The organism is Nonomuraea sp. JJY05, assembly GCF_043496855.1.
Lineage (GTDB): Bacteria > Actinomycetota > Actinomycetes > Streptosporangiales > Streptosporangiaceae > Nonomuraea.
Genome location: NZ_JBIEIS010000013.1, coordinates 1 through 56,802 on the forward strand (window position 1 = coordinate 1; position 56,802 = coordinate 56,802).

Below are 56,802 nucleotides of genomic sequence, written 5' to 3' on the forward strand. Positions count from 1 at the left end.
GGGGGCGCGGGCGCTCCCGGCGGTCAGGCGCCCTGGGGCCCGGGTCCAGCCGGACCGGGGCAGGGTCCCGGTGCGCAGGCGCCCAGGGGTCCTGTGGGCGCGCCAGGCGGTCCGGTGCCCGGTGGCCCGGGCCGGGGGCCCGCGTCGGGGCCGCACGGGCCGGTGACGAGCCCGGGCACGCCCACCGTGCCCCGCAACGCCGCACCTCAGCGCCAGCCGCAATCCGGCCCCCAAGGCTCGCCTGACCCGGGGTTCGACCCCGAGCGGACGGTCAGCGTCCAGCGTCCCAAGGGCCCGTTCCCGCCGGCTCCGGAGCAGGGCAGGCCGCCGCAGGGGCCCGGCGACGAGGGCGCGGTCGTCACCACGCGCATCCAGCTCCCGCCCGCGCCCGGCCAGCAGGTCTATCCGCCCACCACACCGCCCGCGGGCCGGCAGCCCGCCCCTCAGCAGCCGAGCCCCCAACAGCAGCAGCAGCCGGCGCCCCCGCCGGCGGGCCAGCAGGTCCCGCAGCAAGGCAAGGGCCTTGGGACCGACCTGTTCGCCATCGCCGGGCAGCCGGAGCAGCCCTCGGGCAACCGCAACGGCATGCTGGTGCTCATGGCGGTGGCCGCCGCGGCCGCCGTGGTGATCGCCGTACTCATCGTCGCGCTCTTCTCCAGCTGACCCGCGCCGCGGCCGTAAGGCGGTCGTGGGTCAGACTGGAAGTCATGAGCGAGTTCAGAATCGAGCATGACTCGATGGGCGAGGTACGCGTGCCCTCAGGCGCCAGGTGGCGCGCGCAGACCCAGCGGGCAGTGGAGAACTTCCCGGTTTCGGGACGCCCTCTCGAGCCGTCCCACATAGCCGCGCTCGGCCTGATCAAGGCGGTGGCCGCCGAGGTGAACGGCGAGCTGGGCGTGATCGACAAGGACCTGGCCGAGGCCATCGCCCAGGCGGCGGCCGACGTCGCCGAGAACGAGCACGACGCCCACTTCCCCATCGACGTCTTCCAGACCGGCTCCGGCACCTCGTCCAACATGAACGCCAACGAGGTGATCGCGACGCTGGCCGAGGAGCGCCTCGGCCGGCCCGTGCACCCGAACGACCACGTGAACGCCTCCCAGTCGTCCAACGACGTCTTCCCCACCTCGATCCACGTGGCGGCGGCGACGGAGGTGACGTTCCACCTGCTGCCCTCGCTCAGGCATCTGGCGGCGGTGCTGCGGGAGAAGGCGATCGAGTTCGACGGGGTGGTGAAGTCGGGCCGCACCCACCTGATGGACGCGACCCCGGTGACGCTCGGCCAGGAGTTCGGCGGGTACGCCACCCAGGCCGAGAACGGCGCCCTGCGCGTGGCAGCGGCCCTTGAGCGCGTGCTGGAGCTGCCCCTGGGCGGCACGGCCGTGGGCACCGGCATCAACACCCCGCCGGGCTTCGCGCAGGCGGCCATCGCCAAGCTGGTCGAGGCCACCGGCATCCCGTTCGTCGAGGCCAGTGATCACTTCGAGGCCCAGGGCGCGCAGGACTCGATCGTCGAGCTGTCGGGCCAGCTCAAGGTGGTGGCCGTCTCGCTCACCAAGATCGCCAACGACCTCCGCTGGATGGGCTCCGGCCCGCGCGCCGGGCTGGCCGAGATCAACCTGCCCGACCTGCAGCCCGGCTCCTCCATCATGCCCGGCAAGGTCAACCCGGTGATCCCCGAGGCCACGACCATGGTCGCGGCCCAGGTCATCGGCAACGACGCGGCGATCACGTTCGCCGGCGCGTCCGGCAACTTCGAGCTGAACGTGCAGCTGCCGATCATCGCGCGCAACATCCTGGAGTCGATCAGGCTGCTGGCGAACGTGTCGCGGCTGCTCGCCGACCGCTGCGTCGCCGGCATCACGGCGAACGTCGAGCGCCTGCGCGAGTACGCCGAGTCGTCCCCGTCGATCGTCACCCCGCTGAACAGGTACGTCGGCTACGAGGAGGCCGCGAAGATCGCCAAGCAGGCCCTGGCCGAGCGCAAGACCATCCGCGAGGTCGTCATCGAGCGCGGCCACGTGGCCGACGGCACCCTGACCGAGGACCAGCTCGACGCCGCGCTCGACGTGCTCTCGATGACCCGGCCTCAGTGACCCGCTGACGCCTGGGCCTGCGTGGCGTGCGCCCACAGGGTGAGCAGGGACAGCGCGGCGCCGGAGTCGACCGCCTCCGCGGCCCGCTTGTAGGCCATGCCCAGGGCGGGCGTGAGGTCGGGTGCGGGCGGCGTGCCCTCGGCGGCCACCACGGCGGCGGCCGCGTTGAGCAGGACGACGTCCCGCACCGGGCCCCGCTCGCCCGCGAGCACCGCCCGCGCCACGGCCGCGTTGTGCCGGGCGTCGCCGCCGCGCAGGTCGTCCTGGCGCGAGCGCGGGATCGACAGCTCGGCCGGGTCGAAGGCGGTGGGCGTGACCGTGCCCCGGCGGACGACCCAGATCGTGGAGGGGCCCGTGGTGGTGAGCTCGTCGAGCCCGTCGTCGCCCCTGAAGACCAGCGAGGAGCAGCCGCGCTGGGCCAGCACGCCCGCGAGGACCGGCGCCATCCCCTGATGGAAGACGCCGACCGCCTGGGCGGACGGCAGGGCCGGGTTGGTGAGCGGGCCCAGGAAGTTGAAGACCGTGGGCACGCCCAGCTCGCGGCGTGGCCCGGCGGTGCGTCTCAGCCCGGAGTTGAACGCGGGCGCGAAGCAGAACGTGATGCCGACCTCGTCCGCGATCCTCACCACCGCGGCCGGCGGCAGGTCGATGACCACGCCCAGCTCTTCCAGCACGTCCGCCGCGCCCGCCAGCGAGGAGGCGGCCCGCCCGCCGTGCTTGACGACCTTGACGCCCGCGGCGGCGGCGACGATGGCGGCCATGGTGGAGATGTTCACGGTGTGGGCGCGGTCTCCGCCGGTGCCGACGAGGTCCACGGGGTCGCCGGAGACCCTGATCGCGGCGGATTTCAGGAGCATGCCGTCGGCCAGCCCGGACACCTCGGCCACGCTCTCGCCCTTGGCCCGGAGCGCGATCGCGAACGCGGCGATCTGGGCGTCCGTGGCCGTCTCGCCGATGATCTGCTCCATGGCCCATTTGGCCTGGAGCGAGGTGAGCGACCTGCCGTCGAGCAGCGTGCTGAGCAGTGCTGGCCAGGTGGTGTTCATGGTGAGCGCCCCTTTCGTCAGTGCTCGACGGGGGCGCGTACGACATGCGAGCGGCCGCCTCGTCGAGGCGGCCGGTGCGTATGCGCTGGGAGGTCCGCCTAGGAGGCGGGCCACCACTGGGACGAATACGCGGTCATGCGTTTCAAGATAGCAGATGCCGTGATCCACATAAGGCGGCACGGATCTATGTCGCCGGGACCCATGCGGCAGGGCGAGGCGACCACCTAGGGTTCGGGTATGGCGAAGGAGCTGACGGGGCGGACCGCGCTTGTGACGGGGGCGGGGGGCGGCATCGGGGCGGCCTGCGCCCGGCGCCTGGCCGCCGAAGGGGCGAAAGTACTGGTCGTCGACCTGCGGGCCGAGCCCGCCGACAAGGTCGCCGCCGAGATCGGCGGGGTGGCGGTGGTGGCCGATCTGAGCGATCCGGGGTTCGTCGCGGCGCTGCCTGACGAGCCGGTCGACATCGTGGTGAACAACGCCGGGTTCCAGCACGTCTCGCCGATCGAGGACTTCCCGCCCGAGGTGTTCTCGTCGATGCTGCGGGTGATGGTCGAGGCGCCGTTCCTGATCGCGCGGAAGGTGCTGCCCGGCATGTACGCCAGGGGGTGGGGCCGGTTCGTGAACATCTCGTCCGTGCACGGGCTGCGGGCCTCGCCGTTCAAGTCGGCGTACACCACGGCCAAGCACGGGCTGGAGGGCTTCTCCAAGGTCGTCGCCCTCGAAGGGGCGCCGCACGGGGTCACCTCCACCTGCGTCTGCCCCGCCTACGTACGGACGGGGCTGGTGGAGGCGCAGATCGCCGACCAGGCTAAAGTGCACGGCATCGAGCCGGACGAGGTCGTCGGGAACATCATGCTGCAGCCTGCCGCGATCAAGCGGCTGATCGAGCCCGAGGAGGTGGCCGAGCTGGTCGCCTACCTCTGCGGCCCCGCCGGGTCGTTCATCACCGGCGTCTCCCTCCCGATGGACGGCGGCTGGACGGCGCATTAGTGCGAGGGGGCGCCGTCGCCCGGACTGAGGAGCGCAGGGAGCGTGGCGACCGGAGCGACGAGGGAAGGCGACGGGTCCCGGCGACCGAGCCGCCGAGCGAAGCGAGGCAATAAGAGTGGTCAGACAGTTCCTGGAGCTGCTCGCGCGGGAGGCCTCGGCGGTCGAGTTCGAGAGGCCGATCATCGAGGCCAGGGCGCGGGGCGCGGACCCGGCCACGATCGAGGAGCTGGAGCAGGCCAAGGTCGAGGCGCTCAGGGTGCGCGACCTCCTCAAGCGGCGCGCCAGGCGCGAGGCCGAGCTGTCGGCCCTCTACGACACGGCCGGCGACCTGGCCGCGCTGCGCGACCTCGACGCCGTGCTGGAGGCCATCGTGCACCGGGCCAGGCAGCTGCTGGCCACCGACGTCGCGTACATGACGCTGCACGATCCCGAACAGGGCGACACGTACATGCGGGTCACCGACGGGTCGATCTCGGCCAAGTTCAGGGCGTTGCGGCTGGCCATGGGGGCGGGGCTGGGCGGGCTGGTCGCGCAGACGGCCACCCCGTACTCGACGGCCGACTACTTCGCCGATGCCAGGTTCCGGCACAAGCACCACATCGACGAGGCCGTCAAGGAGGAGGGCCTCGTCGCGATCCTGGGCGTGCCGCTGCGGCTGGGGCAGCGGGTGATCGGCGTGCTGATGGCGGCCAACCGCAGCGCGCGGCCGTTCCACCAGGAGGAGGTGTCGCTGCTGGCCAGCCTGGCCGCGCACGCCGCCGTCGCGATCGACAACGCCAGGCTGCTGCAGGAGACCAGGAACGCGCTGGAGGAGCTCTCCCAGGCCCACCGAACCGCCAGGGCGCACGGGGAGGCCGTGGAGCGGGCCGCGCTGGCCCACGACAGGATGACCTCGCTGGTGCTGCGCGGCGGCGGGATCGAGGACGTGGCGGCCGTGGTGACCGACGTGCTCGGCGGCTCGCTGGCCGTGCTCGACGATCTGGGGAGGCCGCTCACGGGAGACGTGGGTGAGCTCGACTCCGGGGTGTTCGAGTCGGCGCAGGCGTCCAGGGCGCTGGGGCGTACCGTGCGGAGGGGCGACCTGCTGATCGCGTCGGTGGACGTCGGCGGGGAGCCGCTGTGCACGTTGATCCTGCGCAGCGACGACGCCGACGAGCGCATCCTGGAGCGGGCGGCGCTGGTGTGCGCGCTGCTGCTGCTGTTCCGCAGGAGTGTGGCGGAGGCCGAGGGCCGGGTCAGGGGCGAGCTGCTCGACGACCTGATCTCCCGGCCCGGCTCCCCCGGTCTGGCCGACCGGGCCCGGCGGCTGGGCGTCGATCTCTCGGCGCCGCACGTCGTGGTCGTGGTGCGGCACGAGGGGCAGCGGGAGCGGGCCGCGTTCTGGGCCTCGTCGCAGGCCACGCTGCGGCACGGGCTCGCGGCCGGGCGGGCGGGCGAGGTGGTGCTGCTGCTGCCGGGGGAGAACGCGGGCGGCATCGCGCAGCGCGTCGCCGCCGAGCTGAGCGCGTCGCTGCAGGTGCCCGCCACGGCGGGCGCGTCGAAGATCCGTCTCCCGGATGCGACGGCCCGGCCGCCGGGCGGCGACGCGCTCGGTGCGGGCGACGTGGCGGCGGCGTACCAGGAGGCGCGCAGGTGCGCCGAGGCGCTGATCGCGCTCGGACGCGCGGGTGACGGCGCGAGCGCGGCCGAGCTGGGGTTCGTCGGGCTGCTCGTGGGCGACGGCCGTGACGTGCGCGGATTCGTCGGACGGGTGCTCGGCGCCGTGATCGACTACGACGCCCGCAGGGGCACCGCGCTGGCCGACACGCTGGCCGCCTACTTCGGCTCGGGCGGCTCTCCCTCTCGTACGGCCGAGGCCATGCACATCCACGTCAACACCGTCACGCAGCGGCTCGACCGGATCGGCAAGCTGCTCGGCGACGGCTGGCTGGAGCCGGAACGCGCGCTCGAGATCCAGCTCGCGCTCCGCCTGCACCGGCTCGGCCACACATCCACCCCATAGACTGTGGGCCCCGGCCCCATATAAGTGACGCCGGTCACTCCTTACCGTGACCGGCATGGCCACTTCCATCAAGAAGATCGTCGCCGCGAGCCTGATCGGCACCACCATCGAGTGGTACGACTTCTTCCTGTACGGCTCGGCAGCCGCACTCGTGTTCAACAAGCTCTTCTTCCCCGAGTCCGACCCGCTCACCGGCACGCTGCTGGCGTTCCTCACCTACGCCGTCGGATTCGTCGCCCGTCCGCTCGGCGGCCTGGTCTTCGGCCACTTCGGCGACCGGATCGGCCGCAAGACGCTGCTGGTCGTCAGCCTGCTGACGATGGGCGCGGCCACGTTCCTGATCGGCTGCCTGCCGACGTACGAGACCCTGGGCCCGTCCGCGGCGCTGCTGCTGACCGCGCTGCGGCTCGTGCAGGGCTTCGCGCTCGGCGGCGAGTGGGGCGGCGCGGTGCTGATCGTCTCCGAGCACGGCGACACGGCCCGCCGCGGCTTCTGGGCCTCCTGGCCGCAGGCCGGAGCCCCGGGCGGCAACCTGCTGGCCACCGGCGTGCTGGCGGCCCTGGCCGCCTGGCAGTCGGACGAGGCGTTCCTGGCGTGGGGCTGGCGGGTGCCGTTCCTGCTGTCGGGCGTGCTGGTGCTGATCGGCCTCTGGATCCGCCTGACGATCACGGAGTCGCCGGTGTTCCAGGAGGCCCCGCCGGAGAAGGCGGCGCCCATCGTGGGCGTGCTGCGCCACCACTGGAAGGACGTGCTCACCGCGATCGGCGCGCGCCTCGCGGAGAACATCTCCTTCTACCTGCTCACCGTCTTCGTCATCACGTACGCCAAGTCAGTCAAGATCGACAACTCCACCGTGCTGAACGCGGTGCTGATCGCCTCGGCCATCCACTTCGTCACGATCCCGATGTGGGGCGCGCTGTCGGACCGGATCGGCCGCCGCCCGATCTACCTGGCGGGCGCCGCCGGCATCGGGGTGTGGATCTTCGCGTTCTTCCCGCTCATCGACACCGGCAACTTCCTGGTGATCACCCTCGCCATCACCGTCGGCCTGCTCTTCCACGGCATGATGTACGGCCCGCAGGCGGCCTTCTTCTCCGAGCTCTTCGGCACGAGGATGCGCTACACCGGCGTCTCCATCGGCGCCCAGCTGTCGGCGATCGTGGCCGGCGCGCTGGCCCCGATCATCGCGGTCGCGCTGCTGAAGAGCTACTCGAGCAGCCTGCCCATCTCGGCCTACCTTGGTCTGGCGGCGCTGCTCACCCTGGGCGCCGTCTACGCCGCACGCGAGACGCAGGGCAGCGACCTGGCTGAGAGGATCCACGCGCGATGAAGGTCACCACGTCCAGACTCACCCAGAACGTCCTGACCGTCGAGGGCAGGGACACCGGCGAGCCGGTGCTGTTCGTGCACGGAAACGTCTCCTCGGCCGCCTTCTGGCGCGACAGCATGGCGGCGCTGCCCGCCGGCTACCGCCCGCTCGCGGTCGACCTGCGCGGGTTCGGCGAGAGCGACCCCGCGCCCGTGGACGCCACGAGGGGCCTGCGCGACTGGTCCGACGACCTGATCGAGCTGGTCGAGGCGCTGGACCTGGACGGCGTGCACCTGGTCGGCTGGAGCCTGGGCGGCGGCATCGTGCTGCAGGTCCTGCGCGACCGGCCGGCCGCCGTCAGGAGCGTCACCCTGGTCAACCCGATCTCCCCGTACGGCTTCGGCGGCACGCAGGGCCCGGACGGCCGCCTCACGCACCCCGATGGCACGGGGGCGGGCGCCGGCGCCGCCAACCCCGACTTCGTGGCCCGGCTCAAGGCGGGCGACATGTCGGACGAGTCCCCCACGTCGCCGCGCAGCGTCTTCCGCTCCTCGTACGTCAAGCACCCCGGGATCCCCGACGAGGACTTCTACGTACGCTCGATGCTCACCACCCGCGTGGGCGAGGCCAACTACCCGGGCGACGCCGTCACCTCCGCGCAGTGGCCCGGCGTGGCCCCCGGCAAGCACGGCATCCTCAACGCCATCGCCCCCACCCACTTCCGTCTGGACGACCTCCACGAGATCGGCCCGAAGCCGCCCGTCCTGTGGATCAGGGGCGCCGACGACGTGATCGTCTCCGACACGTCGTTCTTCGACCTGGCCCACCTGGGCGCGCTCGGCGTCGTGCCCGGCTCGCCCGGCACCCCGGCCCAGCCCATGGTGGCCCAGACCAGGGCCATGCTGGAGCGCTACGGCCCCTACCGCGAGGCCGTCATCGACGACTGCGGCCACAGCCCGCACCTGGAGCACCCTGAGGAGTTCCGGCGCCTGCTGACCGCTCACCTCGGGGGGTCGTGATGTTCGTCGCGCTCACCTTGGTGGCGAGCCTGCTCACCCCGGCGCCGCAGCTCACGGTGCCGGGCGCGGAGCAGGCCGTGGTGGCCACGCTGGACGACCTGACCACGGCGGGCACGGCCAAGACCGGCCACACCGACCCGGCCGACTGGGCCGGGCTGCACTCGGCCGCCACGGTCAACCCGACGGGCGTGCCCGGCATCCAGATCGACGGCTACTTCCCCGACACCTCCACCACCAACGCCACGCACGGCTGGAACCACGACTCCCAGTTCGTGATCAGGCTCCCCGAGCACTGGAACGGCGGCCTGGTCGTCAGCGGCACCCCCGGCAACCGGGAGCAGTACGCCAATGACTACACGATCTCCGACTGGGTGCTCGCCAAGGGATACGCGTTCGCCGCCACCGACAAGGGCAACGTCGGCGTGAACTTCCACGAGGACGGCCGGAACCCCGGAGACGCCATCGCCGAGTGGAACCACCGGGTCACCCAGCTCACGGTGGCCGCCAAGGCCGTCGTGAAGCAGCGGTACGGCAGCAAGCCCCACCGCACGTTCGTGGCGGGCATCTCCAACGGCGGCTACCTGGTGAGATGGCAGCTGGAGAACCGCGGCCGGCTCTACGACGGCGGCGTCGACTGGGAGGGCACGCTCTGGCGGGTCAAGGGTGACAACCTGCTGAACTTCCTGCCGCCCGCGCTGAAGGCGTACCCGGACGAGGCGGGGGTGCGGGCGGCCGGGTTCGCGGCGGGCTCGGAGTTCCTGTGGCCCTTCCACCGGCAGTACTACTGGGAGCTCACCCAGCAGCTCTACCAGAAGGAGCTGGACCCGTCCTACCAGGGCGCGGCGGCGGACTACGACTACGACCGGCGCAAGCCGTACGCGGCCGTGGCGAAGATCGCGCTGACCGGCCGGATCACCAAGCCGCTGATCACGATCCACGGGACGCTCGACACGCTGCTGCCGATCTCCCGCGACTCCGACGTCTACGCGAAGATGGTCGGCCCGCACCGGCCGTTCCGCTACTACCGCGTCGAGGGCGGCAACCACCTGGACAGCCTGGTGGACCTTTACCCTGACCGCCTGAAGCCCATGCTGCCGGTCTTCAGGAGCGCCTTCGAGGAGCTGGAGGGCTGGGTCAGTCCTTGAGGTAGCGGTGCCTGCCCGCGCGCGCCAGGCGCACCATGTGACGCGCGCCGGGCAGCCGCCTGCCGATCCGGTGCAGGACGGTGTCCCTGCCCATGGGTGAGCGCCGGCCCGGGTTGACCGCGGCGGCGGGCCGTACCTGGATCTTGCCCCTGCGCATCTCCAGCGCGAACCTGAGCCCGATCTCCTCCTCCGACGTCCGCAGCGACGTCAGCCAGGCGCCGGGGCCGAGCTGGTCGGGTGGCGCCATCATCCGCTTGACCGGCACCTTGGCCACCAGCTGCCCCGCGAGCCGGCCCGGCACCCCGGCCTCGACCAGGGCGGGCGCGCACACCTCACGGCCGCGCCGCCCGGTGCTGCGCAGCACCAGCTCCAGCGGCGGCCCGCCGCTCGGCGGCACGTACGGCACCGGCAGCACGACGTACACGTGCCCGTCGAGCCGCTTGACCTCCGCCCCGCGCGACACCAAGGCGATCGACTCGGAGAACGAGCGCGGCTCGACGGCCAGGCCCAGCTCGCCGTGGTCGGTCCAGCACGGCACCACCAGGCGCGTCCTGGGGCGCTGGGCCAGCACGCCCAGGCAGTTGAGCGGGCCCACCGAGCTGCCGACCCGGCTCCTGGCCTGGTTGGCGCCGCCGAACATGCGTACGTGCACCTCCCACTGGCCCGGCTTGAGCGGCTCGCCGACGGCGGCGGCGGTCACGTCCAGCTTGGCCTCGCCCCTGATCTGCACCCTGATCCGGCGGCGGCCGTCCTGGATGCGCTCCACGTGCTGAGTCAGGGGCAGGAAGTGGATCACTCCCGTGTCGGTGTGGCGCACGTACAGCTCAACGCGGGCCCGCTCGACCGCCTCGGTGACGTCGGTGACGCTCTCGTCCAGGGCCTTGGTCTCCAGCGAGCGCGGCGGGATCCAGTGCAGGCGCTCGCCGTCCTCCCGGTACCTGTCCGGCGTGCCGTCGCCCGCCAGGACCTCCACGGTCAGCGCGAGCACCAGCACGTGGGCGTCCCAGCGCATCTCGGTCAGGTCGGCGCGGAGCCCGGCGCGCTTGGAGGAGTTCGACAGGAGCACGATCTGGTCCAGGCGGCCCATGCGCACGTACGCGGCCACCACGCGCAGCTGGACGGGCAGGTAGCGGTCGAGCCGCTCCGGGAAGCGCGCCTCGACCAGTTCCTGCACCACCCGGAAGTGCAGGCCCCGATCCACCGACGAGTCGGCGAACCTGGCGGTCAGCAGCGGGCGCAGGACGGCGTAGCGGAACCAGTGGGCGTACATGCGGTCGCGCTGGCGGCCCTCGCCCACGCAGGTCTCGATGTCGGCGAGCAGCCCGGTGAGCTCCTTCACCATCGCCCGCGGCTCCTCCTCGGCCCCCGGCCGGTCGCCGAGGTGGCAGCAGACGTGCTCGGCCAGCACGGCGATGACCTTGGCGTACAGGTAGGCCCGCATCACGAACGCCTGCTCGGCCATCCTGCCGCCGGGCACGCTGAAGCCCAGCTCGTGCTCCTCCAGGAAGGCGCGGCGGTAGAGCTGCTGCGGCACGAGCAGGTGGAGCAGGCGGTCGCGCAGGATGTCGGCGCGGGCCGTGCCGCGCTCGAAGGCGGCCATCGGCGGCCCGAAGTCGCGGATCAGGCGGCCGACCAGCACGTCGGCGTCGGTCTCCACGGCGCGCTCGTGCATGCGGGCGACCGCGTCCTTCTCCAGACGGTCGCCCTGGTCGAGGAAGTAGACATAGTCGCCGGCGGCGGCCGCGAGGCCCACGTTGCGGCCGCGCATGGGCGTCCCGGTGTGCGGCAGGTGCAGCACGCTCACGTTGTCACGGGTCGTGGCGATGGTGTCGAGGCGCTCGCCGATCCCGTCGGTGGAGCCGTCGTCCACGAAGATCACTTCGTACTCGTCCGGGGGCATCGTCTGCTCCAGGGCGGAGCGGATGCACGCGTCGGCGGTGGCCCCCGGGTTGTGGACGCTGACGATCACACTGACCTTGACACCCATGCGGCCAGAGTGGGCCCGCATGCACGTTCGGGCGCGGCGGCTTGCCGATTAGAGAGGGAAAGTTGACCCTCTAATACCAACCCACCGACTGTGAGTGTCCCCAGGCGCCGCAGGGCGTGCCGTAGCGGCCCTTGATGTAGCCGAGGCCCCACTTGATCTGGGTCGCGGCGTTGGTCTGCCAGTCGCTGCCCGCGCTGGCCATCTTGCTGCCGGGCAGGGACTGCGGGATGCCGTACGCGCCGGAGTAGCGGTTCATCGCCCGCTCGTTCCAGCCGCTCTCCTTCTGCCAGAGCCGCTCCAGGCAGCCCCACTGGTCGTCGCCCCAGCCCATGGAGGCGAGCATGGCCTTGGCGGTGGCCTTGTTGCTGCCCGGTGAGGGGTCGCTGCCCGGCGGGAAGTTCGCGGCGGGGAACCCGTCACCGCCCGGCGCCTTCTTCGGCACCACCCAGTCGATGTCGGGGTTCTTGCCCGCGGAGACCCGGCCGTCCTTGAGCTTGTCCGCCTTGTATGCCTGCTCGGCGGCGTTCTTGCGCGCGTCGTTCTCGGGATCGGGCGTGTAGAAGCTGCCGCTGGCGATGGCGCCCAACTGCTCGGCCGTGAAGGGCGTGACGGCCGGCCTCTTGGCGTTCTCGATGGCGCGGTAGGCGACGAAACCGCCTCCGCCGACCACGACCACCAGCGAGACGGTGGTGATGACCACCGCTTTCGCGCTCACGCGCTTCTTGGGCCGGCGCGCCGGGGGGAGGTCTTCCTTCGGCGGGCGCTCACTCAACTGCGGACCGGGGCTCACGAACCATGAGCTTGCCCTGTAGTGGGGGGTGGTTCGCAACCGAAACGCGGGAATCGCTTGGGACCCCGTTGGCTAACTTGCTGGTAAGCGTGGCGTTTCCGAAATAGTGTGATATTGCTCACACAAAGGACGGCTGCCCCTCAGAGGCCCGCAAACCGAAGGGGGCCCGCTTCCAGGGTGCCGCGGCTACTTCGGTGTCCCTTCTGTGACACGTCACAGTTTGATGACTTACTTCGGGCATTCGGGACATGGAATAATAATTTGTGCGTGGCTGGCATCCTCCTGGTTGAAGACGACCCCTCGGTCCGCATGGCTCTTGAGCTGGCGCTGACCCGGCAGGGGCATTCCGTCACCTCGTACGCGACGGGCGAGGAGGCACTCGACCACATCAGGGCCCGCCGCCCGGAGATCGCGATCCTCGACGTGATGCTCCCCGGGATCGACGGGATCGAGGTCTGCCGCCGCGTACGCAAGCTCGACCAGCTCCCCGTCATCCTGCTCACGGCCCGCGGCGACGACCTGGACGTGGTGGTCGGGCTGGAGGCCGGCGCGGACGACTACGTGGTCAAGCCGGTCGAGCCCCGGGTCCTGGACGCGCGCATCCGCGCCATACTGCGCAGGGCCGAGTCCGCCGCCTCCGACCGCATCACCTTCGGCGACCTGGTGATCGACCGGGGCGCGCTCAAGGTCATGCTGGCCAACAAGGAGATCCACCTGACGCCGACCGAGCTGCGGCTGCTGCTGGAGCTGGTACGGCACCCGGGCCAGGTGCTCAACCGCCGCTACCTGCTGCGCGAGGTATGGGATCACACGCACATCGCCGACTCGCGGCTGGTGGACGCCTGCGTGCAGCGGATCCGGGCGAAGATCGAGCCGAAGCCGGCCGAGCCCGTGTTCATCCACACGGTGCGCGGATTCGGCTACCGCTTCAGCCCTCCGTGATCCCCCTGCCCACGGGGCTGCGCGCCCGCCTCGTCATCACGTTCACGCTCGTCGCCGTCACCGCCTCGCTGCTGGTCGCCACCATCGGCTTCGAGCTGGCCAAGACGGCGCTCGTGACCCGGGAAGAGAACACCTCGCTCGATCTCGTGATCAGAGAGCTGGGCAGCATCACGTTCCCCATCGGCAAGCTCGCGGCCGGCGAGGCCGCGCCGACCATCAAGGAGCTGGACCGCGTCGCCGCCGGGCTGAGCGGGCCGGGCCGCAGCGTGATCGTCGAGTACGGCACCATGGTCGCCACCGAGGGCCCCATGACCATGAGCGACGTGCCCAACGAGCTCTACGGCCGGGCCAAGCAGAGCGTGGTCGTCCAGCGCAAGATCATCCGCAACCAGCTCTGGCTCATCGTCGGCGCCGAGGTCTACCGGGACATCGACGGCACGCCCCAGGCCACCGGGCTGCGCGCGTTCGTGTTCTTCCCGATGCAGGGCGACGAGAACCAGCTCAACACGCTCAGGGCCACGCTCACCCAGGCCGGCGCCGCCATCGTGCTGATCGCCCTGGTCGTGGCCCTGCTGTCGGCCAGGCAGGTGCTGCTGCCGGTCAGGCGGCTGAGCGCGGCCGCGCAGGCTCTCGGCCAGGGCCGGCTGGACACGCGCCTGCCCGTCCACGGGCAGGATGAGCTGGCCGAGCTGACCGCCAGGTTCAACGACGCGGCCGCGGCGCTGGAGCTGAGCGTGGCCGAGCTGCGCTCGCTGGAGGCCATGTCGCGCAGGTTCGTGGCGGACGTCTCGCACGAGCTGCGCACGCCCCTGACCGCCATGACCGCCGTGGCCGACATGCTCTCCGAGGAGGCGGGCCGGCTGCCGGAGGCGCCGGCTGAGGCAGTCCGGCTGGTCCTCAGGGAGATCGAGCGCCTGCGCGAGCTGGTCGAGCACCTCATCGAGATCAGCCGCTTCGACGCGGGCACGGCCACGCTCAACGTCGAGCCGGTGAACGTGGCCGACGCCATCGCGGACTGCCTGGAGGTACGCGGCTGGACCGACCAGGTCGAGGTGAAGGCGTCCCAGGGCTTGACGGTGAACCTCGACCCGAGGAGGTTCGACGTCATCGTGGCCAACCTGGTCGGCAACGCGCTCAAGCACGGGCAGCGCCCCGTCATGGTGAGCGCCAGAGCCACGGAGAACGGCCTGGAGGTGAAGGTGCGCGACCACGGCAAGGGCATACCGCGCGAGGCGCTGCCGCACGTCTTCGACCGCTTCTTCAAGGCCGGCGCGGGCCGGGCCCGCAGTCAGGGCAGCGGCCTCGGCCTCGCCATCGCCAGGGCGAACGTCCACCTCCACGGCGGCACGATCTCCGTACGCCCACAGAATCCCGGCACGCTCTTCACGGTCTGGCTCCCATGACCGCTCCTGTGTTCATGGCCTCCCCTCCGCGGAGACGCGCTCGGTCGCCTCGATGCCGCCGCCTTCCCCCGCTCTGGTCGCTTCGCTCCCGCCACTCCTCCAGGCGACGGCACTCCCTCGCGGTGTTCATGGCCTCACTCCGTGAGGCGCGCTCGGTCGCCTCACGCCGCCGCCTTCCCCCGCTCTGGTCGCTTCGCTCCCGCCACTCCTCCAGGCGACGGCACTCCCTCGCGGTGTTCATGGCCCTCCTGCTCGCCCTGACGGCCTGCGGTATCTCGCCGACGGACGTTCAGGATCGGGGCAACGCGCCCACCATCAAGATCCCGCCACCATCCAAGACGATCTTCCTGATCAGGAACGGCAAGCTCGCCCTGGAGGCGGCCGACGTCGAGAACGACACCGTCGCCAGCCTGCTCGGCGCGCTCTTCGCGGCCTCCTCGCAACCTCTGGACGGCGGCCGGGACACCGCGCTGCGAGGGTTCACGTACCTGGGGATCAAGGACTCGCTGAACCCCGTGCAGCGCGACGAGGTCCAGCTGCCACGCACCTCGACGCTGACCGTCTACATCAGGGGCGAGGGCACGCTCACCAGGCTCGGCATGGCGCAGATCGTCTGCACTGCCCAGCAGGACGCGGCGTACGAGATGGTGAAGATCGTCCGGGAGAACGTGAACCGCCCCTCCAAGTCGGAGGGGCAGCACACCTGCGGCGAGCTCAAGTGATCACATCGTGATGTCCTCGAGCATCTCCGTCACCAGCGCCGCGATCGGAGAGCGCTCCGACCTGGTCAGCGTGACGTGCGCGAAGAGCGGGTGGCCCTTCAGCTTCTCCACCACCGCGACCACGCCGTCGTGCCGGCCAACGCGGAGGTTGTCGCGCTGGGCCACGTCGTGGGTGAGCACGACGCGCGAGTTGGCGCCGATCCGGCTCAGCACGGTCAGCAGCACCCCGCGCTCCAGCGACTGGGCCTCGTCCACGATCACGAACGCGTCGTGCAGCGACCGGCCCCGGATGTGCGTCAGCGGGAGCACCTCCAGCATGCCCCTGTCGAGCACCTCCTCGATCACCTCGGGTGAGGTGATGGCGCCGAGCGTGTCGTAGACCGCCTGCGCCCACGGGCCCATCTTCTCGCCCTCGGTGCCCGGCAGGTAGCCGAGCTCCTGGCCGCCCACGGCGTACAGGGGGCGGAAGACGACCACCTTGCGGTGCTGGCGGCGCTCCAGGACCGCCTCCAGGCCCGCGCAGAGCGCGAGCGCCGACTTGCCGGTGCCGGCCCGGCCGCCCAGCGAGACGATGCCGATCTCCGGGTCCATCAGCAGGTCGAGCGCGATGCGCTGCTCGGCGGAGCGGCCGTGCAGGCCGAACACCTCGCGGTCGCCGCGTACGAGCTTCACCGACTTGTCCGGCTGCACCCTGCCGAGCGCCGAGCCCTTGGCCGACAGCAGCCGCAGGCCGGTGTGCGCCGGCAGGTCCCTGGCCTCCTCGAGGTCGGCGCTGCCCTGGTCGAAGAGCACCTCGACGTCCTCCGCGGTCACCTGGACCTCGGCCATCCCCGTCCAGCCCGACTCGTGTACGAGCTCGGCGCGGTATTCCTCGGCCGCCAGGCCGATCGAGGCCGCCTTGACCCGCAACGGCAGATCCTTGGACACCAGGACCACGTCGCAGCCCTCGGCGGCCAGCGAGCGGGCCACGGTCAGGATGCGGGTGTCGTTGTCGCCAAGGCGGAACCCGACGGGCAGGATCGACGGATCGCTGTGATTGAGCTCAACCCTGATCGTGCCGTCCCCTGTGGGCATCGCCTCGTCCAGCCTGCCGTACTGGATCCGCAGGTCGTCGAGGTAGCGCAGGGCCTTCCTGGCGAAGTAGCCGAGCTCGGGATGATGCCGCTTCCCCTCCAGCTCGGTGATGACCACGATCGGAAGGACCACGTCGTGCTCGGCGAAGCGTGTCATTGCCGCCGGGTCGGCTAGCAGGACCGACGTGTCCAGCACGTACGTGCGCTTGGCCGACAGGTGAGTAGGGTTGCTCGAGGACACTGCCACACGTTCTCCCCCGGGCGCCCATAAGCGCGAGCGCCCTGCAGACGAGGCGGGAATCGGACCGGACCCGCTTCCCCGACCGCGAGCTGCCGTCGGCGCCGGGTACCGGCCCCCCTCGGCAGATCTTGGTGCAAAGGCGGGCCCTCTCCGAAATGTCCGGCCTGCGGTCGGACATTTACTACGTTACGTTCTTAATGCCCCGTTGTCGCGTCATGAACCGTAACGTCGGTGTCTCGCAGCGTAGTCGCGCAGCGCCCGCAGGAAATCCACCCTGCGGAAGTCAGGCCAGTAGGCCTCGTGGAAGTAGAACTCAGAGTGAGCGCTCTGCCAGAGCATGAAGCCGGACAGGCGCTGCTCGCCCGAGGTCCGGATGAGAAGGTCCGGGTCGGGTTGGCCGCGAGTGTAGAGATGCTCCGCGATGTGCTCCACATCGAGCACCTCGACGAGGTCCTCGATGCTCGCCCCTTTGCTCGCTTGCTCCTGGAGCAGTGAGCGCACCGCATCGGCAATCTCACGCCTTCCTCCATACCCAACTGCAACGTTCACAATCAGGCCTGGACGGTGTGATGATGCTTCCTTTGCGTTTTTCAGGACATTCGCCGTCCGGTCCGGCAGCAGATCCAGCGCGCCGACCGGGCTGATCCGCCAGCCCTCCTCCACCAGCTCCTGCGTCACGTCCTCGATGATGCGCAGCAGGGGCTCCAGCTCCTCCTTCGGCCGGTTGAGGTTGTCGTTGGACAGCATCCAGACCGTGACGACCTCGACACCCGTCTCGCGGCACCAGTTGAGCAGCTCCGAGATCTTGTCCGCGCCCTTGCGGTGGCCGCTGGCGACGTCACGCATGCCCATCGCGCGTGCCCAGCGGCGGTTGCCGTCGATGATCACCCCGACGTGCCGGGGGATGATGTCCTTCGACAGCTTGGACTCCAGCCTGTGCTCATACAGCCGGTAGACCAGATCGCGCAGGCCCACGGAGTGCCTCCCCAGCGGTTGCCTTCGGTCGCTTGACCCAACAGGCAATTATCACCGCGAATCGCCCGTGCCTGCTCCGTCTAGCGGATTCCTCGCTAGATCTCTACCTTCTAGACATCCTTCCGCCTCATTTACGAGGTTCCGGACGAATACCGACAGCTCCGACGACGTCAGCACCGCCCGCATGCCCACGCCCGTCGAGCCCCACGCCTCCACGTACGCCCTCCTGGTCAGCCGCCACTCGCCCTTGGCGGCCTGCCACACGGGGATCGTCCTGAGCTGGCAGCGCAGCTCCCCGCCGCCCACCAGTCCCGCTCTGGTGCGGTAGCGGAAGGAGAACAGCTCGCTGTCCGGCTCCTCGTCGGGGAACCTGTCGTCGGGGTCGGTCCACCGCCTGGCCGCTCCGCGTCCCTGACGGGCCTCGTCCACCCCGCGCGCCAGGCGCGCGAGCAGCCAGCCGCACCGTTCTCCGACGCTCCCGTACGGCGTGCCGTCGCGTTGCAGCTCAAGGGTGACCTCGTACGGCGTGCCGACGCTGTCCTTGCATGCCACTGGCGTGACGGTCAGATAGGAACCGTCGACACAACGCAATCCCCCCATTCTCTGACGGTTTCCGGCCGAATGTCGGCTAAACCGGCTATACCGGATCCGCCCCTGACCAGTTGTGGCCAGGGGAATCACCGCAGAAAACGCGACCACCAGCGGGGTTTGGGCGGTGGATCGGGCATGCGGCCGCGCTCGCGCAGCCAGGCGGCGAAGTCGTCCGCGTCGGTGCGGTAGCTGGGCGGCGGCTCGCTGCGGGAGCGGGCGTAGGCGGCGAACTCCGCGGCCAGGTCCGGGCCCGCCGCGGCGGCGGCGTCGGGCCGGATCCTGGCCACGATGCCACGCCGCTTGGCGACCAGGCTCGACGCCTGCACCCGCATCCGCTCCGGGTCGAACCCCTGGGGCAGCTCCGCGCCGGCGACGAGCGCCGCCACGAGCCTCTCCTGCGCCTCGGCCAGCCGCCGCCGTGCCTCCTCCAACCCCTCGGCCTGGTGCCGGTCCGTCATCCGGGCTCCCCGGCCGCGGACATCGCCGTGCGGATCCTGGCCAGCTCGTCGCCCAGGGCGGCGTCGCTCGGGTACTCGTCGTCCCACTCCAGCAGCACTCCCGGCGGGGTGGCGCGGGCGCACAGCTCCGTGAGCAGGTCGAGCACCGGCTCCGGCGCGGAGGTGGTGTGCGTGTCGTGCCAGATGCCGTGGTGCTCGTACCCGCCGGCCACGTGGACGTACGCGAGGTGCTCGAGCGGCAGCGCGTCGAGGGCGTCCGTGGCCGACAGCCCCAGGTTGAATTGGTTGGTGTAGAGGTTGGCCACGTCGATCAGCAGGCCGACCCCGGTGCGCTCGACCAGCTCGGCGAGGAACTGGGCCTCGGTCAGCTCGTCGTCCGGCCAGCCGAAGATGGCGGCGACGTTCTCCAGGGCGAGCGGCACCGGCAGCGCGTCCTGGGCCCTGCGCACGTTCGCGGTGATGACCCGCAGGGACTCGCGGGTGCGCGGCACGGGCAGCAGGTGCCCGGCCTCGATGCCGCCGCCCCGTACGAACGCCAGGTGCTCGCTGACCAGCGGCGAGTCCAGCGCCTCGGCGCAGGCGGCCAGGTGGGCGAGCCTGGCCGGGGAGGGCGGCTCGGCGCCGCCGACGCCGAGCGACACCCCGTGCGGGACCACCGGCAGGCCCCTGGCGCGCAGCACGCGTAACGACTCGGGAAGGTCGGCGGGCCTGATGTTCTCGGCGACGACCTCGAGGAAGTCGACGCCGGCCATCCGCTCGATGGACAGGTCCAGCTCGGCCCGCCAGCCGATCCCCACCCCCAGCTCGACCCCGGTACGCTGCCGGGCTCCCGGCTCGGCCATGTCAGCTCCCTCCTCCCCCGCAACCACCGCCGCCGCAGCCGCCCGCGCCGCCGCAGCCGCCGTCTCCTGAGCTGCTGCATCCGCTGTTTCCCAGGTATCCGCCACCGTACGTCGGCCGCCGCCTGGACCGGCCGGCTGCCTTGGCCACCCGCAGGTCGGCCTTCAACCGCGCGCTTGGGCCGTACAGCGCGGTGTACACCTTCCCGTCCCCCGAGCCCAGCGGGTGCGTCTTCCTGGCGTTGCCGAGCCGCTCGACCCCGTGGGTGGTGAGCCTGTGCCGGCGGGACTTCCTGCCGTTGGCGATCGCGGCGGCCGCGCCCGCACCGGTGATCGCCAGGGCGACCAGCGAGCACATCAGGAGCGGCTTCGTGCCCTCGGTGAGCACGGTGACCGCGGCCGCCACGGCGCCCGCGAAGGCCAGCGCCGACACGAACCGGAGCCCGGCTGCCAGCCGGCCGATCCGCCTGGCGCGGTCGGCGGGCAGGAGCAGGCCGGCGTCCGTGAGGTGGCGCTCGAGCTCGTCCATCGCCAGGCTCCTGCGCACCTCGACCTTGAGGGCGGACGACGGGAGCCCGGACCGGCCGGCGACGGTGGCCAGCGCCACCTGCTCGACGGGGTCCCGCGACACCGATGGCGCGTGGACGCTGTGCACGTGCCCCCCGCGGGACACGCGCAGATCTCCCGAGCCGGTCAGGAGCGCGACCGCCGCGCCGGCCACCTGCTGCGGGCCGCCCGCCAGAAAGGCGAGCTCGTAGTTGCTCAGCTTCTGGCCCATGGCGCGAGTACGGGACGTCGTCGGGACGGCGTGCTCGCGTTTGATCGCGGAGGCGGTGGTGAAGGCTATCGCGGCCAGAGCCACCGAAAGGATCAGCAGGAACAGGTCCATTTAGGCCTCCCTCCGTACAGCCGAAAAAGGCTGGTTATCGGAAGGACGCGTAAGGCGCAGGTAAAGGTTTCGTTCTGCTCATTTAGATTATTCGAATTTCCGTCAGCTGCTTCCGCCGCCGCAACTCGAACCGCCGCCGCCGCAACTCGACGAACTCCCGCCGCAACTCGACGATCCGCCGCCGAAGTCCATGCCGCCGAAGCCGCCGGAGGAGTCGCTGCCGAAGGTCGAGCCGTCGCCGCCGCCGTAGGTCCCGCAGGCCCCGGCGCAGTCGCCTCCCGGGTCACCAGCGGACAGTTCGTCGCACAGGCTCTGGTCCCCGGCGTCCTGCAGCCCGTACAGCGCGACGGGTATCCCGACGGCCATGGCCAGGGAGCTCTGGTCGTAGACGCCCCTCGGGTGGTGGCCGCGGGCCGACCGCAGGACCTCGCGTCCCTCCCTGGTGAGGACGTTGCGCAGCCTGCGGCGCTGCCGGGCGAGCGCGGCGAGCGCCGAGAAGAGCGCGATCGCGGTGAAGAACAGCACCCCGAGGAACACCGGCTCCTTCGCCGCCAGCCCGGCGGCGGCCAGCGCGATCACCAGCAGCGCGAACCCGCCCGCCACGCCCACGGCCGCCTTCTGCAGCTTCCTGCGCCGCCACGCCGTACCGAAGGCCTGCTCCGGCACGATCAGGCCGCGCGCCTGGAGGCCGCCGGCCAGCCCGGCCAGCGCCGGATGCGTCTCCAGCGCACGCCGCAGCTCGCCCGCCCGGTAGCCGCCCGGCCGCGCGGCCAGCGTGTCCAGCACGGCCTGCTCGATCGGCACCGGCGAGGGCCGCGCGCCGTGGACGGCAGTGACCTGCGACCCGCGAGACACGCGAACGGCGCCGGCCCTCGCGAGGACGGCCAGCGCCGTGTTGATGGTTCGCCGTGGCCCGCCGGACAGGTAGGCCAGCTCGTAAGGGGACAGGTCGTGACCGCGGCCGGTGGGCGCCGGTTCGCTGACGCGCCTGCGCTCGCGCTCGACGCTCTGTTCCGCCACGTTGACCAGGAAGACCACGCCCAGCGCGGCGAAGAGCAGGAAGTAATCCACGACGGCCCCTCCTAGCGGTACGGCAGTCCGTCAAATTAGACGGAGCCGCCGTACCGCACAAGGGGGTCAGCCGAGCCGGTCCAGGAGGGCGTTGTACTCGTCCCACAGCTCCTTCGGCAGATGCGAGCCGAACTTGTCGAAGTGGGCCGGGATCAGCGACGCCTCCTCCCGCCACACCTCCTTGTCGACCGACAGGAGCGTGCGCAGGTCCTCCTCGGTGAGGTCCAGGCCCTCGGTGTCGAGGTCGACCGGCAGCAGGCCGATCGCCGTCGGCACGGCCTTGGCCTCGCCGTTGAGCCGGTCGACGATCCACTTGAGCACGCGGCTGTTCTCGCCGAAGCCCGGCCAGATGAACTTGCCCTCGGCGTTCTTGCGGAACCAGTTGACGTAGTAGATCCGCGGCAGCCTGGCGCCCTTGCGGCGGCCGATCTCCAGCCAGTGGTCGAAGTAGTCGCCCATGTTGTAGCCGCAGAAGGGCAGCATGGCGAACGGGTCGTGGCGCAGCTCGCCGACCTTGCCCTCGGCCGCGGCGGTCTTCTCGGAGGCGACGTTGGCTCCGAGGAAGACGCCGTGCTCCCAGCTCAGCGACTCCGTGACCAGAGGCACGGCGGTGGCGCGGCGACCGCCGAACAAGATCGCTGAGATGGGCACGCCCTTCGGGTCCTGCCATTCGGGTGCGATGGTCGGGCACTGGGCGGCGGGAGTGGTGAAGCGGGCGTTCGGGTGGGCGGCCGGCTCGCCGCTGCCGGGCGTCCAGGAACGGCCCTTCCAGTCGGTCAGGTGCGCCGGCGGCTCCTCGGTCAGGCCCTCCCACCACACGTCGCCGTCGTCGGTGAGCGCGACGTTGGTGAAGATGCTGTTGCCCCAGAGCGTCCTGATCGCGTTGGCGTTGGTCACCTGGCCGGTGCCGGGCGCGACGCCGAAGAAGCCGGCCTCCGGGTTGATCGCGTAGAGCTGCCCGTCGTCGCCGAAGCGCATCCAGGCGATGTCGTCGCCGATCGTCTCGACCTTCCAGCCCGGGATCGTGGGCTGGAGCATGGCGAGGTTGGTCTTGCCGCAGGCGCTCGGGAAGGCGGCCGCGATGTAGCGGGTCTCGCCGGACGGCGGCGTGAGCTTGAGGATCAGCATGTGCTCGGCCATCCAGCCCTCGTCGCGGGCCATGGCGCTGGCGATGCGCAGGGCGTAGCACTTCTTGCCGAGCAGGGCGTTGCCGCCGTAGCCGGAGCCGTAGGACCAGATCTCGCGGGTCTCGGGGAAGTGGCTGATGTACTTCGTCGAGCTGCACGGCCAGGGCACGTCCTGCTGCCCGTGCTCCAGCGGCGCCCCGACGGAGTGGACCGCCTTGACGAACTCGCCCCGTTCCTCGATCAGGCGAAGGGCCCTGTCCCCCATCCTCGTCATGATCCGCATGGAGACGGCGACGTACGGGGAGTCGGTGATCTCGACGCCGAGCTGCGAGATCTCGCCGCCGAGCGGGCCCATGCAGAACGGGACGACGTACATCGTCCGGCCGCGCATGCAGCCCTTGAAGAGCTGCCGGAACGTCCGGCGCATCTCGTCGGGCGCGATCCAGTTGTTGGTCGGGCCCGCGTCCTCCTCGCGCTCGGAGCAGATGAAGGTACGGTCCTCGACCCGGGCCACGTCGCTGGGGTCGGACTTGGCGTAGAAGCTGTTGGGCCGGGCGGCGAGCCGCGTGAACGTCCCCTGATCCACGAGCAGGTTGGTCAGGCGCGTCCACTCCTGCTCGGACCCGTCGCACCACTCGATCCGGTCCGGCTGGGTCAGGGCGGCGATCTCGTTCACCCACGCGGCCAATTCGCCATTGCTGGTCGGTGCGGGCACTTCCACGGAAACGGACACGACTGCGACTCCTCCACTCTCTCAGGGCCCAGTCATCATTAACGACGAAGCGGCATGAAAGCCAATTGGCATAGACCTCTTGGCCTGACCGTCGCCGCAGGCAGCGGCCCTGACGATTGGGGGAGCCTACCCAGCCCGAGCAGATTTAAAAGAGAATTAACACGCAGTGGTCCAGTCCAATTCAGCTGGTCTAAACCAATTTCCCAAGTGGTTTAGTCCATTTCCGCGCCCGTTTCCGCTGCGTGGTCTCAGGAATTGACATCGGGCCCGGCGGAGCGAACGCGGTCGACGTGCTGGAGCGCGTCCCGCAGGTCGGCGAGCCAGGTGTCGGTGTGCTTGCCGACCAGACGCACGCACCAGGCGAGCGCGTCACTGCGGCTCCTGGCCACTCCCGCGGCCACGAGCGTGTCCAGAACCTGCCGCTCCGTCTGGCGCAGCCGGGTCATCACGGGCACGGACAGTGTGGTGAACATCACAGTCTCGCCACCGCAGACCACCCCCCAGGACACCTTCTGCCGGAATTTGCGCTCGGCCTCCCGGGCGATCTCGATCCGCCGCTCGCGAGTCTCCTCCCTGAACCTCCTGGCGAGCCCCTCGACCAGAGCGGCCCGCTCGGCCTCCGGCACGTCGTCCGGGGGGTCGGGGAGGGTGCCGAGCACCGCGATCTCCTCGCGGTCCCTGACGATCTCGGGCGCACCGGTGAACCAGCCCTCTGGTAGCCGTCCGGTGAACCAGCCGTGAATGTGCGCGGTCTCGTCGTCTGTTGCCATGTAATCACCATTACACAGTTGCACGTGAAATGCACGCCTCGAAGGCCGTGTTTGTGCACCCCAGTGGCCCCTTCCGCCTCAGAGCTCCCGTCAGTCCCCGCACTGAGGGAAGGGGCATCATGCATGGGAGGGCGGCACGGCGCAGGCGCGCGGGGCGGCACAGTGGGGGTGCGCGTCGGTGGCGGGCGGCGGCGCTCTGCCGGCGGCGGCGCTCTGCCGGGCCGGCGGGGAGGCGGCGGGTTTAGCGGACCTTGGAGGCGGCGGCCGGGCTCACGCGGACGACGCCCGCCAGGTTGCGGGTGTGCACGGGCGAGATCTTGACGACGTCACCGGTGCGCGGCGCCTGGATCATCTTCCCGTTACCCCAATAAATCGCTACATGGGAGATGTAGTCGGGGTTAGTCGGGTCAAGGCGCCAGAAGATCAGATCCCCGGGCTGCGCCTGCGACAGCGGAACCTGCGGCCCCGTCACCCACTGCTGGTGCGTCACCCTGGGCATCCGCACCCCCGCCTGGGCGAAGGCCCACTGGACGAGGCCGGAGCAGTCGAAGGTGTCGGGCCCTTCGGCGCCCCACACGTACGGCCGGCCGAGCTTGGAGGCGGCGGCCTTCAGCGCCACGGTGATCTGCTCGCCCGTCATGAACGACCCGGAAGGCCAGGTACGGGTCTGGGTCTGCGGCTGCGGGAGCACCGGGTTGACCATGGCCACCTGCGTGCCCTTGGGCAGCCGCCGGAGGATGGCCCTGCGCAGGGTCTCGGAGTTGGTGTCGGGGGCGCTCACGATGAGGGCGTTGTCGCGCGGCAGCCCCAAGGTCCGCCCCACGTTCTTGGACACGACGGCGTCCACCGCGCCGAACCCGGTGGTGGCGTACGCGCCGATCCGCAGCGCCCCGGCCGGGCTCGCCACCCGCCGGTGCAGCGCGAGCCCGCCGTCGTTGCCGAGCACGAACGACACCGCCACGTCGCCTGCCGCGACGTTCTGCCAGAGCGGGTCGGAGGAAGCGGTCACCTTGGGCGTGTACGAGCGGAACGTGGACGGATTGACCGCCAGCGTCTGCACCCGCTTGCCGTCGAGCATGACGGACGCCGCGTCGGCCAGCTCCAGCGCCCGCACCCCCGGCAGCTTGGCCACCTTCCGTAACAGCTCGTTGGTGAACGGCTTGCGGGTCAGCACGAACAGGTTGGGCTTGTGCAGCTTCTTCAGCGGCTCCACGGGCTGGACGGTGGCGGCGGGCGGCAGTTGCTGCTGTCCCTGCTGTTGTTGCGGCCGGCGCTGCTGCGCCAGCGGCGTCGGCTTGAGCGTGGCCTGGGCCCGTACGGGCCCGGCCTCCTGCCCGGATCGCGCGAGCAGCAGCACGTCGGCGGTCAGCACCGCGACCAGCGCCACCACGATGAACGGCACCAGCTTGTACGTGTTGCGCCGCTTAGGAGAGTTGACCAGGAAGCTGAGGTCCTGCCGGATCCCTGAGGCACGCGAAAAATCCGCCGGGCCAACGTGGGCCCGGCGGTCGTCGTGCGGGGGTGTCAGTTGCCGATGTACGGCACTGCCTCAAGGATCTCGACCGTGTTCTGGCGGCCGTTGGGCATGGAGTAGGTCGCCTTCTCCCCGATCTTCTTGCCGTTGATCGCCGCCCCCAGTGGGGACTTCGGCGAGTAGACGTCGATCGGTGCTCCGCTCTCCTCGCGGGAGGCGAGCAGGAAGGTGACCTCGTCGTCGTCGCCGACGAACCGGATGGTCACGGTCATGCCGGGGCCCACCACGCCCTCGGCCTTGGGGGCCTCTCCCACCTGGGCGTTGTCGAGGATCTGCCGGAGGTGGAAGATCCGGGCCTCCATCTTGCCCTGCTCGTCCTTGGCGGCGTGGTAGCCGCCGTTCTCACGCAGGTCGCCCTCTTCGCGGGCGGCTTCGATCTTCTTGGCGATGTCGACGCGCCCGGGGCCAGAGAGATATTCGTACTCCGCCTTCAGGCGGTCGTACGCCTCCTGCGTCAGCCATGTGACGTTCTCATCGCGAGAGTCGGCCACGGGTTCTCCTTGCTTGCCTAGGGGGCCCTGAGATCACTTGAGGTTACGTGTGGTTGAATTGCGAAAGGCTAACAAGTCAACCGCTCCAACGCTTCCCCAAATGTCTCACTATACGAGATTGCAGTACTGGATGTGGACGGAAGTGGCCTGACCACTGGTGTCGAGGCTTTCCTTGATCTGCTTACTACCCCCGCCAGCCGGGATTCTTACTTCCTTGCTGCCCACTTCCGCGTGGTAGACGTCCAGCGCCCTGATCCGGCAGACGGCCACCCTATCGTCTGGCTTGTACACCTCAAAGGTGATCTCCGCGCGATTCGCGCTGACGACGTTGAACGTCACCACCTGCGACGGCGCCTCCGAACCGCCCGCCGTCATCGACCACATCACGTAGCCCCAGCCACCTGCGATGATGGCCACCAGCACGCCGATCACGACGTGGACGACCAGCCGCCCGCCTCGTTTGGGGCGATCGGCGAAGTCGTCGGGTGTGCCGAGAACTGGCTGGTTCTCGACATCTCTGGTCGCCATGGCGGAATCTCCCTGCACTCCCTGAGCGTTATCCGAGACAATTGTCGCCCGCGGGGGGTGTGCCCTCGCGACCGCCCAGCAGAAACTAACCTCTCTGGGCGAGTGACCGGTCCCTACTGAGGAGACATCGAGCCCGTGAGTGCACCGCTGAGGCTGATGGCCGTCCACGCCCACCCCGATGACGAGTCGAGCAAGGGCGCCGCCACGATGGCGCGTTACGTGCGCGAAGGTGTGGAAGTGCTGGTCTGTACGCTCACGGGCGGTGAGCGGGGCTCCGTGCTCAACCCGAAGATGGACCGGCCCGAGATCGTGGCGAACATCGCCGCCGTGCGCAAGGCCGAGATGGACCGGGCCCGCGAGATCCTCGGCGTGCAGCAGCGTTTCATGGGCTTCGTCGACTCCGGGCTGCCGGAGAACGAGGACGAGGCGCTGCCTGAGGGCTGCTTCGCCTTGCAGAAGCTGGAGGACGCCTCGGCGCCGCTGGTGGCGGCCGTGCGGGAGTTCAGGCCGCATGTGATCATCACCTACGACGACGACGGCGGCTACCCCCACCCCGACCACATCATGACCAACAAGGTCTCGGTGGAGGCCTTCGAGGCGGCCGGCGACCCCGACCGCTACCCCGGTACGGGCGACCCGTGGCAGCCGCTGAAGCTCTACTACCAGATGGGCTTCACCAAGGAGCGGTTCGAGGCGCTGCACGAGGCGATGACCGCGCGCGGCCTCGGCTCACCGTACGCCGACTGGATCTCCCGCTGGGAGGACCGCCCGGCCAAGTGGCCGGTCACCACGCGGGTGCCGTGCGGCGACTACTTCGAGATCCGCGACCAGGCCCTGATCGCCCACGCCACCCAGATCGACCCCGACAGCTGGTGGTTCGTCTGCCCGCGCGAGCTGCAGCAGGAGATCTGGCCGACCGAGGACTACCACCTGGCCCGCTCGCTGGTGGACACGGAGCTGCCGGAGGACGACCTGTTCGCGGGCATCCACGCCGAGGACGTCTCCCCCGCCTGCCACTGACGGGACCACGCTCCCCCAGTGGCAGACTGGAACTGTGAACGTTCTAGCAGCAGGTGATGTGAGTCCGGGCCTGCTCGGCTTCGTCGTCGTGGCCTTCCTCGGCTTTGCCCTGTACTTCCTGATCAAGTCGATGAACAAGCAGATGTCGAAGATCCAGGTCCCCCACGAGGGCGACGTGGACGACAAGAAGGCCGAGTAGATGCCGATCGAAGTTGTCGACAACTCGACGGAGAGCCGGTTCGAGGTGCTCGTGGACGGCAAGGTCGCCGGGTTCGCCGACTATCGCCTGCTGCCCACCAAGATCGTCTTCACGCACACCGAGGTCCTGCCCGCGTACGAGGGGCAGGGGCTGGCGAGCAAGCTGGTCGGGTTCGCGCTCCAGGCGAGCGCCGACACCGGCCTGCGCGTCGTGCCGCTCTGCCCCTACGTGGCCAAGTACATCGAGCGCCACCCCGAGTTCCAGAGCCTGGTCGACAGCTCATTCGGCAGCGGGTGACCAGGCTCGTTCCAGGGCCTTGGGCAGGCCCCACCAGCCCAGCGGGGTGAGCACCTCGCCCTGGTCGACGATGCCGAGATAGCCCCACAGGCTCACCACCGAGCCGAACAGGCTCTCGGTGGCGTTGAGGTCGTCGACGTCCTGCTCGTCGACGTCGATGTCCTCCGACTCGGCGATGAGCCGCGCCATCCGCTCGGGGGAGGCCAGCACCCCCGGGCCCAGCCTGGCCAGCGCCGCCACCCCGGCCAGCCAGTCGGCGTGCTGGATCGCGCAGAGGTTGGCCAGCGCCACGTCCTCCAGGCTGAGCTCGCCGTCCAGGTCGACGAACTCCTCCAGCAGGTCCGCGCTCTCCGACAGGTCCGCGATCGGCCCCGCGATGCCCGCCGCCACCGTCAGCCACAGCTCGCCGTCGTCGTCAGGCATCGGGGTGTCCTCGAACCCGGCGCAGGCCCGCAGCACGTTGGCGGGGTAGCCGGGCATGGCGAGCAGCGCGCGCAGGCGCGCCCCCGCCGCTTCCAGCTCGCCGGCGGGCAGCTCGGGCTGCTTGGGCAGGCCGGCGACGATCCGCCGCAGCTCCGACAGCGCGAACGCCTCCTCCTCGTCCCAGATCGCGAACGACTCCTCGTCCTGCTCGTCGCTCACCGCGAACCCGGGCACCCTGCCGTCGGGCAGCGGCGTGCCGAGCCAGCGCTCCTGCAGCTCCTCGTACGCGCCGCGGGCCGCCCGGTCGCCCGCCGCCAGCGCGTCGGGGTCGATCTCACCGGCCTCGACCCGCTCCTCCAGGTACGCGACCAGCCGGCCGAACATCTCCGTCGCCACGGGCCCGCGCTCGTCCTCCTCCGGCCAGACGAAGTAGCTGGGCGTCATGAGGATCGGCTCGGTGCCCGTGGACTCGACCCAGCGCTGCACGTCGCCGACCGTGGCGACACCCGCCTCGATCGAGCTGAGCGTCGCCTTGGCGGACTCCCAGAACGGGCGGGAGAGCGGGTTGCCCGCCGCCATCATCGCGCGCCGCAGGTCGGGCAGCGCCACCAGCGCCACCCCTGAGGGGACGGCCAGCAGGGCGCGTGCCACGTCCCTGCGGGTGATGGCGCCGACCGGGCGGTCGGCGTGTGCGCAGACGAAGTCCATATCCACGCCCCGTAACCTACGCCGTCCCGGCCGCCCAAGTCAGCCGCCCCCCGTCTACGCCGCCGCACACCGACGTCCCTCAGGGGCGCGCCCGTCCGTGCGGACTAGGCTGATCGAGGGAGGTCCTCTGATGAACCGCTTGAAAGACGCCACGAGCCCCTACCTGCTGCAGCACGCGGACAACCCCGTGGACTGGCACCCCTGGGGTGAGGAGGCGTTCGCGGAGGCCAGGCGGCGCGACGTGCCGCTGCTGATCAGCGTCGGTTACTCGGCGTGCCACTGGTGTCACGTAATGGCGCACGAGAGCTTCGAGGACCCCGGCACCGCGCGCCTCATGAACGAGCACTTCGTCAACATCAAGGTCGACCGCGAGGAGCGGCCGGACGTGGACGCCGTCTACATGGGCGCCACCCAGGCCATGACGCGCCAGGGCGGCTGGCCGATGACCGTGTTCGCGACGCCCGAGGGCCACCCGTTCTACTGCGGCACCTACTTCCCCCGCCCCCACTTCCAGCGCCTGCTCACCGAGGTGCACAACGTGTGGGTCGGCGACCGGGAGTCCGTGCTGCAGCAGGGCGCCAAGGTGGTGGAGGCGCTCAACTCGAACACCACGCTGCCCAGCGGGCCCGTGCCCAAGGAGGAGACGCTGGCGCTGGCCGTGCGGAACCTGGGCCAGGAGTTCGATGCTGTGAACGGCGGGTTCGGCAGGGCGCCGAAGTTCCCGCCGTCCATGGCGCTGGAGTTCCTGCTGCGCTCCGGCGAGCGGGAGATGAGCGGCAAGACGCTCGAATCGATGGCCCGCGGCGGCATGTACGACCAGCTCGGCGGCGGGTTCGCCCGCTACAGCGTCGACGCGGAATGGGTCGTGCCGCACTTCGAGAAGATGCTCTACGACAACGCGCTCCTGCTGCGCGTCTACACCCACTGGTGGAAGGCGGGCGGCGGCGAGCTCGCGCGGCGGGTGGCGCTGGAGACGGCCGACTGGCTGCTGCGGGAGCTGCGCACCGAGCAGGGCGGGTTCGCCTCCGCACTCGACGCCGACAGCGAGGGCGTGGAGGGCAAGTTCTACGTCTGGACGCCCGAGGAGCTCCGCGAGGTGCTCGGCGAGGACGACGGGCGCTGGGCGCAGGAGCTGTTCGAGGTGACCGGCACGTTCGAGCACGGCACGTCCGTGCTGCAGCTGCCGCGCGACCCCGGCGACCCGGTGCGCCACGCGAGCGTCCGCGAGCGGCTGCTGGCCGTCAGGGAGCGGCGCGTACGCCCGGGGCGCGACGACAAGGTCGTGGCCTCCTGGAACGGTCTGGCCATCGCGGCCCTGGCGGAGACCGGCGTGGTGTTCGAGCGGCCCGACCTCGTGGCGGCGGCCACGGCCGCGGCCGAGCTGCTCGCGAGCACGCACGTGGAGGACGGCAGGCTGCTGCGCACCTCCAAGGACGGCAGGGCGGGCACCAACGCCGGGGTGCTCGAGGACTACGCCAACCTGGCCGAGGGCCTGATCTCCCTGTACGGCGTGACCGGCGAGGCCAGGTGGCTCCGGCTGGCGGGATCGCTGCTGGACACGGTGCTCGACAGGTTCGCCGACGACACGGGCGGCTTCTACGACACGGCCGACGACGCCGAACGGCTCTTCCAGCGGCCACAGGACCCCACGGACAACGCCACCCCGTCGGGCCAGTTCGCCGCCGCGGGCGCGCTGCTCTCCTACGGCGCCCTGACCGGCTCCACGCGGCACAGGGAGGCCGCCCACGCCGCGCTCGGCACGGTGTCCGTGCTGGCCACGGGGCACGCCAGGTTCGCGGGCTGGGGGCTGGCCGTGGCGCGGGCGGCGCTGGACGGGCCCGTGGAGGTGGCCGTGATCGGCCCGGCCGACGACCCGCGTACGGCGGAGCTGCACAGGGCGGCGCTGCTGGCCGACGTGCCGGGGCTGGTGGTCGCCCGCGGCCCCGGCGACTTCCCCGAGCTGCTGGCGGGGCGCGGGCTGATCGGCGGGGCGCCTGCCGCGTACGTGTGCAAGGGGTTCACCTGCCGCCTGCCCGTGACGACGGTCGATGACCTGCGGGCCGAGCTGGGCGCGGCGGGCTAGCCCGGCTGCGGGCGGCCCGTGTTGCCGTCGTTGATCGTGTCGCCGCCCGTCGTGGGCTGGTCGGGCGCCTGCTGCTGCGTGGACGGCGGGCCGGTCTGCTCGGGCTGCTGCTGGTCCTGCTGCTGCCCGTCGTCGCTGGGCTGATCCGTCACCGGCGGGTCATCCGTGGACGGGGGCGCGGTGATGTCGGGCTCTGGCGTGTTGTCGAACCAGTCGTTCGGGTCGGACGGCGGCGTGTACTGCTGCTGGGGCACGTCCTGGTTCTGGTCGGGCGACGAGTAGTCGGGGCCCCAGCCGTAGTCGGACGGCTCGGGGAACTCCTCGACCGGCTTGCCCGCCATGGCCTCGGTCATGAACTCCCGCCAGATCTGCGCCGGCAGCTGGCCGCCGAACTGCGTGCCGTACCCGGGGATCGTGACGGTGGCGTTGTCGTCCCTGAACATGTCGACGGCGACGGCGAGCTGCGGGGTGAAGCCGTTGAACCAGACGCTCTTCGACTTGTCCGTGGTGCCCGTCTTGCCGGCCACCGGGCGGTCGTAGAGCCGGGCGGCGGTGCCGGTGCCGTACTTGACGACCTGCTGCATCGCGTACGTGGTGTCCGCGGCGGCCTGCTCGCCGACCACCCGGGTCGAGACCGGCTCGACGGTCTTCTTCTTGCCCTCGGCGTCGGTGACCGACATCACCACGTGGGCCTCCATGTGCACGCCCTTGTTGGCGAACGTGGAGAAGCCCGAGGCGTTCTGGACGGCGCTGACCGAGGAGACGCCGAGCGGGAAGGAGGCGTAGCTCTGCTGCTTCTCCAGCTGCGCCTTGGGGATGCCCGCCTTCTCGGCGACGGCGGCGACCTTGTCCAGGCCGACCTTCTGGCCGAGGTCCACGAACGCGGTGTTGACCGAGTTCTGGGTGGCCCGCACCAGGTTGATCTCGCCGTAGGAGCGGCCGCTGTCGTTGGGGATCGGCTTGGGGTCGGACGCCACGCGCATCGGCGAGTTGCCGTTGACCCTGGTGGACAGGTCGAAGCCGTTGTCGAGCGCCGCCGCCAGCGTGTACGGCTTGAACGTCGAGCCGGCCATGACCTTGGCCGAGAACGCGCTGTCGTACTGCGACTGCGCCGGGCTGCCACCGTAGAACGCGATGATCTCACCGGTGGCCGGATCGACGGCCGCCAGCCCCGTGTGGATCTTCTTGGGCGTGGCGTCGGGCAGCACGTCCTTGACGGCCCGCTGGGCGGCCTGCATGAGCTTCTTGTCGAACGTCGTGACGACCTTCAGCCCGCCGCCGTTGATGTCCTCGTCGCTGTAGCCGCGCCGGTTGAGCTCGGCCGTCACCTGCTCCAGCATGTACTGGGCCTGGCCCTTGAGCTCGAACGGCTTCTTCGGCGCCGCGAGCTTGGGGAAGCGCTGGGCGGCGACCTGGGCGGGCGTCAGCGCGCCGGTCTGGCCCATCGCGTCGATCACCGACTTCCAGCGCTCCTGGGCCGCGGCCAGGTCGGGACCCTTGGGGTCGGCGAAGCGGCTGGGCTGCTGGATCACCGCCGCGAGGTAGGCGCCCTCGGCCACGCTGAGCTTGTCGACGTCCTTGCCGAAGTAGGCGCGGGCGGCCGACTGGACGCCGTTGGCGCCGCGGCCGAAATAGATCGTGTTCAGGTACTGCTCGAGCACCCAGTCCTTGGACTTGGACTGGTCGACCTTGATCGCGATGAGGATCTCTTTGAACTTCCGGGTGACGGAACGTTCCTGGCTGAGGCCGCTGTAGTAGTTGCGCACGAGCTGCTGGGTGATCGTCGAACCGCCCTGGAGCTGCTGCCCGGTGATGGTGGACCAGACGGCCCGCGCGGTGCCCTTGGCCGAGACGCCTCCGTCCTCGTAGAAGGAGCGGTTCTCGGCCGCGATGACCGCGTCCTGCACGTGCTCGGGCACCTTGGCCAGCTCGACGATCTTGCGGTCGATGCCCCGGCGGGCGAGCACGGTCTTGCCGTCGCGGTAATAGATCACCGAACCCTGCGCGGTGGCCTGTTTCTGCGTGGAATCGGGAATAGGGGTCAGGGCCCATGCGACCGCGAAAAGCCCGACGAGTACGAGGATTCCCGCACCAAATGAAATCAGTAGAAGTCGGAGAACTCGCCGCTTTCGCATCCCGTTACCACCACCGCTCCGCACCCTCGACCCCCCTTGTCCACCCCCGATGCGCTGGGCGAATGTCAAGGCTAAACGATCGATAACGGTGCCTCGTCCCCTAGCGATAGTACGGCTAGCGGTCGCCCCGGCGCGGAACATCGGCGACCAACGGCAGCACTCGATAGGGAACCGGGGTGTCCAGGGCGATGATCGAATTAGTCCGGAGCACACCCTGTACATCGACGATTCGGTCGATAACCCGCTGCAAATCGGCATTTGTCCGCGCCACCACGCGGCAGAGAAGATCGCTGTCGCCGGTGATCGTGTACACCTCCAGCACCTCCGGGATGGCGGCCAGCCGGTCGGCCACCGGGTCGTGCCCGGCGATCTGCCTGATCTCCATGCTCACGAACGCGGTGACGTCGTAGCCGAGCGCCTCCGGCGACACGTCGGGCCCGAATCCGGTGATCACGCCCCTGGCGATCAACCGGTCCAGCCGGGCCTGGACGGTGCCGCGGGCCACGCCGAGCCGGCGCGAGCACTCGAGCACCCCGAGGCGGGGCTCCTCCGTCATGAGGGAGATCAATCTGGCGTCCAGCTCATCGATCGTCATACTGTACAGATTTACCGAATATTCCGGAGGGCCGCTAGACAGGTTGTCCACTGATTGAAGTAACTCTTGCGCACCGAGCCCAGGGATATCGAGAGTTGCCGGTATGAATGATGTCTTTCCGGTCAACGGCATGGACGCCGTCGTGTTCGCCGTCGGCAACGCCAAGCAGGCCGCCCACTACTACTCGACCGCGTTCGGCATGAGGTTGACGGCCTACCGCGGGCCCGAGAACGGCAGCCGGGACGAGGTCGCGTACGTGCTGGTCTCGGGCGGCGCCACGTTCGAGTTCCGGGCCGCGGTACGCCCGGGCACGGATCTGGCCAGGCACGTCGCCGAGCACGGCGACGGGGTGATCGACCTGGCGATCGAGGTGCCCGACGTGGAGGCGGGGTACGCGTACGCGATCGCCCACGGGGCCAAGGGGCTGGCGGAGCCGTACACGATGGAGGACGAGCACGGCAAGGTGCAGGTCGCGGCCATCGCCACCTACGGCGAGACGCGCCACACGCTGGTCGACAGGTCCAACTACGGCGGCCCCCACCTGCCCGGTTACGTGGCCGCCGAGCCGCTGGTGGCCCCGCCGGCGACGAAGGGCGGGCGGCTCTTCCAGGCGATCGACCACTGCGTCGGCAACGTCGAGCTGGGCAAGATGGACGAGTGGGTGGAGTTCTACCGGAAGGTGATGGGCTTCACGAACATGGCGGAGTTCGTCGGCGACGACATCGCCACCGACTACTCGGCGCTCATGTCCAAGGTCGTCGCCGACGGCACGCGCAAGGTCAAGTTCCCGCTCAACGAGCCGGCCGTCAGCCGCAGGAAGTCGCAGATCGACGAGTTCCTGGAGTTCTACGGCGGTCCGGGGGTGCAGCACATCGCCCTGGCCACCAACGACATCCTGACCACGGTCGACCACATGCGGGCGGCCGGCGTGCAGTTCCTGGACACGCCCGACTCCTACTACGACGACCCCGAGCTGCGGGAGCGCATCGGGAAGGTGCGGGCGCCGATCGAGGAGCTGAAGCGGCGCAAGATCCTCGTGGACCGCGACGAGGACGGCTACCTGCTGCAGATCTTCACCAAGCCGGTGCAGGACAGGCCCACGGTCTTCTTCGAGTTGATCGAGCGGCACGGCTCGCTCGGGTTCGGCAAGGGCAACTTCAAGGCCCTGTTCGAGGCGATCGAGCGAGAGCAGGAACGAAGGGGCAACCTTTAGTTTGTCCCGACTTAGTGGTGGTCATCAGGACATCATGGGATCACCACCGGGACTGGCGGGACGCTGGCGACGGTTGTTCGCCGGCGTCCTCGACTGGCTCGTAGTCAACGCCATCTCCGCCCCCTTCAGCTGGTCGAGCTGGGAGTACGTCTGGGACCGGAGCAGAGGGGCCTGGGACCGTTACCCGGTGGAGCACACCTTCCTGGCCGGACTCGTGGCGTTCCTGTACTTCTGGCTCCTGCACGCCTTCTGGAACGGCCAGACCCTCGGCAAAAAGCTGTTCGGCATGCGGGTCGTGCAGGAGAACGGCGCGCCGATCACCGTGGCGCAGGCCGCGGTGCGACAGATCGTGGAGACCGTGCTCGCGTGGGTCTGCTGCGTGGGCTCCCTCGTGGACCTCGGCTGGATCCTTTTCGACCCTCGCAAACAGGCGGTACATGACAAGGCCGCCAGGACGGTCGTGGTGAATGCCTGACTCAGCGTAAGATTTTGGTCACGATCCGAAGGGGGCGCGTTGCCGATGCGTATCGACAAGCGCGGGGTGGCACTGCTGGCAACGCTGAGCGTGCTGGCCTGTGCGCCCACCGATGGCCAAGCGGCGCACGCGGACGACCCGCCCGCCGTCACCGACTACCGACCGGGCGCCGCCGGCATCGGCGACGTCGACTTCCCCAAGGACGGCAACGGCGGCTACGACGTCTCCCACTACGATCTGGCCGTCGACTACACCCCGAAGACCAAGCAGCTGGAGGGGCGGACCACCATCCAGGCCGCCGCCACCCAGAACCTGTCCAGTTTCAACCTCGACCTCACCGGCTACACCGTCCGCCAGGTCACCGTCGACAACGCGGCGGCGAGGTTCAGGCGGGAGGGCGACGAGCTCACCGTGACCCCCTCCCGCCCGCTCGGCAACCGGTCCCGCTTCACCGTCAAGATCGTCTACGCCGGGCAGCCCAGGGCCGCCCAGGACAGCGCCAACCTCGGCACGTACGGGTTCATCCCGACCCCGGACGGCGCGTTCGTGGCCTCCGAGCCCAACGGCTCCAAGACCTGGTTCCCCAACAACGACCACCCGGCCGACAAGGCCACGTTCAACTTCGCGATCACCGTGCCCGCCGGGCTGACCGCCGTGGCCAACGGGGAGCTCCAGGGGCGGCCCACGACCGCCGGCGGCAAGACCACCTACCGGTGGCGCGAGCTCCACCCGATGGCCACCTACCTGGCGACCGCCACGCTCGGCAAGTTCGACCTGCGCCAGGGCCGCACGCCGGGAGGCATCCCGGAGCTCGCCGCCGTCGATCCCAGGTTCAAGGGCTCGCTCGACAAGCTCTACAAGATCTCCGGCGAGGTCACCGACTACTGGTCGACCGTCTTCGGCCCCTACCCGTTCTCCTCGACCGGCGGCGTCATCGACGACTACGCGGCCGGCTACGCGCTGGAAAACCAGACCAAGCCGCTCTACGGGGGCTTCGAGCCCGAGGCGACCATCATCGCGCACGAGCTGGCCCACCAGTGGTTCGGCGACAGCCTGACCATCACGCGCTGGAAGGACCTCTGGCTCAACGAGGGCTTCGCCACGTACGCGGAGTGGCTGTGGCAGGAGCACAAGGGCACGAAGACCGCTGCGGCCATCTTCAACGAGCTGCACGCCCGCCCGGCCGACGATCCGATGTGGGCCTACCCGCCGGGGCGGGCCAAGCCCAGCGACCTGTTCAACGCCTCGGTCTACACGCGCGGCGGCATGACGCTGCAGGCCCTGCGCGAGGCGATCGGCGACGACACCTTCTTCAGGCTGCTCAAGACGTGGACCGCCGAGCACCGCTACGGTCACGTCACGACGCAGGAGTTCATCGACCTCGCCGAGCGGCTGTCGGGCAAGGACCTCCGCCCGCTCTTCGACGCCTGGCTCTTCCAACCCCGCCGCCCCGCCTGATCCGCCGGGCCTGGCCCGCCGGGCCTGGTCCGGTGAGCCTGACCTGGGCGGAAACGCTTCTCGTCGCTCGATCCAAGTACGGATGTAAGGCGAACGACGAAGGGAGCGAGGCCAGTGCGCCTCAACGAAGACCCCGCGGCCTTTGAGGCCTTCTATCGCCGCCACGTCGATGCCGTCATGCGTTTCGTGGTCCGGCGGGTGAGCGACCCTCACCTCGCCGCCGACCTGACGGCGGACATCTTCCTGGCGGCCCTTGACTCGGCGCACACCTACGTGCCGGGCCGGGGCACCGAGATCGCCTGGCTGTACGGCGTCGCGCGCAACGTCGTGTCGGCCCAGCACCGGCAGGCGGCCAGGGAGGCGCGGGCGACCGGCCGCGTCGCAGGCCGCCGGCTGATGGACGACGACGACCTCGTGCGGATGGAGGAGCGAATCGACGCCGAGCGCCGGATGCGCGGCTCCCTGGAGGCCATGCGCGGCCTGCCGGAGGGCGAGCGCGCGGTGCTGGAGCTCGTCGCGATCGACCAGCTCACCGTCGCCGAGGTCGCCGCCGCTCTGGGGATCAGGCAGGTGACCGTACGGGTCAGACTGCACCGGGCAAGACGCGCCTTGGAACGCGTCGATGGGAGGGATCCGCAACGAGGCGAGGACCTCCATCTCAGCCCACCGAGCGCGGCTCGGCCGGAAAGCGCGCCGTCGGCACCCGTGTACGTGGAGGGACAGGCATGAGCAATTTCGAAGAGCGCCTTCTCAGTGCACTCAAGGAAGAGATCGCGACGAGAACGGCGGAGGACGACGTGACGACGACTGTGACACCGGCCAGGACCGGCGGCTCCCGGCGGCGCTACGTGGGGCTGGCCGCCGCGCTTGCGGGGGTCGCGGCGGCCGCCACCGCGGCGGCGGTGGTGCTGACCGGGCTCTCCGGCAGCCCGGCGTACGCGGTCACCACGGGGGCCGACGGAGTGATCACCGTGAGGATCAACAAGTTCGACGAGCCCGAGGGGCTGCAGGCCGATCTGGCCGCGGCGGGGATCAAGGCGATCGTCGACTACCTGCCCGAGGGGCAGACCTGCAAGGAGCCGCGTGGCGCGAACGCCAGCGGTCCGAGGGAGTTCGCGGTGAACTTCGGCCGGTCGAGCGGCGTGACCTCGTTCATGATCGAGAAGGGAGAGATGCCGGCGGATGCGACGCTGGTGCTGGCCGTCTCGAAGAGCAAGGCCGGCGACGACCAGCCGCCGTTCGGGATGTCGCTCTCGGTGGTGAAGGGGCCGGTCGCGCCCTGCGAGCCGACCGCGATGCCCGATCCCGGCACCCGGGACGGCGGGGCCGGGTTCCACACCAAGACCGGGGTCGAGAGCCAGGGTCCAAGCAACGACTCGGCGACGGAGTAACGGTCCAGGCCCGGTGGCCCTCCCGAGCAGACGGGGCCACCGGGTCCTCGGACGTGCGTGTCACGGCCCGGGGCTGGAGAACACCAGGACGGACGCCGTGAACCCGTGCACATGGTTGTGGCCGGCCACCGGCCCGACCTCGCCGGCGGCGAAGAAGCCGGCCATGCCGATCGGCCCCAGCGTGTCGCGCAGGGCGACCGGGTCGTGGTCGGCCGTGCCGAACATGGCCGAGCCCCGCCCGTTGCACGAGAACAGCAGCGCCCCGTCCACCTTGCCGAGCTGCTCCCGATGGGCGTCGAGCAGGTCGTACAGGTCCTCGTCGGCGGTGGCCGCGTCACGCACCTGGAAGCGCACGGTCCTGCCGATCTCCACGATGTCGCCGATGGCCACGGCCTCGCGTTCAGGGTCGATGCCGATGACTCCCCTGATGAGGAAGTCGCCGCGTTCGTGGCGCTCGGCGTACTCGTCCATGGCCACGCCGATCTGCAGGCCGGAGGCGACCAGCTCGCGGTCGTCCTCGTCCAGCTCGCTGACGATGTCCTCCAGCCGGGCCAGCGCGGGCTGCCCGGCCAGCTCCAGCAGCAGGTTGTCCTCCGACGCGGTGACGACCATGCTGGGGCCGATCGGGCGGCAGCCCTGGCTGACGACGGTGCTGATCCTGACCGGGCCGCTGAGCAGCACGCCGATCGCGCCCTCGGTGTAGACCTCGCCGTCGGCGAACAGCCGCACGGAGCCCCGTCCCTGCAACCCGTTGGCCAGCCCGCCGATCAACGGCAGGTCGCCGAGCACATCGACGGAGCGCTCGACGAAGGCGTCGGTCGGAAACGTGTACGGGTCGGCCAGCAGGATCGCCACATGATCATCGGCGCCCCGCTCGGGCAGCCCGACCACCACGAACCTGTCCTCGGCCGCCAGCGTCTCCAGCTGGAAGGTCGTCAGCCTGGCGCCGTCCAGGGTCGCCGCCCACGCGCTCACCGCGGGCAGCAGCTCGACCCCCTGTCCGTCGCCGATCACCCCCGTGGCACTGCATCCGACCACGTGCGCGTCGGGCGCGAGCCTCATAGCGGCCTCACCGGCCCGCGCGACGTCCTCGGGATCATCGCCGCAGATGAAGAAACAGACCAGGTCGGCCCGGCCGCTGAGCCTCGACAGGGCCTGGCCGACGGCGGTCTCCGCGGCCCCCACCAGGTCGGAACCCACGGCGAGGCCGTCGGCGAAGCGGCTAGTCATAACGGCCACGAGTCTCGCCTCCCTCGACATGTCAAAGCTCCCTAGGCCCGATTCTCCCCACTAAAAGGACAAGCACGCGCACGAAACGTCACGCAATGGTCGAGATCCGAAATCTGCGCCAGATGCGAAACTCTCTGCCGCATTGCTCGCGGGGGACGTAGTCTCGATCCCGTGCATCAGCCACGTATTCTCCGCGAGTTGCGAGAGAGCGGCCACGTTCATCGCACCGTCAAAGCCGAAGTCCGGGAGAACCTGCTGGCCAAGCTGCGGGCAGGCGAGCCACGATTCCCCGGCATCGTGGGCTTCGACGACTCCGTCCTGCCGAACCTGGAGCGAGCCCTGCTCGCCGGGCACGACCTGGTCCTGCTCGGTGAGCGCGGCCAGGGCAAGACCCGGCTCATCCGCACCATCACAGGTCTGCTGGACGAATGGACCCCAGTCGTCGAAGGTTGCGAGATCAACGACCATCCGTACGCGCCGGCCTGCACGCGCTGTCAGGCCCTCGCGCGAGAGCTGGGGGACGAGCTGCCGGTCGCGTGGAAGCACCGCGACGAGCGCTACGGCGAGAAACTCGCCACGCCCGACACCTCCGTGGGCGACCTGATCGGCGACGTCGACCCGATCAAGATCGCTGAGGGGCGCACCCTCGGCGACCCCGAGACCGTCCACTACGGCCTCGTCCCCCGCACCAACCGCGGCGTCTTCTCCGTCAACGAGCTGCCCGACCTGGCCGAGCGCATCCAGGTGTCGCTGCTCAACGTGCTGGAGGAGCGCGACATCCAGGTGCGCGGCTACAACCTGCGGCTCCCGCTCGACATCCTGCTCATCGCCAGCGCCAACCCCGAGGACTACACCAACAGGGGCCGGATCATCACCCCGCTGAAGGACCGCTTCGGCGCCGAGATCCGCACCCACTACCCGCTGACCGTCGAGGACGAGCTGACGCTCATCCGCCAGGAGTCCATGCCGGACATCGGGGCCGACGTCCCCGAGCACCTGATCGAGGTCATCGCCAGGTTCACCCGGCTGGTACGCGAGTCCACGGCGGTGGACGCCCGTTCCGGCGTGTCGGCGCGCTTCTCGATCGCCGCCGCGGAGACCGCCGCGGCCTCGGCCGTGCGCAGGGCGGCGCTGACGGGCGAGGAGCAGGCCGTCACGCGCGTGGTCGACCTGGCCCCGGTGGTCCACAGCCTGCGGGGCAAGGTGGAGTTCGAGGTGAGCGAGGAGGGCAGGGAGACCGAGATCCTCGCCCACCTGCTGCGCCGGGCCACGGCGGAGACGTTCAGGACCCGGCTGGGCGGCATGGACCTGTCGGCGATCATCGACAAGTTCTCCGAGGGCGCCCAGGTGGAGTCGGGCGAGCTGGTCGCCGCCGGCGAGCTGCTCCACCGGATGGGCCCGGTCACGGGCCTGGCCAAGGTCATGTCCAAGCTGGGCATGGGCGCGGGCGAGGAGTCGCCGGGGCACGCGGCAGCAGCCCTGGAGTTCGCGCTGGAGGGTCTTTACCTCATGCGGCGCCTGTCCAAGGAAGACCTTGACGGAGTGAGCGTCTACCGCACGTGAACATACCGGCGGTCTTCCGCGTCATAGTGGATAGCTGATCACGCCGACCGGGAGACCGCCCATGCGCCTGCTTGCCTGTGCCACCGCTCTTGCCATGGGTTTCATCGCCGTGCCCGCCTCCGCTTCCAGCGAGGCCGCCGCGCCCAAGATCGTGTACGGGTACGCCTGGGCCGACGGGAAGGGGCACCTGCGGATCGTCCCCAAGGCGGCCACCTTCGTGCGGAAGGGCGAGTTCCGGAGCTACCGGCTCAAGCCGGTGGCGGGCGCCGAGGAGGTGCGGCTCGACTACACCGGCGCCTCCTTCGGCCGGGTCACGGTGGCGTGCGACCTGAAGGAGACCGAGGGCCAGGTGGCCCTCGACGCCAAGGGGCTGGGCCGGACGGCGTGCGAGCCCGGGGATCTGTCCGACGGGCTGGCCCGCGGCCCCGTGCCGCTCCGCGTCGAGTACCGGGGCACGGACGCCGTCAAGATCAACGAGTTCCTGGTCACCGAGTGGCCGGGCTCGCGTACCGCCCGCGGGACGCTCAAGCGCGTCAACGACACGACGGTCCTGTTCACGACCGGCACGAAGACGGTCAAGCTCGGGTCCACGCATGCCACGACCTTCTACCGGACCACCGCGCGCTGCCGGGACGGGTGGCTGGCGGGCAGGCCGGTCAACGCCGACAGGCACGGGCTCGGCAAGAAGGCGTGCACCTCGGCGGACCTGGCCAAGGCGCTCAAGTCCGTGCGGCACCCCGTACTGGTGAAGATCGACTACACGCCCGAGGCCGGGGGCGTCAACGAGGTGTGGGAGGTCTTCGGGGACGCGTAAACGGGCGGATCGGGTTAGCGTGGGTGCGTGATGGCCTTTCGCTATGGTGAGTACCACGACGGCCCCGACCCCCTCGCCCCGCCCTACGACGTGCGGGCGGCCCTCGACGAGATGGGCGACGCGATCCTGTCCGGTTCGACGCCGGTCCATGCCCTGCGCGACCTGCTCAAGCGCGGCCTGCCCGGTGCTCAGGACCGCCGCGGGCTGGACGACATGCTCAGGGAGGTGCGCCGGCGCCGGCGCGACCTGCGCGAGCGCGGACGGCTCGACGGCACCCTGGAGAAGGCGCGGGCGCTGCTCGACAAGGCCATCGGGCAGGAGCGGGCCGAACTGTTCCCCGACCCGTCCGACGACGCGCGGCTGCGCGAGGCCGAGCTCGACGGGCTGCCCGAGGACACGGCCGGCGCGATCCAGGAGCTGAGCACGTACGAGTGGCGCTCGTCGGCGGCGCGCCAGACGTTCGAGGAGCTGCGCGACCTGCTGCGGCGCGAGGTCCTGGACAGCCAGTTCAGGGGGCTGCGGGACGCCCTCGCCAACCCCGATCCCGAGGCGATGGAACGCGTCCGCCAGATGATGGCGGACCTGAACGACATGCTGGACAAGGACTCCCGCGGCCAGCACACCCAGGCCGACTTCGACGCCTTCATGGGGAAATATGGCGATTTGTTCCCCGAAAAGCCGCGCAACCTTGAGGAGCTCGTCGACATCCTGGCCCGCCGCGCCGCCGCCACGCAGCGCATGCTGGCCTCGATGACCCCGCGCCAGCGCGAGGAGCTCGCCGGCCTGATCAACCAGACTCTCGACCAGGCCGGGCTCTCCGACGAGATGCGCCGTCTCGGCGAGGCCCTCTACGCCCGCCGGCCCGATCTGGCATGGAACGCCCCCGAACGCCTCACCGGCGAAGAGCCCCTGGGCATGGGCGACGCCGTCACGGCCCTGGAGGAGCTGGCCGACCTCACCCAGCTGGAGACCGCCCTGCGCCAGGACTACCCGGGCGCCAGGCTGGACGACATCGACGAGTCCGCCGTACGCCGCGCCCTCGGCCGCTCGGCCGTGGACGACCTGGAGGCGCTCAAGCGCATCGAGCGCGAGCTGGAGGAGCAGGGCTACCTCCTGCGCCGCCGGGGCAAGCTGGAGCTCACCCCCAAGGCGGTCCGCCGCCTGGGCGAGACGGCGCTGCGCCGGGTGTTCTCCTCCCTCGACGCGGGCCGCCGCGGCGACCACGACCAGCACGACGCGGGCTCGGCCGGGGAGCTGACGGGCTCGACCCGGCCGTGGCGCTTCGGCGACGAGCAGCCCATCGACGTGGTCCGCACGCTGGTGAACGGCGTGCGCAGCGGCGGGGTCGCCACCGCCCCGGGCACCGCCGGTTCCGCTGGGCGCGTCGGGGTCCGCCTCTCGGTGGACGACTTCGAGGTGGCCGAGACCGAGCGCCGCACCGCCGCGGCCGTCTGCCTGCTCGTGGACCTGTCGTACTCGATGGCCCTGCGGGGCACCTGGGCCGCCGCCAAGCAGACGGCGCTGGCGCTCCAGGCCCTGGTGGCGTCCAAGTTCCCGCAGGACGCGGTCCAGATCATCGGCTTCTCCAACTACGCCAGGGTGCTGCAGCCCGACGAGCTGGCGGGCCTCGACTGGGACATGGTCCAGGGCACCAACCTGCACCACGCCCTCCTGATCGCCGGCCGCCACCTCGACCGCCACCCCGACTTCGAGCCGGTGGTGCTGGTGGTCACGGACGGCGAGCCCACGGCCCACCTCATGCGCAACGGCAGGTCGGCGTTCGAGTGGCCGCCGTCGCACGAGACGCTGGAGCTCACGCTGGCCGAGGTCGACAAGATGACCCGGCGCCGGGCGACGATCAACGTCTTCATGCTGGCGGCCGACGACCGGCTGAAGGAGTTCGTGGACGAGGTGGCCCGCAGGAACGGCGGACGCGTCTTCTCGCCGAGCGCCGAGCGCCTGGGCGAGTACGTGGTCAGCGACTTCCTCCGCCTCCGCCGCGCCCGCTGAGTTTGTCGGTGCCGTGTGCCAGACTCGCTCGCCATGAGTGATGACGTGCGGTTGCGGGACGTGGTGGAGGCCGATCTGGAGGTCTTCCTGGCGCAGGAGCACGACCCGGAGGCGGCCCGGAGGTCCAGGTTCACTCCCCGCCCCCGGGAGCGCTTCCTCCACCACTGGGCCACCCGGATCCTGGCCGATCCCACCGTGTTCGTGCAGGCGGTCGTCGTCGACGGTGAGCCGGCCGGAAACGTCGTGGCCTGGTGGGAGGAGGAGCGGCGCTTCATCGGCTACTGGTTCGGCCGCGACTTCTGGGGCCGCGGCATCGGCACCCGGGCCCTGACGCTCTTCCTCCAGCAGGAGAAGGCCCGTCCCCTCTACGCCGACCCGTACGAAGGCAACACCGGCTCCGTCCGGCTCCTGGAGAAGGTCGGCTTCGAGCGGTCCGGCACGGTGCGGCACGGCGAGGACCAGCACATCATGCTGACCCTCCACACCCCGGCCTGAGGGGTGCCGGCGATCCCGGTCGGGCCGGCACCCGCCCGTGCCGGCCGCCAGAGCGTACAGGTCGTCACGTCGTGCAGTACGCGTGGAGCACGCCTCGCCTGTAGAAGAGGGCGTTGTCGTTGCGCCAGCTGGCAGAGGCACCAGGACTTCCCGGAGTGGCCGAGAATCCCACATTCACCAGTTCGGGCTCATGGGTCTCTACGGCGTTCCGGAGTTTGGGATGACTCGGCGGGCACAGGATGAAGGTGCCCATTGTTCCGAGGGGGTTCACATCCACCCGCTGCTTGACCATCGGCACAGGGGGCTGCGCCGGTTTCTCGGTCGAGCAGGTCAGGGTGACCGTGAGCGAGACGTCGATCGGGTGATGGGCTGCATCCGCGAACGACTGCGTATTGGAGAAGTAGACCTTAACCGTCCGGTTGGCGTCGTCGATCTCGAATTTGTCGAGGCTCGTGTGCTGCGCGTCCGCCTCTGAGCTGATCGTCGTCTCGCCGGCGACACCGACGATGTACGGCAACGTGGACGGGCACTTCATCGGCACGTACCCGCTGGTCTGCGCGCCGAGGCTCTTACCGCTCTGGAAATCTCCGTAGAGCCCGTCAGCCCATGCCGGACCGGTGACGCTCACCAATCCCGCCGTGGCCAGCGTGGCCGCCGCGACGATCTGCGCGGATTTAATGATTCGCACGTTTCTCCTTGCCGTGGTTGAGTCTCCACACCGATTTGCCGGCGCGCTGCGTTCCGTTCGAAACGGGCATGTCGTCCGTCGTGGTCGCATGACCGAAGATAGGAATTCGCTCTTGGAGAGCGCTTGATCCCGGCCTTGGTGAAGGCTTGGTGGCAGCTTGGCCACGCGTCACGGCCGGCCACGCGTCACGGCCGGCCACGCGTCACGGCCGGCCACGCGTCACGGCCGGCCACGCGTCACGGCCGGCCACGCGTCACGGCCATGGCCACCGCCGGCTGAGCTCCAGCGGGGCGATCCCGGCCGCTGATCGACGCCCGCCGCAGCCGCCACCGTCGCAGCCGTCCAAGGCGGGCGGCGCGCCGGCCGGCGTGTCAGAACGTGCCGGTGCAGGGCGGGAGGTTGACGCACACCCAGGCGGAGTTTCCGTCGAGGCGTCCGAGCTCGATGTGGAGCTGGTCGACCTGGAAAGACTCGCCCGCACGCCACAAGGCGGCATTCCAGCCGGGCATGAGGAGCGACCTGCCACTGGGTTCGACCTTGTGGACGACGACGGAGTTCCCCGGCATCCCCTGGTCCCACCCCTCTTTCGTGCGGTACTCGATGGTGTAGAAAGCACCGCCGTCACCTGGAATCTTGATCACCAGGGGCCCGCCGACCTCGGGATGATCGAGTCCGACCACTTGGGCCGGCCCGCAGGCGGTCGAGCATTCGCGGATGCGGTCCTGCGTGATCCAGCCCATCCACATCCTGGTGGGGGCGATCAGGCCGGGTCCCTTGATGCCGAAGTCGGGATCGTCGGGCGGGTTGAAGAACCACCCGCTCGTCCAGGAGCTCATCGAATCCCAGCTGTCCCCGTACTCCATGTCCGGATAGGCGAAGCTGTGCCCGAGCCCGTAGCCGTGCCCCATCTCCTGGGCCGCGATCGCCGGATGCCAGCCTTCCCTGTCGAGCGAGACCGCCATGTAGTTCCGCTGGGTGCCGTTGAGCGTCAGCGGATAGGACGAGGCGCCGTAGGTGTCGAAGACGTCGTTCCAGATGACGATGATGCCGTTGGGGTTGAGCTGCCACAGCTTCTTCTGGAAGTTCTTGGCGCAGTCGGTCCATTTCGTCAGCCGGTCCTTCTGCTGTTCCTGGGCCCTGGTGTAAGGCAGCGTGTACCAGCCCTGGACGGTCGAGAGGTCGAGGTTGAGCTTGCCGTACGACTGCTGGACCCAGAAGTCGTACAGCCCGCCCTTGCCCTTGCCCGCCGAGGTGAACAGTTGCTTGAAGTATTCGGGTGACCTGGGTTCGTCAGGCACGTCGCTGAACTTGCATAACACCACCCCCCATACGCTTAACCCGGCCGTACCCGCCGCCGCCGCCGGCGCGGGCGGGAACGCCGCCATCATGACGAGACTGACCAGCGCAGCCAGCAACGCCCGAAGAGGCGTGCGCCGCGACCGCTTTCTTGGAGATCGTCCGATCATCGATTTCCCCTCGTGTAGTGCTGGTTGAGCACCTACACCATGGGCGATCGCTCTTGGCCGCAGCTTGGGGCTCGCTTGGCGCCGGTCGGCGTACGTCTGAACCGCACCAGGTCAGCCTGCGGCTCCTCAATCAGCACGCATGACGGCGGCCTCCTGGCGACCGCGTCCCCGTCCCTTTCTGGAGCGCAGGGACGGCGGTGGGCGCGTTCACCGGCGGGCGTTCGGTGGCGTGCGCCCCGTGGGCGACGCGTCTGCGGCGACCGGCCTGGTGGATCCGGGCCGCCGGGGGCTGGGGCTGGGAGTTCCTGCCCCCGGCTGTTCGCTGGTGGCGCGTGAAGAGGTGATCGCCCGCCGGGCTAGCTACGAATGATCCACCCGCGTGCGAACTCTTGGCACCGGCTGGCCGCGGCGGGCGGCCTCGGCCTGGAGCCGGCGCCTCAGCTGCTTGCCGTGGCCGAGAAAGGAACGGGTCCGCAGGCGGCGGTCCTCGGGCAGGCTCCAGTCGGGCAGCGCGCGGTCGATCGCGACGGTGAGCCGGTCGTCGCCATGGGCGGTGGCGGTGCCGAGCAGCACGACGTTCTCCTGCCACCGCATGCCGGGATCGTGCCGGTGGAAGGTCAGGCAGACCGGCCCGGGCACGGCGGCCACACCGGCGGGCAGGTGCAGGTCGTACCCGGTCGTGGTGCGGGAGAAGGCACGCGCGGGCACGGTCACGGGCCGGCCGTCCGCCATCGCCGACACGATCGGCCGCCCCAGGTCGCGGGCCCGGCGGGCGTACGGGCGCCAGTCGGCGGGCGGCGCGGAGCGGGCGGGCAGGCGGGGACCCGACGGGGCCGGGTCCGAGGCGGGGGCCGTGGTGCCGGGCGGGCAGGTCCAGGTCAGCGGGTCGCGGGTCAGGTCGCCGCCCGGCCACCAGGTGATCCGCTCGGGCGTCACCTCGATGTAGATCCGCGCGAAGTACCAGGTCAAGCGCTTGACCAGGAACCACGGCAGCCCCGCGAAGGCGTCCGGGATCTTGTCCTGGGAGTCGCGGACGTACCGGTCGGTGTTGGCCTGCAGGTCGGCGTCGCGGACGGTGGCGCGACCCTGAACCAGCACCACCGGATCGCCCTCGAACAGCAGCGCGACGCGCGGATCGCGGCGCGCCCGCTCGGCTTTGCCGGGATAGGTCAGGCCGGTGCTGACGTCGATGGTGCCACGGGGCCCGGTGTACGGGGTGACGGGCCAGGTGATGGGCCGCTCGTCGCGGGTGAGCGAGGTGTAGGCGCACACCACGGAGCTCCGAAACGTCGTGGCGGGGAGCGTGAGGGTCATGCCGCGCACGCTAATGACGGTGTCTTGGGCCGTTCTTGGAGCCGATCTTCCAGAGCCGCCCAAGACCGGGAGAGCACGATGACGGCACCCTGACAAACCAGAAGGAGTACGACCATGCGCACCACCGCACACCCGAACGTGCCGCAGATCACGCTGCCGGGTCAGGCCGCCGCCGCGCCGGGGCCGCTCGACATGACCAACATGTACCTGGCGCACTACGGCTTCCGCCGCGACCTCGGACACCTGATCACCACGATCGGCCGGGTCCGCCTCGGCGACCGCCGGCGCATCGCCGCCCTGCGCGAGCACCACGCGTGGGTGCTGTTCGTGCTGCACCACCACCACACCGCCGAGGACGAGACGGTCTGGCCACGGCTGCGGGAGCGGGTGCCGCAGGCGATCGGCACGATCGACGCGCTGGAGGCCGAGCACGAGGCCTGCGACCACTGGATCCGGGAGAGCACCGAGGCCTTCCAGGCGTTCGACGCCGGCCCGTCCGAACAGCGGCGCGAGCGGCTCATGGCCGCCCTGCGCGCGCTGGCCGACACCCTCGGCGCGCACCTGGCGCACGAGGAGACCGACGGGATCCCGCTGATGATGGCTCACATCACGCCGGAGGAGGACGCGGAGGGGCACAAGGCGATCATGAAGCAGTACGGTCTCCGCAAGCTGATCACGCTGCTCGGCTGGATCACCTCCGAGCTGCCGCCCGACGTCGAGGCCCACCTGCGCAGGACCTCGCCCAGGCCGCTGCTGCTGCTCAGCACCCTGGCCGGCGGTCGCTACCGGCGGCGCATGGCCTACCTGTGGGGGTGAGCCAGCTCCCGCTCCACGCTCTCGGCGTGCTCGGCGTGCCGCCGCGCCGCCTCGGCGTCGCCCAGAGCCTCGGCCAGTTGCGCCAGCGCCCGGCTGACCGGCCACATCAGCATGCTCAGCCCCGCGATGCCCATGCGGCCGGCGTACGGGGACGCCTGCTCGTACAGGTCGGCGCAGGCCTGCCGGTCGCCCAGCCCCGCCCAGACCTCGCAGCGGATGACCAGCCAGAACAGGTAGACGAACGTGCGTGGGATCGGCGGTTGCCGCTCCCACGGCCCGAGCACCTGCCGCGCCTCCTCCAGCCGGCCGCTGACCATCAGGTAGTGGGCGAGCCCGTCCCTGTTGAACTGGTCGAGCTGCTCGTGCGAGATGTCCTGCGGCGGCGGCACCGCGTCGGCCACCCCGCGGCGCAGGCGCATGAGCGCGACCTGGTACGTGGCGCCCGCGGTGGTGGTCTCCTCACCCCACATCGAGGTTGCGCGCTGCTCGGCGGCGGTGGCCGCGAGCAGCGACTCGGCCGCCTCCAGGTCGCCACGGTTGACGAGGAGGCCCAGCCGCAGCCAGGCCAGGATGATCCGCAGATACGGCATGTGCGTACGGCCGACCAGCCGCTCCGCCTCGGCCAGCACCTCCAGGGCCTCCGGCACCCTGCACAGCTCCAGCAGCGTGCCGCCCTGGCAGGTGAGCCCGATCGTGCGCAACTCGTCGTCGCCCGCCTCCAGCCCGGCGCGCGCCATCTCCTCCCCCGCTTCCAGCCGCTGACGCACCGAGTCCGGGTCGAGCAGCGCGTAGTAGCGGGCGAACAGGACCCGGCCCAGCAGCGTCGCGTCGTTCTCCTGGCGGGCCAGCCGCGCCGCCTCGGCGCTCCACCGGTCCCGCTCCGCGGGGTCGCACCCCGGCTGGTAGTACGCCTGGAGCGCCAGACAGGCCAGCACCCGGGCCCGGGCCGATGACTCCAGCCCTTCGTCGGCGGCCAGTTCCATCAGGTCCGCCATCAGATCGGCGTCGTGGTCGCCGTAGACCTTCCAGGGTTGCAGGATGCGCCCGCCGTACCCGGTCGCGGCCTCGATCCAGCGCCGCCGGTCGCCCTCCTGCTTGGCCAGGCGGCGAAGCCGCGTCAGCTCGGCCTCCTGCCCCACCGAGTCGCCCGCCCCGAACCTGGCCTCGGCCAGCGCGAACAGCAGGTCCATCCGCTCGGCCGGGCCCAGCTCGGGGTCGTCCTCGGCCACCCGGTCGGCCCGCTCCAGCAGCTCGACGGCCACGTCGTACGCGCGCAGCCGCTTGGCCTCCTCGGCCGCCCGCCACGCCGCCCGCCAGGCACGCGCGATGTGGCCCGCGGGAATCGCCTGAAACCAGTGGTGGGCGGCGGCGGCCAGCCGGTCGGAGGCCGAGCCGCCGGTACGTGACTCGATCGCGGCGGCCACGGCGGCGTGCAGCCGGGCCCGCCGCAGCACCGGCACCACCTCGGTGAGCGCCTCCTGCACCAGCGCGTGCACGAACCGGAACCGGCCGGGCCGCCCCTCCGCGACCAGGGCGGCGGCCATGGCCGGCTCCAGCCGGTCCAGCGCCGCGTCCAGGTCGAGCCCGGCGGCCTCGGCCACGACCGTCACGTCGAACTCCCGTCCGGCCACCGCCGCCACCCGCAGCAACTCGGCGGACGGCTCGGGCAGCCGGTTCACCCGGCCGAGCACGACGTCCCGCACGCCGAGCGGCAGCGTGCCGCCGCGGCCCGTCGATCCGGCTTCCAGGTAACGCATCAGCTCCGTGACGAAGAACGGATTGCCGTTCGTACGGTCCCTGAGCGCCCGCACGTCCGTGCCCGCCGGGGTCAGCTCAGCCAGGTCGGAGGCCGAAAGGCCGGACAGCGGCAGCCGCACCGCCAGCCGTCGCGACAGCGCCTCGAACGCCTCGGCCAGCGCGCCCTCGGGCTGCGGCCAGTCGCGTGCCGTGCCCACCACGGCCAGCCTGCCGTCCAGCACGTACTCGGCCAGGTAACTCAGCAGCCGCAGAGAGGACCGGTCCGCCCAGTGCAGGTCGTCCAGCACCACCAGCACCGGCCGCTGGCCCGCGGTCAGCACCCGTGCCGCCGCTCCATAGGTGCGGAACCGCGCGCCCTCGGGGTCGGTCCCGGTCGCGGAGCCGACTCCGGGCAGGTTCGCCCGCACGTCGGCGGGCAGCGGCGGCAGCGTGTCGGCCAGCCGCTCCAGCACCGTCACCCACGGCCAGAACGCCGGCGCGCCCTCCGTCGCCGCGCACCGCCCCACCGCGACCGTGAAACCCCTGGCACGGGCCCGGCTCACCAGCTCCTCGGCCAGCCGCGTCTTGCCGATCCCCGGCTCCCCGGTGATCAGCGAGAACCCCGTCCGGCCCCCCGCCGCCGCTTCCAGCAGCCCGTCCAGCGCGGCCAGCTCCTCCTGCCGGCCCGTGATCCCGCGCTCGCCCACCTGCGGCTCGGGCGGCTGCGGCGGCCGGTGCGGGAACAGCGCCGGCGACTGGCCGAGAATGTCGCGTTCCAGCGCGCGCAACTCCTCGCCCGGGTCGATGCCGAGCTCCTCGGCCAGGATCCGGCGGGCCGTGCGCAGCGTCTCCAGCGCCTCGCCCTGGCGTCCGCTCCGGTAGAGCGCCAGCGCCCGCAACGCCCACAGCCGTTCGCGCAGCGGGTGCTCGCAGGTCAGGGCCTCCAGCTCGCCCAGCAACTCGCCGTGGCGGTCCTGCTGGATGACCGCGCTCACCCGCAGCTCGCGGGCCCGCTCCCGGGCCTCGGTGAGCCGCGCCCTGACGGCGGTCACATACGCCTGGTCGTCCAGGTCCTGGTACGGCTCGCCGCGCCACAGCGCCAGCGCCTCGCCCGCCAGCCGCTCCGCCTCGGCGGGCTCGGCCGCCTGCTCGGCCTGCCCGACCAGGCGCAGGAACCGCGTCGAGTCCACCTGCTCCGGATCGATCGCCAGCGTGTAACCCACCGGCCCGAACGTCAGCAACCGGCTCTGCGCCCTGGCCCGGCGTCCGGGCTCCAGCAGGCGGCGCAGGTTGGACACGTACGAGTGCAGCGACGCCATCGCCTCGACCGGTGGCTCATCGCCCCACAACCGGTCGACCAGCGCGCCAGGGGCCACCGGCCGGCCCTCCGCCAGCACCAGCACGCTCACCAGCGCCCGCATCTTCAGCGAGCCGATCTGACACGACCGCCCGTCGTCGCCGACGACCTCCAGCGGGCCCAGCACACGGATGTCCACAGCCCTACCACTCTCACGAAGTCGCCTGATCTTACGACAAGGGGAGGGTGGTGTGGTTCACCATGGCGCTGGCTGCCGATCATGGGCTCAGGAGCGTCCCCTGAGGTGCTCAGTTCGCGTCTGCCTGGCGATCGGGGTGCTCCACATTCAGGGAGGGCGCCGGCGATTGCGCCTCACCGGGGTGCCGATGTCATACCGAAGGCCGGCACCGCGAGCACGTCCCGGCGAGGGCGTGTTCGCGAACCGGTCATGATCGGAACACGTTTACAGAGACATGCATCGATTTCTCGCGGTTCTCGCGCTCGCCGTGACCCTCTGCGGTTGCCAGGGTGAGCAAGGATGCACGCTGATCGGCACGCCCGTGGGCGTCCAGGTGGATGTCGCCGCCCCGCTCGCCAGCCGGGCGGTAGCGGCGAAGCTGGAGGTGTGTCAGGCGGGTAGGTGCACCGAGCCCAAGCTGGAGCTCTTCCCCTCCGACCAGGGCGGCAAGTACGGGTTCGGCGACGTCGGGGGGCTGCGCAAGGAACGGGCCACCGTACGGCTGAGGCTCACGGACGCCGCCGAGAAGGAGGTGCTCGACCGCACCATCGACGTCACCCCCAAAGGCCGCTTCCCCAACGGCCCGCAGTGCGGCGAGGGCGGCCCGAACGCGCAGGTGGAGGTCGACGGCGAAGGCCGGATGCGGGAACGGCCCTGACGCATTGACCGCACGTCGCAGCCGCGCCTAGCGTCCCCGTAATATCAAGGCAGCCGATACCGTCGTAGCCGCGACCTGCGGCTACGACGCAAGGGAGTCGATGCATCCGGCCGTCGGCAGCTCGCCCCGCCCGGCCATGAGCCGCAGCCGGCCGCGTAACCGCCCGGCCAGCCGCTCCGGCAGACCACGCCGGGACCAGCGCAGGAAGAACGCATACACCGCCGCATGCTGCGGGAAGTCGATCGGCAGGGCCCTCCACTCGATCCCGTACCGGATCACATAGCCGATCGCGTCCAGTACCGCCCGCAGATCGTGCACCATCGGCCTGCCCGTCGCTTTGACCAGCTCGGCCATCATCGCCCGCGCCTCGCCCTCCAGCACCACCCACTCGGCATCGTTCAGATCCGACGGATACACCGGCCTGCGGTCAGGACATCGGCACCCCGGTGAGGCGCAATCGCCGGCGCCCGAGGACGCGGGCGTGTGAACAGACAACCACGGGCTCCTGGCCGCCGAGATGCGTAGACAACACCCCAGTTACCAGGGGAGCCCGCTCCTGTCCGCGGACGAATCACTCGAAGATGGCCTCGGCCCGGCGTCCAGGTCCTCGCCTCAACGGCCAAATCATTTGTCCGCAGGCTCTCAGTGGCCCACCGTGTCTGGCCTGGCCCGACAGTGCACGGATGGACGAGCTGGTCCGCAATCCGACCTCGCCGTTGTCCAGACGTCCGGCGACGTGCCTGCTCATCCGGTAGGGCGGGCTCCAGCAGGTTGACCACCCAATCGGCCAAGGGGTGGGAGAGCGGGCCGGGGGGAGCTTGGCTCCCCCCGTAAGAGGAGCCCGGAGCCGCCTCCGCGCGAAGCGCCCCCCTGCGGAGGCCCGTGCAGTTGAAGGTCAGGCGTCGATGAGGCGGGAGTAGAAGTCGAGGGCCACGTCGAAGCCGTCGTGGCAGTTGCGGTGGGATCGGTAGCAGGGCCGCCAGGCCGAGCTGGCGCCGACTCCCGCCCTGGCGTCACTGAGGGCCGAAGGGATGCGTTCCGGTTTGGGGAGGAGGCCATGGCCCAGGTAGCGGACGCCGGTCAGCTCGCTGTGGGCCCCGCGGCCGCCTGAGACGAACGCGCCCAGGCGCCAGCCGCTCTCCTCGTCCCAGACCAGCGCGGTCCCGTCCGCGAGCTTCAGCGTCGCGTCACGCGGATCGCAGGGACCCTCCCACCAGTCCGCCACCTCAGGTCCGAGTATGCCGATGACCTGCCGCACATAGCTGGTCGGCTGCTGCAGCCACTCGTCGGAGTACGGCTTGACGTGCCTGATGGCCACGGACGGCACCCCCTTGTGCCCTAACGGTAAGAAAAAATGACAGGGACCAACCATACCCGCGCCGAACTTATTCCGTTGCACAGCCGTCTAGTCATTACGGACGATATTCACGGCCGATACGGGGAAGGAGGGGTGCCCATGATAGCCACCGTTCTGCTCATCGTCCTGATGGTCGTCGCCGTCGCGACCACAGAAATGATCATGTGGTGCTCCATGAAGGGCAAAGAGAGTGTCGAGTCCACTGCCGAGATCGTCGGGGACTAGTCTCTCGGGCATGTCGTCCCTGCTTCTCTGGCTGCACATCGGCTTCGCGATCTTCACCATCGGCCCGGTCACCGCCGCGACTATGACCGCGCCGCGCGTCATCCGCACCAAGAACGTGCCCGCGCTGCAGATCATCCAGCGCATGACGAGGATCTACAGCCTCGGCACCCTGGGCGTGTTCGTGTTCGGGCTGGCGCTCGGCGCGGTGCTCGGCGGCGGGCTGCTCGGCAAGTGGTACATGACGGCCTCGATGACGCTGTTCATCGTGGCCGCCGTGCTGCTCGTCATCATCGACCGCGACCTGCGCACCGCCCTGCGGGCGCTCTCCAGCGAGAGCGCCGAGGACGACGCGAAGGTGCAGATCGGCAGGATCGCCGCGATCAGCGGGCTCGTGTCCGTGATCTGGCTGGTGATCCTGTTCCTGATGGTGGTCCCTGGCTGAGGCCGGGACAGCCGCTCAGCCGAGCGCCTGAGTGAGGTCGGCGAGCAGGTCGTCGATGGTCTCGATGCCGACCGACAGCCGCACCAGGTCGGCGGGCACCTCCAGCGGCGATCCGGCCGCCGAGGCGTGTGTCATCCTGCCCGGGTGCTCGATCAGGGACTCCACCCCGCCCAGCGACTCCCCCAGCGTGAAGAGCTTGGCCCGGTTGCAGACCTCCACGGCCTCCGCCTCGCCCCCGGCGACGCGGAACGACACCATGCCGCCGAACCGCCGCATCTGCTTGGCCGCCACCTCGTGCCCCGAGTGCTCGGGCAGCCCCGGGTAGAGGACCTGGGTCACCCGCGGATGCGCGAGCAGCAGGTCGACGACGCGTTCGGCGTTGTCGCAGTGGCGGTCCATGCGTACGCCCAGGGTCTTGAGTCCGCGCAGCGTCAGCCACGCGTCGAACGGCCCGGCCACCGCGCCCATCGCGTTCTGGTGGTAGGCCAGCTCCTCCCCGAGCCCGCGGTCGACGGTCACCAGCGCACCGCCGACCACGTCGGAGTGGCCGCCCACGTACTTGGTGGTCGAGTGGACGACGACGTCGGCCCCCAGCTGGAGCGGCTGCTGCAGGTATGGCGACGCGAACGTGTTGTCCACCACCAGCAGCGCCCCGTTGTCGTGGGCCAGCTGCGCCAGCGCGGCGATGTCGGCGATGCCGAGCAACGGGTTGGTGGGCGTCTCGATCCAGACGACCTTGGTCTTCTGCGTCATCGCCGCGGCGACGGCGTCGAGGTCGTGCAGCGGGACCGGGTCGTAGTGCAGGTCCCAGCGCTGGTGCACCTTGGCGAACAGCCGGTACGTGCCGCCGTACGCGTCGTTCGGGATGATGACGTGATCCTGCGGCTTGCACACCGTGCGCAGCAGGGTGTCCTCGGCGGCCAGCCCCGAGGCGAACGCCAGCCCGCGCACGCCCCCCTCCACCGCCGCCAGCGCCTCTTCGAGCGCGGTCCTGGTGGGGTTGGCCGAACGGCTGTACTCATATCCGGAACGCAGACCGCCCACGCCGTCCTGCTTGTAGGTGGAGGTCGCGTAAATCGGCGGCACCACCGCACCCGTTGTGGGGTCTGGCTCCTGACCTGCGTGGATGGCCAGCGTCTCAAAACCGTTGCTCATACACGCCACGTTAATGGAAGTCGGCCCGCGATCCGTCCCCTCTGGGTCGCGGGCCGCTCGCGGGCACCGTCCCCCAACGGCCCCCGCGATGGCTCGCGCACCATGCCCGCGCGAGCCGGGTCCTCAGGCCGCCTTGGACTCGTGGTCCTCCGAGCGGGACGGCAGCCGTACGACGTCCGCCTCGATGAACCGGCCGCTGCCGCCCTGCGCGGGCTCCCCGTTGATGCGGGAGAGCAGCACCGGGTCGGCCAGCGCGAGCAGCACCCCCACCAGCAGCCCGACACCCAGCAGCACGAACCCGATGGCAACCATTTCCTGTCCCCTTCCGACACATCCCAGCATCGGCGACAGTCCATGGCCTCCGCCTCCGCTGAAGGACTGGTCTCCGGCGACCCGTCTCGGCCGAACGGTTGATACGAGATGTCCGACTTCCGGCCTAGGCTCGAGGCCGTGGTGGAGAGCAAGCGCATCGTGTACTGGATCCGGCGGCTGAGCGAGATCGCCATGCTCGGCTGGCTCGGCATGATGC

Annotated in this window: 54 protein-coding genes; 27 read left to right on the top strand and 27 right to left on the bottom strand. The window is 70.5% G+C overall.

Annotation, left to right across the window (positions count from 1 at the left end):
* Positions 1–114 precede the first annotated feature (114 nt).
* Positions 115–663 (top strand): hypothetical protein, encoded by a 549-nt coding sequence (locus ACFKCF_RS21560; RefSeq protein ID WP_394496064.1) that lies wholly within the window; start codon positions 115–117, stop codon positions 661–663.
* Positions 664–707: 44 nt separating this feature from the next.
* Positions 708–2,096: a class II fumarate hydratase gene (locus ACFKCF_RS21565; protein ID WP_394496066.1), complete on the top strand. Its 1,389-nt coding sequence runs from the start codon at positions 708–710 to the stop codon at positions 2,094–2,096.
* Here ACFKCF_RS21565 and trpD read toward each other — a convergent pair.
* Complete coding sequence (gene trpD / locus ACFKCF_RS21570) at positions 2,090–3,142, bottom strand: anthranilate phosphoribosyltransferase (RefSeq protein ID WP_394496068.1); 1,053 nt, start codon at positions 3,140–3,142, stop codon at positions 2,090–2,092. The two genes, ACFKCF_RS21565 and trpD, sit on opposite strands and share 7 nt — an antisense overlap.
* Before the next feature lie 237 nt (positions 3,143–3,379).
* On the opposite strand from trpD, the gene ACFKCF_RS21575 reads away from it, so the two are divergent.
* The 5 genes from ACFKCF_RS21575 (at position 3,380) to ACFKCF_RS21595 (ending at position 9,607) form a co-directional block, all read left to right on the top strand.
* Positions 3,380–4,132, top strand: coding sequence for a 3-hydroxybutyrate dehydrogenase (locus tag ACFKCF_RS21575; RefSeq protein WP_394496069.1), 753 nt, complete (start codon positions 3,380–3,382; stop codon positions 4,130–4,132).
* Positions 4,133–4,247: 115 nt separating this feature from the next.
* Complete coding sequence (locus ACFKCF_RS21580; RefSeq protein ID WP_394496071.1) at positions 4,248–6,134, top strand: helix-turn-helix domain-containing protein; 1,887 nt, start codon at positions 4,248–4,250, stop codon at positions 6,132–6,134.
* Positions 6,135–6,189: 55 nt separating this feature from the next.
* Positions 6,190–7,464, top strand: a complete 1,275-nt coding sequence (locus tag ACFKCF_RS21585) for an MFS transporter (RefSeq protein WP_394496072.1) — start codon at positions 6,190–6,192, stop codon at positions 7,462–7,464.
* Positions 7,461–8,462, top strand: coding sequence for an alpha/beta fold hydrolase (locus ACFKCF_RS21590; RefSeq protein WP_394496074.1), 1,002 nt, complete (start codon positions 7,461–7,463; stop codon positions 8,460–8,462). The genes ACFKCF_RS21585 and ACFKCF_RS21590 overlap by 4 nt, the downstream gene beginning before the upstream one ends.
* Positions 8,462–9,607, top strand: coding sequence for an alpha/beta hydrolase family protein (locus ACFKCF_RS21595; protein WP_394496075.1), 1,146 nt, complete (start codon positions 8,462–8,464; stop codon positions 9,605–9,607). Before ACFKCF_RS21590 ends, ACFKCF_RS21595 begins: the two co-directional genes overlap by 1 nt.
* Here the strand turns inward: ACFKCF_RS21595 and ACFKCF_RS21600 are convergent.
* A complete protein-coding gene (locus tag ACFKCF_RS21600) occupies positions 9,597–11,594 on the bottom strand; it encodes a glycosyltransferase family 2 protein (protein ID WP_394496076.1) in 1,998 nt (665 codons plus the stop codon). The genes ACFKCF_RS21595 and ACFKCF_RS21600 overlap by 11 nt on opposite strands.
* Before the next feature lie 70 nt (positions 11,595–11,664).
* Positions 11,665–12,309 carry a lytic transglycosylase domain-containing protein gene (locus ACFKCF_RS21605; protein WP_394496078.1) on the bottom strand — a complete coding sequence of 215 codons (645 nt, stop codon included), beginning with the start codon at positions 12,307–12,309 and terminating at the stop codon, positions 11,665–11,667.
* 342 nt (positions 12,310–12,651) lie between these two features.
* Here ACFKCF_RS21605 and ACFKCF_RS21610 point away from each other — a divergent pair, with 342 nt between their 5' ends.
* The 3 genes from ACFKCF_RS21610 to ACFKCF_RS21620 all read left to right on the top strand — a co-directional run bounded on the left by ACFKCF_RS21610 (position 12,652) and on the right by ACFKCF_RS21620 (position 15,451).
* A complete protein-coding gene (locus ACFKCF_RS21610) occupies positions 12,652–13,326 on the top strand; it encodes a response regulator (RefSeq protein ID WP_192788022.1) in 675 nt (224 codons plus the stop codon).
* Positions 13,323–14,729, top strand: a complete 1,407-nt coding sequence (locus ACFKCF_RS21615; protein WP_394496080.1) for an ATP-binding protein — start codon at positions 13,323–13,325, stop codon at positions 14,727–14,729. The genes ACFKCF_RS21610 and ACFKCF_RS21615 overlap by 4 nt, the downstream gene beginning before the upstream one ends.
* 128 nt (positions 14,730–14,857) lie before the next feature.
* The gene (locus tag ACFKCF_RS21620) at positions 14,858–15,451 is read left to right on the top strand and encodes a hypothetical protein (protein ID WP_394496082.1); all 594 of its coding nucleotides are present in this window, start codon (positions 14,858–14,860) and stop codon (positions 15,449–15,451) included.
* Here the strand turns inward: ACFKCF_RS21620 and ACFKCF_RS21625 are convergent, their stop codons facing one another.
* From ACFKCF_RS21625 to ACFKCF_RS21680, 12 genes are all read right to left on the bottom strand, one after another.
* Positions 15,452–16,720 carry a PhoH family protein gene (locus ACFKCF_RS21625; protein WP_394496445.1) on the bottom strand — a complete coding sequence of 423 codons (1,269 nt, stop codon included), beginning with the start codon at positions 16,718–16,720 and terminating at the stop codon, positions 15,452–15,454. It lies immediately after the preceding gene.
* A 258-nt stretch (positions 16,721–16,978) separates the two neighbouring features.
* Positions 16,979–17,740 carry an isoprenyl transferase gene (locus tag ACFKCF_RS21630; RefSeq protein ID WP_364844543.1) on the bottom strand — a complete coding sequence of 254 codons (762 nt, stop codon included), beginning with the start codon at positions 17,738–17,740 and terminating at the stop codon, positions 16,979–16,981.
* 51 nt (positions 17,741–17,791) lie between these two features.
* Positions 17,792–18,292 (bottom strand): hypothetical protein, encoded by a 501-nt coding sequence (locus ACFKCF_RS21635; RefSeq protein WP_394496084.1) that lies wholly within the window; start codon positions 18,290–18,292, stop codon positions 17,792–17,794.
* Positions 18,293–18,417: 125 nt separating this feature from the next.
* Positions 18,418–18,789: a hypothetical protein gene (locus ACFKCF_RS21640; RefSeq protein ID WP_394496086.1), complete on the bottom strand. Its 372-nt coding sequence runs from the start codon at positions 18,787–18,789 to the stop codon at positions 18,418–18,420.
* Positions 18,786–19,631: a DUF692 family multinuclear iron-containing protein gene (locus tag ACFKCF_RS21645; protein ID WP_394496087.1), complete on the bottom strand. Its 846-nt coding sequence runs from the start codon at positions 19,629–19,631 to the stop codon at positions 18,786–18,788. Before ACFKCF_RS21645 ends, ACFKCF_RS21640 begins: the two co-directional genes overlap by 4 nt.
* A 1-nt stretch (position 19,632) precedes the next feature.
* Positions 19,633–20,517: a TIGR04222 domain-containing membrane protein gene (locus ACFKCF_RS21650; RefSeq protein WP_394496089.1), complete on the bottom strand. Its 885-nt coding sequence runs from the start codon at positions 20,515–20,517 to the stop codon at positions 19,633–19,635.
* A 102-nt stretch (positions 20,518–20,619) separates the two neighbouring features.
* A complete protein-coding gene (locus ACFKCF_RS21655) occupies positions 20,620–21,588 on the bottom strand; it encodes a TIGR04222 domain-containing membrane protein (protein ID WP_394496090.1) in 969 nt (322 codons plus the stop codon).
* A 66-nt stretch (positions 21,589–21,654) separates the two neighbouring features.
* Positions 21,655–23,448 (bottom strand): phosphoenolpyruvate carboxykinase (GTP), encoded by a 1,794-nt coding sequence (locus ACFKCF_RS21660; protein ID WP_394496092.1) that lies wholly within the window; start codon positions 23,446–23,448, stop codon positions 21,655–21,657.
* 248 nt (positions 23,449–23,696) lie between these two features.
* Positions 23,697–24,218, bottom strand: a complete 522-nt coding sequence (locus tag ACFKCF_RS21665) for a hypothetical protein (protein ID WP_394496094.1) — start codon at positions 24,216–24,218, stop codon at positions 23,697–23,699.
* Positions 24,219–24,459: 241 nt separating this feature from the next.
* Positions 24,460–25,620, bottom strand: coding sequence for a C40 family peptidase (locus ACFKCF_RS21670; RefSeq protein WP_394496096.1), 1,161 nt, complete (start codon positions 25,618–25,620; stop codon positions 24,460–24,462).
* A gap of 122 nt (positions 25,621–25,742) precedes the next feature.
* On the bottom strand, positions 25,743–26,243 hold the full coding sequence (gene greA, locus ACFKCF_RS21675; RefSeq protein WP_148437100.1) for a transcription elongation factor GreA: 501 nt from the start codon (positions 26,241–26,243) through the stop codon (positions 25,743–25,745).
* A gap of 108 nt (positions 26,244–26,351) precedes the next feature.
* Positions 26,352–26,771, bottom strand: a complete 420-nt coding sequence (locus ACFKCF_RS21680) for a DUF4307 domain-containing protein (protein ID WP_394496098.1) — start codon at positions 26,769–26,771, stop codon at positions 26,352–26,354.
* Positions 26,772–26,906: 135 nt separating this feature from the next.
* On the opposite strand from ACFKCF_RS21680, the gene mca reads away from it, so the two are divergent.
* The 3 genes from mca to ACFKCF_RS21695 are packed head-to-tail and all read left to right on the top strand — an operon-like array spanning position 26,907 to position 28,287.
* Entirely contained in the window at positions 26,907–27,791 is an 885-nt protein-coding gene (mca, locus tag ACFKCF_RS21685) for a mycothiol conjugate amidase Mca (RefSeq protein ID WP_394496099.1), read from the top strand.
* A 34-nt stretch (positions 27,792–27,825) separates the two neighbouring features.
* Positions 27,826–27,990 (top strand): hypothetical protein, encoded by a 165-nt coding sequence (locus tag ACFKCF_RS21690; RefSeq protein ID WP_364844576.1) that lies wholly within the window; start codon positions 27,826–27,828, stop codon positions 27,988–27,990.
* A complete protein-coding gene (locus ACFKCF_RS21695) occupies positions 27,991–28,287 on the top strand; it encodes a GNAT family N-acetyltransferase (protein ID WP_394496101.1) in 297 nt (98 codons plus the stop codon).
* On the opposite strand, the gene ACFKCF_RS21700 is transcribed toward ACFKCF_RS21695, so the two are convergent.
* Positions 28,270–29,418 carry a hypothetical protein gene (locus ACFKCF_RS21700; RefSeq protein ID WP_394496446.1) on the bottom strand — a complete coding sequence of 383 codons (1,149 nt, stop codon included), beginning with the start codon at positions 29,416–29,418 and terminating at the stop codon, positions 28,270–28,272. The genes ACFKCF_RS21695 and ACFKCF_RS21700 overlap by 18 nt on opposite strands.
* 130 nt (positions 29,419–29,548) lie before the next feature.
* On the opposite strand from ACFKCF_RS21700, the gene ACFKCF_RS21705 reads away from it, so the two are divergent.
* Positions 29,549–31,501, top strand: coding sequence for a thioredoxin domain-containing protein (locus ACFKCF_RS21705; RefSeq protein WP_394496103.1), 1,953 nt, complete (start codon positions 29,549–29,551; stop codon positions 31,499–31,501).
* Here the strand turns inward: ACFKCF_RS21705 and ACFKCF_RS21710 are convergent.
* Together ACFKCF_RS21710 and ACFKCF_RS21715 are read right to left on the bottom strand one after the other, a co-directional pair.
* On the bottom strand, positions 31,498–33,495 hold the full coding sequence (locus ACFKCF_RS21710) for a transglycosylase domain-containing protein (RefSeq protein WP_394496104.1): 1,998 nt from the start codon (positions 33,493–33,495) through the stop codon (positions 31,498–31,500). The genes ACFKCF_RS21705 and ACFKCF_RS21710 overlap by 4 nt on opposite strands.
* A gap of 256 nt (positions 33,496–33,751) precedes the next feature.
* Positions 33,752–34,231, bottom strand: coding sequence for an Lrp/AsnC family transcriptional regulator (locus ACFKCF_RS21715; protein WP_394496106.1), 480 nt, complete (start codon positions 34,229–34,231; stop codon positions 33,752–33,754).
* Between the two features lie 103 nt (positions 34,232–34,334).
* Between ACFKCF_RS21715 and hppD the strand changes: the two genes are divergently transcribed.
* The 5 genes from hppD (at position 34,335) to ACFKCF_RS21740 (ending at position 38,768) form a co-directional block, all read left to right on the top strand.
* Positions 34,335–35,444, top strand: coding sequence for a 4-hydroxyphenylpyruvate dioxygenase (gene hppD, locus ACFKCF_RS21720; RefSeq protein ID WP_394496107.1), 1,110 nt, complete (start codon positions 34,335–34,337; stop codon positions 35,442–35,444).
* A 34-nt stretch (positions 35,445–35,478) separates the two neighbouring features.
* The gene (locus tag ACFKCF_RS21725) at positions 35,479–35,919 is read left to right on the top strand and encodes an RDD family protein (protein WP_394496109.1); all 441 of its coding nucleotides are present in this window, start codon (positions 35,479–35,481) and stop codon (positions 35,917–35,919) included.
* A gap of 45 nt (positions 35,920–35,964) precedes the next feature.
* The gene (locus tag ACFKCF_RS21730) at positions 35,965–37,377 is read left to right on the top strand and encodes a M1 family metallopeptidase (protein WP_394496111.1); all 1,413 of its coding nucleotides are present in this window, start codon (positions 35,965–35,967) and stop codon (positions 37,375–37,377) included.
* Positions 37,378–37,491: 114 nt separating this feature from the next.
* Positions 37,492–38,106, top strand: a complete 615-nt coding sequence (locus ACFKCF_RS21735) for an RNA polymerase sigma factor (protein WP_394496112.1) — start codon at positions 37,492–37,494, stop codon at positions 38,104–38,106.
* Positions 38,103–38,768 carry a hypothetical protein gene (locus ACFKCF_RS21740; protein WP_394496114.1) on the top strand — a complete coding sequence of 222 codons (666 nt, stop codon included), beginning with the start codon at positions 38,103–38,105 and terminating at the stop codon, positions 38,766–38,768. The genes ACFKCF_RS21735 and ACFKCF_RS21740 overlap by 4 nt, the downstream gene beginning before the upstream one ends.
* Before the next feature lie 60 nt (positions 38,769–38,828).
* On the opposite strand, the gene ACFKCF_RS21745 is transcribed toward ACFKCF_RS21740, so the two are convergent.
* Positions 38,829–39,998 carry an FIST N-terminal domain-containing protein gene (locus tag ACFKCF_RS21745; protein WP_394496448.1) on the bottom strand — a complete coding sequence of 390 codons (1,170 nt, stop codon included), beginning with the start codon at positions 39,996–39,998 and terminating at the stop codon, positions 38,829–38,831.
* Between the two features lie 171 nt (positions 39,999–40,169).
* Here ACFKCF_RS21745 and ACFKCF_RS21750 point away from each other — a divergent pair, with 171 nt between their 5' ends.
* The 4 genes from ACFKCF_RS21750 to ACFKCF_RS21765 all read left to right on the top strand — a co-directional run bounded on the left by ACFKCF_RS21750 (position 40,170) and on the right by ACFKCF_RS21765 (position 44,880).
* Positions 40,170–41,561, top strand: coding sequence for a sigma 54-interacting transcriptional regulator (locus tag ACFKCF_RS21750; RefSeq protein WP_394496116.1), 1,392 nt, complete (start codon positions 40,170–40,172; stop codon positions 41,559–41,561).
* Between the two features lie 61 nt (positions 41,562–41,622).
* Entirely contained in the window at positions 41,623–42,375 is a 753-nt protein-coding gene (locus tag ACFKCF_RS21755; protein WP_394496117.1) for a hypothetical protein, read from the top strand.
* 30 nt (positions 42,376–42,405) lie between these two features.
* Positions 42,406–44,385, top strand: a complete 1,980-nt coding sequence (locus ACFKCF_RS21760) for a VWA domain-containing protein (RefSeq protein WP_394496118.1) — start codon at positions 42,406–42,408, stop codon at positions 44,383–44,385.
* Between the two features lie 33 nt (positions 44,386–44,418).
* Complete coding sequence (locus ACFKCF_RS21765; protein ID WP_394496120.1) at positions 44,419–44,880, top strand: GNAT family N-acetyltransferase; 462 nt, start codon at positions 44,419–44,421, stop codon at positions 44,878–44,880.
* 64 nt (positions 44,881–44,944) lie between these two features.
* On the opposite strand, the gene ACFKCF_RS21770 is transcribed toward ACFKCF_RS21765, so the two are convergent.
* The 3 genes from ACFKCF_RS21770 to ACFKCF_RS21780 all read right to left on the bottom strand — a co-directional run bounded on the left by ACFKCF_RS21770 (position 44,945) and on the right by ACFKCF_RS21780 (position 48,348).
* Positions 44,945–45,568 carry a hypothetical protein gene (locus ACFKCF_RS21770; protein ID WP_394496121.1) on the bottom strand — a complete coding sequence of 208 codons (624 nt, stop codon included), beginning with the start codon at positions 45,566–45,568 and terminating at the stop codon, positions 44,945–44,947.
* Positions 45,569–45,939: 371 nt separating this feature from the next.
* A complete protein-coding gene (locus tag ACFKCF_RS21775) occupies positions 45,940–46,866 on the bottom strand; it encodes a hypothetical protein (protein WP_394496123.1) in 927 nt (308 codons plus the stop codon).
* A gap of 528 nt (positions 46,867–47,394) precedes the next feature.
* Positions 47,395–48,348, bottom strand: coding sequence for a hypothetical protein (locus ACFKCF_RS21780; protein WP_394496125.1), 954 nt, complete (start codon positions 48,346–48,348; stop codon positions 47,395–47,397).
* Positions 48,349–48,462: 114 nt separating this feature from the next.
* On the opposite strand from ACFKCF_RS21780, the gene ACFKCF_RS21785 reads away from it, so the two are divergent.
* Positions 48,463–49,164 (top strand): hemerythrin domain-containing protein, encoded by a 702-nt coding sequence (locus tag ACFKCF_RS21785; protein WP_394496126.1) that lies wholly within the window; start codon positions 48,463–48,465, stop codon positions 49,162–49,164.
* On the opposite strand, the gene ACFKCF_RS21790 is transcribed toward ACFKCF_RS21785, so the two are convergent.
* A complete protein-coding gene (locus ACFKCF_RS21790; RefSeq protein ID WP_394496128.1) occupies positions 49,149–52,397 on the bottom strand; it encodes a BTAD domain-containing putative transcriptional regulator in 3,249 nt (1,082 codons plus the stop codon). The genes ACFKCF_RS21785 and ACFKCF_RS21790 overlap by 16 nt on opposite strands.
* 274 nt (positions 52,398–52,671) lie before the next feature.
* On the opposite strand from ACFKCF_RS21790, the gene ACFKCF_RS21795 reads away from it, so the two are divergent.
* Complete coding sequence (locus tag ACFKCF_RS21795; RefSeq protein ID WP_394496130.1) at positions 52,672–53,094, top strand: hypothetical protein; 423 nt, start codon at positions 52,672–52,674, stop codon at positions 53,092–53,094.
* 81 nt (positions 53,095–53,175) lie between these two features.
* Here the strand turns inward: ACFKCF_RS21795 and ACFKCF_RS21800 are convergent, their stop codons facing one another.
* Both ACFKCF_RS21800 and ACFKCF_RS21805 read right to left on the bottom strand, forming a co-directional pair.
* Positions 53,176–53,511: a transposase gene (locus tag ACFKCF_RS21800; RefSeq protein WP_394496132.1), complete on the bottom strand. Its 336-nt coding sequence runs from the start codon at positions 53,509–53,511 to the stop codon at positions 53,176–53,178.
* Positions 53,512–53,989: 478 nt separating this feature from the next.
* The gene (locus ACFKCF_RS21805; RefSeq protein WP_394496133.1) at positions 53,990–54,412 is read right to left on the bottom strand and encodes a DUF6292 family protein; all 423 of its coding nucleotides are present in this window, start codon (positions 54,410–54,412) and stop codon (positions 53,990–53,992) included.
* A gap of 138 nt (positions 54,413–54,550) precedes the next feature.
* On the opposite strand from ACFKCF_RS21805, the gene ACFKCF_RS21810 reads away from it, so the two are divergent.
* Positions 54,551–54,676 carry a hypothetical protein gene (locus ACFKCF_RS21810; protein WP_394496135.1) on the top strand — a complete coding sequence of 42 codons (126 nt, stop codon included), beginning with the start codon at positions 54,551–54,553 and terminating at the stop codon, positions 54,674–54,676.
* 10 nt (positions 54,677–54,686) lie between these two features.
* Entirely contained in the window at positions 54,687–55,118 is a 432-nt protein-coding gene (locus ACFKCF_RS21815) for a hypothetical protein (RefSeq protein WP_394496136.1), read from the top strand.
* 15 nt (positions 55,119–55,133) lie between these two features.
* Here the strand turns inward: ACFKCF_RS21815 and ACFKCF_RS21820 are convergent, their stop codons facing one another.
* Both ACFKCF_RS21820 and ACFKCF_RS21825 read right to left on the bottom strand, forming a co-directional pair.
* Positions 55,134–56,273 carry a cystathionine gamma-synthase gene (locus tag ACFKCF_RS21820; RefSeq protein WP_394496137.1) on the bottom strand — a complete coding sequence of 380 codons (1,140 nt, stop codon included), beginning with the start codon at positions 56,271–56,273 and terminating at the stop codon, positions 55,134–55,136.
* A 123-nt stretch (positions 56,274–56,396) separates the two neighbouring features.
* The gene (locus ACFKCF_RS21825) at positions 56,397–56,585 is read right to left on the bottom strand and encodes a hypothetical protein (RefSeq protein ID WP_394496138.1); all 189 of its coding nucleotides are present in this window, start codon (positions 56,583–56,585) and stop codon (positions 56,397–56,399) included.
* Positions 56,586–56,802 lie beyond the last annotated feature (217 nt).

Coding starts and splice junctions, on each gene's coding strand:
- ACFKCF_RS21780 (WP_394496125.1), bottom strand. CDS start 48,348: ATGACCCTCACGCTCCCCGCCACGACGTTTCGGAGCTCCGTGGTGTGC.
- ACFKCF_RS21680 (WP_394496098.1), bottom strand. CDS start 26,771: ATGGCGACCAGAGATGTCGAGAACCAGCCAGTTCTCGGCACACCCGAC.
- ACFKCF_RS21585 (WP_394496072.1), top strand. CDS start 6,190: ATGGCCACTTCCATCAAGAAGATCGTCGCCGCGAGCCTGATCGGCACC.
- ACFKCF_RS21575 (WP_394496069.1), top strand. CDS start 3,380: ATGGCGAAGGAGCTGACGGGGCGGACCGCGCTTGTGACGGGGGCGGGG.
- ACFKCF_RS21815 (WP_394496136.1), top strand. CDS start 54,687: ATGTCGTCCCTGCTTCTCTGGCTGCACATCGGCTTCGCGATCTTCACC.
- ACFKCF_RS21600 (WP_394496076.1), bottom strand. CDS start 11,594: ATGGGTGTCAAGGTCAGTGTGATCGTCAGCGTCCACAACCCGGGGGCC.
- ACFKCF_RS21715 (WP_394496106.1), bottom strand. CDS start 34,231: ATGACGATCGATGAGCTGGACGCCAGATTGATCTCCCTCATGACGGAG.
- ACFKCF_RS21565 (WP_394496066.1), top strand. CDS start 708: ATGAGCGAGTTCAGAATCGAGCATGACTCGATGGGCGAGGTACGCGTG.
- ACFKCF_RS21645 (WP_394496087.1), bottom strand. CDS start 19,631: ATGGCCGAGCCGGGAGCCCGGCAGCGTACCGGGGTCGAGCTGGGGGTG.
- trpD (WP_394496068.1), bottom strand. CDS start 3,142: ATGAACACCACCTGGCCAGCACTGCTCAGCACGCTGCTCGACGGCAGG.
- ACFKCF_RS21825 (WP_394496138.1), bottom strand. CDS start 56,585: ATGGTTGCCATCGGGTTCGTGCTGCTGGGTGTCGGGCTGCTGGTGGGG.
- ACFKCF_RS21730 (WP_394496111.1), top strand. CDS start 35,965: ATGCGTATCGACAAGCGCGGGGTGGCACTGCTGGCAACGCTGAGCGTG.
- ACFKCF_RS21820 (WP_394496137.1), bottom strand. CDS start 56,273: ATGAGCAACGGTTTTGAGACGCTGGCCATCCACGCAGGTCAGGAGCCA.
- ACFKCF_RS21665 (WP_394496094.1), bottom strand. CDS start 24,218: ATGGCAACAGACGACGAGACCGCGCACATTCACGGCTGGTTCACCGGA.
- ACFKCF_RS21700 (WP_394496446.1), bottom strand. CDS start 29,418: ATGGACTTCGTCTGCGCACACGCCGACCGCCCGGTCGGCGCCATCACC.
- ACFKCF_RS21595 (WP_394496075.1), top strand. CDS start 8,462: ATGTTCGTCGCGCTCACCTTGGTGGCGAGCCTGCTCACCCCGGCGCCG.
- ACFKCF_RS21620 (WP_394496082.1), top strand. CDS start 14,858: ATGGCCTCACTCCGTGAGGCGCGCTCGGTCGCCTCACGCCGCCGCCTT.
- ACFKCF_RS21785 (WP_394496126.1), top strand. CDS start 48,463: ATGCGCACCACCGCACACCCGAACGTGCCGCAGATCACGCTGCCGGGT.
- ACFKCF_RS21650 (WP_394496089.1), bottom strand. CDS start 20,517: ATGGACCTGTTCCTGCTGATCCTTTCGGTGGCTCTGGCCGCGATAGCC.
- ACFKCF_RS21810 (WP_394496135.1), top strand. CDS start 54,551: ATGATAGCCACCGTTCTGCTCATCGTCCTGATGGTCGTCGCCGTCGCG.
- ACFKCF_RS21640 (WP_394496086.1), bottom strand. CDS start 18,789: ATGACGGACCGGCACCAGGCCGAGGGGTTGGAGGAGGCACGGCGGCGG.
- ACFKCF_RS21695 (WP_394496101.1), top strand. CDS start 27,991: ATGCCGATCGAAGTTGTCGACAACTCGACGGAGAGCCGGTTCGAGGTG.
- ACFKCF_RS21795 (WP_394496130.1), top strand. CDS start 52,672: ATGCATCGATTTCTCGCGGTTCTCGCGCTCGCCGTGACCCTCTGCGGT.
- ACFKCF_RS21745 (WP_394496448.1), bottom strand. CDS start 39,998: ATGACTAGCCGCTTCGCCGACGGCCTCGCCGTGGGTTCCGACCTGGTG.
- hppD (WP_394496107.1), top strand. CDS start 34,335: ATGAATGATGTCTTTCCGGTCAACGGCATGGACGCCGTCGTGTTCGCC.
- ACFKCF_RS21725 (WP_394496109.1), top strand. CDS start 35,479: ATGGGATCACCACCGGGACTGGCGGGACGCTGGCGACGGTTGTTCGCC.
- ACFKCF_RS21765 (WP_394496120.1), top strand. CDS start 44,419: ATGAGTGATGACGTGCGGTTGCGGGACGTGGTGGAGGCCGATCTGGAG.
- ACFKCF_RS21590 (WP_394496074.1), top strand. CDS start 7,461: ATGAAGGTCACCACGTCCAGACTCACCCAGAACGTCCTGACCGTCGAG.
- ACFKCF_RS21705 (WP_394496103.1), top strand. CDS start 29,549: ATGAACCGCTTGAAAGACGCCACGAGCCCCTACCTGCTGCAGCACGCG.
- ACFKCF_RS21760 (WP_394496118.1), top strand. CDS start 42,406: ATGGCCTTTCGCTATGGTGAGTACCACGACGGCCCCGACCCCCTCGCC.
- ACFKCF_RS21740 (WP_394496114.1), top strand. CDS start 38,103: ATGAGCAATTTCGAAGAGCGCCTTCTCAGTGCACTCAAGGAAGAGATC.
- ACFKCF_RS21755 (WP_394496117.1), top strand. CDS start 41,623: ATGCGCCTGCTTGCCTGTGCCACCGCTCTTGCCATGGGTTTCATCGCC.